Annotated in this window: 61 protein-coding genes (1 of these 61 cut by a window edge); 32 read left to right on the forward strand and 29 right to left on the reverse strand. The window is 71.8% G+C overall.

The window, feature by feature from the left end; genetic code table 11:
* The 4 genes in view from ACIQUC_RS03835 to ACIQUC_RS03850 are tightly spaced (at most 13 nt apart) and all read left to right on the forward strand, a layout consistent with a single transcriptional unit that may run on beyond the window.
* On the forward strand, positions 1 to 624 hold the 3' portion of the coding sequence (locus ACIQUC_RS03835; protein ID WP_402263388.1) for an ABC transporter permease. Its footprint begins 330 nt before the window's first position; only the last 624 of its 954 coding nucleotides appear in the window; its start codon lies beyond the left edge, outside the window; it ends in the stop codon at positions 622 to 624.
* A gap of 13 nt (positions 625 to 637) precedes the next feature.
* The gene (locus tag ACIQUC_RS03840; protein WP_402263391.1) at positions 638 to 1537 is read left to right on the forward strand and encodes an ABC transporter permease; all 900 of its coding nucleotides are present in this window, start codon (positions 638 to 640) and stop codon (positions 1535 to 1537) included.
* Complete coding sequence (locus ACIQUC_RS03845; protein ID WP_402263393.1) at positions 1534 to 2352, forward strand: ABC transporter ATP-binding protein; 819 nt, start codon at positions 1534 to 1536, stop codon at positions 2350 to 2352. The genes ACIQUC_RS03840 and ACIQUC_RS03845 overlap by 4 nt, the downstream gene beginning before the upstream one ends.
* Positions 2349 to 3131, forward strand: a complete 783-nt coding sequence (locus ACIQUC_RS03850) for an ABC transporter ATP-binding protein (RefSeq protein WP_402263396.1) — start codon at positions 2349 to 2351, stop codon at positions 3129 to 3131. Before ACIQUC_RS03845 ends, ACIQUC_RS03850 begins: the two co-directional genes overlap by 4 nt.
* A 117-nt stretch (positions 3132 to 3248) precedes the next feature.
* Here ACIQUC_RS03850 and ACIQUC_RS03855 read toward each other — a convergent pair whose 3' ends face one another.
* The gene (locus ACIQUC_RS03855) at positions 3249 to 4694 is read right to left on the reverse strand and encodes an amidase (protein ID WP_402263399.1); all 1446 of its coding nucleotides are present in this window, start codon (positions 4692 to 4694) and stop codon (positions 3249 to 3251) included.
* A gap of 315 nt (positions 4695 to 5009) precedes the next feature.
* Here ACIQUC_RS03855 and ACIQUC_RS03860 point away from each other — a divergent pair, with 315 nt between their 5' ends.
* The 4 genes from ACIQUC_RS03860 (at position 5010) to ACIQUC_RS03875 (ending at position 9445) form a co-directional block, all read left to right on the forward strand.
* Complete coding sequence (locus ACIQUC_RS03860) at positions 5010 to 5999, forward strand: glycoside hydrolase family 16 protein (protein WP_402263402.1); 990 nt, start codon at positions 5010 to 5012, stop codon at positions 5997 to 5999.
* A 341-nt stretch (positions 6000 to 6340) separates the two neighbouring features.
* A complete protein-coding gene (locus ACIQUC_RS03865; RefSeq protein ID WP_402263405.1) occupies positions 6341 to 7363 on the forward strand; it encodes a type II CAAX prenyl endopeptidase Rce1 family protein in 1023 nt (340 codons plus the stop codon).
* The gene (locus ACIQUC_RS03870) at positions 7350 to 8777 is read left to right on the forward strand and encodes a sensor histidine kinase (RefSeq protein ID WP_402263408.1); all 1428 of its coding nucleotides are present in this window, start codon (positions 7350 to 7352) and stop codon (positions 8775 to 8777) included. The genes ACIQUC_RS03865 and ACIQUC_RS03870 overlap by 14 nt, the downstream gene beginning before the upstream one ends.
* On the forward strand, positions 8774 to 9445 hold the full coding sequence (locus ACIQUC_RS03875) for a response regulator (RefSeq protein WP_402263411.1): 672 nt from the start codon (positions 8774 to 8776) through the stop codon (positions 9443 to 9445). The genes ACIQUC_RS03870 and ACIQUC_RS03875 overlap by 4 nt, the downstream gene beginning before the upstream one ends.
* A 90-nt stretch (positions 9446 to 9535) precedes the next feature.
* Here the strand turns inward: ACIQUC_RS03875 and ACIQUC_RS03880 are convergent, their stop codons facing one another.
* Genes ACIQUC_RS03880 through ACIQUC_RS03890 form a run of 3 tightly spaced genes read right to left on the reverse strand, consistent with a single transcriptional unit; the run spans position 9536 to position 11387 of the window.
* Positions 9536 to 10144 (reverse strand): dihydrofolate reductase family protein, encoded by a 609-nt coding sequence (locus tag ACIQUC_RS03880; protein WP_402263414.1) that lies wholly within the window; start codon positions 10142 to 10144, stop codon positions 9536 to 9538.
* A 35-nt stretch (positions 10145 to 10179) separates the two neighbouring features.
* Positions 10180 to 11085 carry an NmrA family NAD(P)-binding protein gene (locus ACIQUC_RS03885; protein ID WP_402263417.1) on the reverse strand — a complete coding sequence of 302 codons (906 nt, stop codon included), beginning with the start codon at positions 11083 to 11085 and terminating at the stop codon, positions 10180 to 10182.
* The gene (locus tag ACIQUC_RS03890) at positions 11082 to 11387 is read right to left on the reverse strand and encodes an EthD family reductase (RefSeq protein WP_402263420.1); all 306 of its coding nucleotides are present in this window, start codon (positions 11385 to 11387) and stop codon (positions 11082 to 11084) included. The genes ACIQUC_RS03885 and ACIQUC_RS03890 overlap by 4 nt, the downstream gene beginning before the upstream one ends.
* 208 nt (positions 11388 to 11595) lie before the next feature.
* Between ACIQUC_RS03890 and ACIQUC_RS03895 the strand changes: the two genes are divergently transcribed.
* Positions 11596 to 11919, forward strand: a complete 324-nt coding sequence (locus ACIQUC_RS03895) for a hypothetical protein (RefSeq protein ID WP_402263423.1) — start codon at positions 11596 to 11598, stop codon at positions 11917 to 11919.
* Between the two features lie 162 nt (positions 11920 to 12081).
* Here ACIQUC_RS03895 and ACIQUC_RS03900 read toward each other — a convergent pair whose 3' ends face one another.
* The gene (locus tag ACIQUC_RS03900; RefSeq protein ID WP_402263426.1) at positions 12082 to 12477 is read right to left on the reverse strand and encodes a hypothetical protein; all 396 of its coding nucleotides are present in this window, start codon (positions 12475 to 12477) and stop codon (positions 12082 to 12084) included.
* Between the two features lie 97 nt (positions 12478 to 12574).
* Between ACIQUC_RS03900 and ACIQUC_RS03905 the strand changes: the two genes are divergently transcribed.
* From ACIQUC_RS03905 to ACIQUC_RS03920, 4 genes are all read left to right on the forward strand, one after another.
* Entirely contained in the window at positions 12575 to 12997 is a 423-nt protein-coding gene (locus ACIQUC_RS03905; RefSeq protein ID WP_402263429.1) for a GNAT family N-acetyltransferase, read from the forward strand.
* A gap of 215 nt (positions 12998 to 13212) precedes the next feature.
* Positions 13213 to 13587, forward strand: a complete 375-nt coding sequence (locus ACIQUC_RS03910) for an isochorismatase family protein (RefSeq protein WP_402263432.1) — start codon at positions 13213 to 13215, stop codon at positions 13585 to 13587.
* Positions 13500 to 13757 (forward strand): isochorismatase family protein, encoded by a 258-nt coding sequence (locus ACIQUC_RS03915; protein ID WP_402263435.1) that lies wholly within the window; start codon positions 13500 to 13502, stop codon positions 13755 to 13757. Before ACIQUC_RS03910 ends, ACIQUC_RS03915 begins: the two co-directional genes overlap by 88 nt.
* A 186-nt stretch (positions 13758 to 13943) precedes the next feature.
* Entirely contained in the window at positions 13944 to 14396 is a 453-nt protein-coding gene (locus tag ACIQUC_RS03920; RefSeq protein WP_402263438.1) for an NUDIX domain-containing protein, read from the forward strand.
* A gap of 296 nt (positions 14397 to 14692) precedes the next feature.
* On the opposite strand, the gene ACIQUC_RS03925 is transcribed toward ACIQUC_RS03920, so the two are convergent.
* The gene (locus ACIQUC_RS03925) at positions 14693 to 15499 is read right to left on the reverse strand and encodes an isocitrate lyase/phosphoenolpyruvate mutase family protein (protein ID WP_402263441.1); all 807 of its coding nucleotides are present in this window, start codon (positions 15497 to 15499) and stop codon (positions 14693 to 14695) included.
* Positions 15500 to 15586: 87 nt separating this feature from the next.
* Positions 15587 to 15868 (reverse strand): ASCH domain-containing protein, encoded by a 282-nt coding sequence (locus tag ACIQUC_RS03930; protein ID WP_402263444.1) that lies wholly within the window; start codon positions 15866 to 15868, stop codon positions 15587 to 15589.
* 171 nt (positions 15869 to 16039) lie between these two features.
* Here ACIQUC_RS03930 and ACIQUC_RS03935 point away from each other — a divergent pair, with 171 nt between their 5' ends.
* Positions 16040 to 16474 carry a DUF4262 domain-containing protein gene (locus ACIQUC_RS03935; RefSeq protein WP_402263447.1) on the forward strand — a complete coding sequence of 145 codons (435 nt, stop codon included), beginning with the start codon at positions 16040 to 16042 and terminating at the stop codon, positions 16472 to 16474.
* A gap of 362 nt (positions 16475 to 16836) precedes the next feature.
* On the opposite strand, the gene ACIQUC_RS03940 is transcribed toward ACIQUC_RS03935, so the two are convergent.
* Complete coding sequence (locus ACIQUC_RS03940; protein WP_402263450.1) at positions 16837 to 17307, reverse strand: GNAT family N-acetyltransferase; 471 nt, start codon at positions 17305 to 17307, stop codon at positions 16837 to 16839.
* A 150-nt stretch (positions 17308 to 17457) separates the two neighbouring features.
* Between ACIQUC_RS03940 and ACIQUC_RS03945 the strand changes: the two genes are divergently transcribed.
* Positions 17458 to 17757 carry a hypothetical protein gene (locus ACIQUC_RS03945; protein ID WP_402263453.1) on the forward strand — a complete coding sequence of 100 codons (300 nt, stop codon included), beginning with the start codon at positions 17458 to 17460 and terminating at the stop codon, positions 17755 to 17757.
* A gap of 69 nt (positions 17758 to 17826) precedes the next feature.
* On the opposite strand, the gene ACIQUC_RS03950 is transcribed toward ACIQUC_RS03945, so the two are convergent.
* Positions 17827 to 18342 (reverse strand): GNAT family N-acetyltransferase, encoded by a 516-nt coding sequence (locus ACIQUC_RS03950; RefSeq protein ID WP_187290524.1) that lies wholly within the window; start codon positions 18340 to 18342, stop codon positions 17827 to 17829.
* A gap of 239 nt (positions 18343 to 18581) precedes the next feature.
* Between ACIQUC_RS03950 and ACIQUC_RS03955 the strand changes: the two genes are divergently transcribed.
* Positions 18582 to 18947 (forward strand): hypothetical protein, encoded by a 366-nt coding sequence (locus tag ACIQUC_RS03955; protein ID WP_022907866.1) that lies wholly within the window; start codon positions 18582 to 18584, stop codon positions 18945 to 18947.
* Between the two features lie 66 nt (positions 18948 to 19013).
* Here the strand turns inward: ACIQUC_RS03955 and ACIQUC_RS03960 are convergent, their stop codons facing one another.
* The 3 genes from ACIQUC_RS03960 to ACIQUC_RS03970 are packed head-to-tail and all read right to left on the reverse strand — an operon-like array spanning position 19014 to position 20622.
* A complete protein-coding gene (locus ACIQUC_RS03960; protein WP_402263457.1) occupies positions 19014 to 19628 on the reverse strand; it encodes a GrpB family protein in 615 nt (204 codons plus the stop codon).
* 21 nt (positions 19629 to 19649) lie between these two features.
* The gene (locus ACIQUC_RS03965; protein WP_402263460.1) at positions 19650 to 20159 is read right to left on the reverse strand and encodes a GNAT family N-acetyltransferase; all 510 of its coding nucleotides are present in this window, start codon (positions 20157 to 20159) and stop codon (positions 19650 to 19652) included.
* A gap of 43 nt (positions 20160 to 20202) precedes the next feature.
* Complete coding sequence (locus tag ACIQUC_RS03970) at positions 20203 to 20622, reverse strand: NUDIX domain-containing protein (RefSeq protein ID WP_402263463.1); 420 nt, start codon at positions 20620 to 20622, stop codon at positions 20203 to 20205.
* 161 nt (positions 20623 to 20783) lie between these two features.
* On the opposite strand from ACIQUC_RS03970, the gene ACIQUC_RS03975 reads away from it, so the two are divergent.
* Positions 20784 to 21212, forward strand: coding sequence for a hypothetical protein (locus tag ACIQUC_RS03975; protein WP_402263466.1), 429 nt, complete (start codon positions 20784 to 20786; stop codon positions 21210 to 21212).
* 42 nt (positions 21213 to 21254) lie between these two features.
* Here ACIQUC_RS03975 and ACIQUC_RS03980 read toward each other — a convergent pair whose 3' ends face one another.
* A complete protein-coding gene (locus ACIQUC_RS03980; RefSeq protein ID WP_402263469.1) occupies positions 21255 to 22331 on the reverse strand; it encodes a hypothetical protein in 1077 nt (358 codons plus the stop codon).
* Between the two features lie 73 nt (positions 22332 to 22404).
* Here ACIQUC_RS03980 and ACIQUC_RS03985 point away from each other — a divergent pair, with 73 nt between their 5' ends.
* Positions 22405 to 22992, forward strand: a complete 588-nt coding sequence (locus ACIQUC_RS03985) for an acetyltransferase (protein ID WP_402263473.1) — start codon at positions 22405 to 22407, stop codon at positions 22990 to 22992.
* A 59-nt stretch (positions 22993 to 23051) separates the two neighbouring features.
* Here the strand turns inward: ACIQUC_RS03985 and ACIQUC_RS03990 are convergent, their stop codons facing one another.
* Both ACIQUC_RS03990 and ACIQUC_RS03995 read right to left on the reverse strand, forming a co-directional pair.
* Positions 23052 to 24074 carry a S66 peptidase family protein gene (locus tag ACIQUC_RS03990; RefSeq protein ID WP_402263476.1) on the reverse strand — a complete coding sequence of 341 codons (1023 nt, stop codon included), beginning with the start codon at positions 24072 to 24074 and terminating at the stop codon, positions 23052 to 23054.
* 2 nt (positions 24075 to 24076) lie between these two features.
* Positions 24077 to 24376 carry a hypothetical protein gene (locus ACIQUC_RS03995; protein WP_402263479.1) on the reverse strand — a complete coding sequence of 100 codons (300 nt, stop codon included), beginning with the start codon at positions 24374 to 24376 and terminating at the stop codon, positions 24077 to 24079.
* Positions 24377 to 24412: 36 nt separating this feature from the next.
* Between ACIQUC_RS03995 and ACIQUC_RS04000 the strand changes: the two genes are divergently transcribed.
* The 3 genes from ACIQUC_RS04000 to ACIQUC_RS04010 are packed head-to-tail and all read left to right on the forward strand — an operon-like array spanning position 24413 to position 26711.
* Positions 24413 to 25180 carry a LamB/YcsF family protein gene (locus ACIQUC_RS04000; RefSeq protein WP_402263481.1) on the forward strand — a complete coding sequence of 256 codons (768 nt, stop codon included), beginning with the start codon at positions 24413 to 24415 and terminating at the stop codon, positions 25178 to 25180.
* Positions 25177 to 25830: an allophanate hydrolase subunit 1 gene (locus ACIQUC_RS04005; protein WP_402263484.1), complete on the forward strand. Its 654-nt coding sequence runs from the start codon at positions 25177 to 25179 to the stop codon at positions 25828 to 25830. The genes ACIQUC_RS04000 and ACIQUC_RS04005 overlap by 4 nt, the downstream gene beginning before the upstream one ends.
* The gene (locus tag ACIQUC_RS04010; protein WP_402263487.1) at positions 25827 to 26711 is read left to right on the forward strand and encodes a biotin-dependent carboxyltransferase family protein; all 885 of its coding nucleotides are present in this window, start codon (positions 25827 to 25829) and stop codon (positions 26709 to 26711) included. Before ACIQUC_RS04005 ends, ACIQUC_RS04010 begins: the two co-directional genes overlap by 4 nt.
* A 1-nt stretch (position 26712) precedes the next feature.
* Here the strand turns inward: ACIQUC_RS04010 and ACIQUC_RS04015 are convergent, their stop codons facing one another.
* Together ACIQUC_RS04015 and ACIQUC_RS04020 are read right to left on the reverse strand one after the other, a co-directional pair.
* The gene (locus tag ACIQUC_RS04015; RefSeq protein WP_022908258.1) at positions 26713 to 27573 is read right to left on the reverse strand and encodes a hypothetical protein; all 861 of its coding nucleotides are present in this window, start codon (positions 27571 to 27573) and stop codon (positions 26713 to 26715) included.
* Positions 27570 to 28130, reverse strand: coding sequence for an RNA polymerase sigma factor (locus ACIQUC_RS04020; RefSeq protein WP_402263491.1), 561 nt, complete (start codon positions 28128 to 28130; stop codon positions 27570 to 27572). The genes ACIQUC_RS04015 and ACIQUC_RS04020 overlap by 4 nt, the downstream gene beginning before the upstream one ends.
* Before the next feature lie 173 nt (positions 28131 to 28303).
* Here ACIQUC_RS04020 and ACIQUC_RS04025 point away from each other — a divergent pair, with 173 nt between their 5' ends.
* Positions 28304 to 28609 (forward strand): putative quinol monooxygenase, encoded by a 306-nt coding sequence (locus ACIQUC_RS04025; protein WP_022907267.1) that lies wholly within the window; start codon positions 28304 to 28306, stop codon positions 28607 to 28609.
* A 105-nt stretch (positions 28610 to 28714) separates the two neighbouring features.
* Positions 28715 to 30379, forward strand: coding sequence for an ABC-F family ATP-binding cassette domain-containing protein (locus ACIQUC_RS04030; RefSeq protein ID WP_402263494.1), 1665 nt, complete (start codon positions 28715 to 28717; stop codon positions 30377 to 30379).
* 99 nt (positions 30380 to 30478) lie between these two features.
* On the opposite strand, the gene ACIQUC_RS04035 is transcribed toward ACIQUC_RS04030, so the two are convergent.
* Genes ACIQUC_RS04035 through ACIQUC_RS04045 form a run of 3 tightly spaced genes read right to left on the reverse strand, consistent with a single transcriptional unit; the run spans position 30479 to position 32963 of the window.
* Entirely contained in the window at positions 30479 to 30847 is a 369-nt protein-coding gene (locus tag ACIQUC_RS04035; protein WP_402263497.1) for a YciI family protein, read from the reverse strand.
* Positions 30848 to 30888: 41 nt separating this feature from the next.
* Positions 30889 to 31368, reverse strand: coding sequence for a gluconokinase (locus ACIQUC_RS04040; protein ID WP_402263842.1), 480 nt, complete (start codon positions 31366 to 31368; stop codon positions 30889 to 30891).
* Positions 31369 to 31406: 38 nt separating this feature from the next.
* A complete protein-coding gene (locus ACIQUC_RS04045) occupies positions 31407 to 32963 on the reverse strand; it encodes a GntP family permease (RefSeq protein WP_402263500.1) in 1557 nt (518 codons plus the stop codon).
* Positions 32964 to 33168: 205 nt separating this feature from the next.
* Here ACIQUC_RS04045 and ACIQUC_RS04050 point away from each other — a divergent pair, with 205 nt between their 5' ends.
* Positions 33169 to 33867, forward strand: coding sequence for a FadR/GntR family transcriptional regulator (locus tag ACIQUC_RS04050; RefSeq protein WP_402263503.1), 699 nt, complete (start codon positions 33169 to 33171; stop codon positions 33865 to 33867).
* A gap of 320 nt (positions 33868 to 34187) precedes the next feature.
* Here the strand turns inward: ACIQUC_RS04050 and ACIQUC_RS04055 are convergent, their stop codons facing one another.
* From ACIQUC_RS04055 to ACIQUC_RS04075, 5 genes are all read right to left on the reverse strand, one after another.
* Positions 34188 to 34790, reverse strand: a complete 603-nt coding sequence (locus ACIQUC_RS04055) for a GNAT family N-acetyltransferase (RefSeq protein ID WP_402263506.1) — start codon at positions 34788 to 34790, stop codon at positions 34188 to 34190.
* 10 nt (positions 34791 to 34800) lie between these two features.
* On the reverse strand, positions 34801 to 35484 hold the full coding sequence (locus ACIQUC_RS04060) for a uracil-DNA glycosylase (RefSeq protein WP_402263509.1): 684 nt from the start codon (positions 35482 to 35484) through the stop codon (positions 34801 to 34803).
* Positions 35485 to 35538: 54 nt separating this feature from the next.
* A complete protein-coding gene (locus ACIQUC_RS04065; protein ID WP_402263512.1) occupies positions 35539 to 36258 on the reverse strand; it encodes a Type 1 glutamine amidotransferase-like domain-containing protein in 720 nt (239 codons plus the stop codon).
* Positions 36255 to 36788, reverse strand: coding sequence for a phosphoribosyltransferase (locus ACIQUC_RS04070; RefSeq protein ID WP_402263515.1), 534 nt, complete (start codon positions 36786 to 36788; stop codon positions 36255 to 36257). Before ACIQUC_RS04070 ends, ACIQUC_RS04065 begins: the two co-directional genes overlap by 4 nt.
* Before the next feature lie 65 nt (positions 36789 to 36853).
* A complete protein-coding gene (locus tag ACIQUC_RS04075; RefSeq protein ID WP_022905585.1) occupies positions 36854 to 37630 on the reverse strand; it encodes an SDR family oxidoreductase in 777 nt (258 codons plus the stop codon).
* Positions 37631 to 37712: 82 nt separating this feature from the next.
* On the opposite strand from ACIQUC_RS04075, the gene ACIQUC_RS04080 reads away from it, so the two are divergent.
* The 6 genes from ACIQUC_RS04080 (at position 37713) to ACIQUC_RS04105 (ending at position 45832) form a co-directional block, all read left to right on the forward strand.
* Positions 37713 to 38804: an acyltransferase family protein gene (locus ACIQUC_RS04080; protein WP_402263518.1), complete on the forward strand. Its 1092-nt coding sequence runs from the start codon at positions 37713 to 37715 to the stop codon at positions 38802 to 38804.
* Between the two features lie 669 nt (positions 38805 to 39473).
* Entirely contained in the window at positions 39474 to 40805 is a 1332-nt protein-coding gene (locus ACIQUC_RS04085; RefSeq protein WP_031261155.1) for a bifunctional o-acetylhomoserine/o-acetylserine sulfhydrylase, read from the forward strand.
* Between the two features lie 295 nt (positions 40806 to 41100).
* A complete protein-coding gene (locus ACIQUC_RS04090) occupies positions 41101 to 42300 on the forward strand; it encodes a homoserine O-acetyltransferase (RefSeq protein WP_402263521.1) in 1200 nt (399 codons plus the stop codon).
* Between the two features lie 270 nt (positions 42301 to 42570).
* Positions 42571 to 43728, forward strand: coding sequence for a sensor histidine kinase (locus ACIQUC_RS04095; protein WP_402263524.1), 1158 nt, complete (start codon positions 42571 to 42573; stop codon positions 43726 to 43728).
* Positions 43725 to 45047, forward strand: a complete 1323-nt coding sequence (locus ACIQUC_RS04100; protein ID WP_402263527.1) for a hypothetical protein — start codon at positions 43725 to 43727, stop codon at positions 45045 to 45047. Before ACIQUC_RS04095 ends, ACIQUC_RS04100 begins: the two co-directional genes overlap by 4 nt.
* A gap of 113 nt (positions 45048 to 45160) precedes the next feature.
* Complete coding sequence (locus tag ACIQUC_RS04105) at positions 45161 to 45832, forward strand: response regulator transcription factor (protein WP_070416359.1); 672 nt, start codon at positions 45161 to 45163, stop codon at positions 45830 to 45832.
* 255 nt (positions 45833 to 46087) lie between these two features.
* On the opposite strand, the gene ACIQUC_RS04110 is transcribed toward ACIQUC_RS04105, so the two are convergent.
* Both ACIQUC_RS04110 and ACIQUC_RS04115 read right to left on the reverse strand, forming a co-directional pair.
* Entirely contained in the window at positions 46088 to 47353 is a 1266-nt protein-coding gene (locus ACIQUC_RS04110; protein ID WP_402263531.1) for an MFS transporter, read from the reverse strand.
* 262 nt (positions 47354 to 47615) lie between these two features.
* The gene (locus ACIQUC_RS04115) at positions 47616 to 47795 is read right to left on the reverse strand and encodes a hypothetical protein (RefSeq protein WP_402263534.1); all 180 of its coding nucleotides are present in this window, start codon (positions 47793 to 47795) and stop codon (positions 47616 to 47618) included.
* Positions 47796 to 48032: 237 nt separating this feature from the next.
* On the opposite strand from ACIQUC_RS04115, the gene ACIQUC_RS04120 reads away from it, so the two are divergent.
* On the forward strand, positions 48033 to 48212 hold the full coding sequence (locus ACIQUC_RS04120; protein ID WP_402263537.1) for a hypothetical protein: 180 nt from the start codon (positions 48033 to 48035) through the stop codon (positions 48210 to 48212).
* A 140-nt stretch (positions 48213 to 48352) separates the two neighbouring features.
* Here ACIQUC_RS04120 and ACIQUC_RS04125 read toward each other — a convergent pair whose 3' ends face one another.
* Both ACIQUC_RS04125 and ACIQUC_RS04130 read right to left on the reverse strand, forming a co-directional pair.
* Positions 48353 to 48661: an MTH1187 family thiamine-binding protein gene (locus ACIQUC_RS04125; protein ID WP_402263540.1), complete on the reverse strand. Its 309-nt coding sequence runs from the start codon at positions 48659 to 48661 to the stop codon at positions 48353 to 48355.
* On the reverse strand, positions 48658 to 49959 hold the full coding sequence (locus ACIQUC_RS04130; protein ID WP_402263543.1) for a hypothetical protein: 1302 nt from the start codon (positions 49957 to 49959) through the stop codon (positions 48658 to 48660). The genes ACIQUC_RS04125 and ACIQUC_RS04130 overlap by 4 nt, the downstream gene beginning before the upstream one ends.
* 77 nt (positions 49960 to 50036) lie before the next feature.
* Between ACIQUC_RS04130 and ACIQUC_RS04135 the strand changes: the two genes are divergently transcribed.
* Positions 50037 to 50747 (forward strand): YceI family protein, encoded by a 711-nt coding sequence (locus ACIQUC_RS04135; protein ID WP_402263546.1) that lies wholly within the window; start codon positions 50037 to 50039, stop codon positions 50745 to 50747.
* The last annotated feature ends 261 nt before the right edge of the window (positions 50748 to 51008 follow it).

The following is a 51008-nucleotide window of genomic DNA, read 5'->3' on the forward strand; positions in this document are numbered from 1 at the left end:
GTCATCGGGGTGCCGCTCGGCGTGCTCGCGGCGGTGCTCCGTCGGCGTCCGGGCGGCGCCGTGATCGCGTTCCTGGCGCAGGCGGTCGCCTCGATCCCGATCGTCTGGGCCGGCATGCTCCTCGTGGCGCTGTTCGCCGTGACGCTGCACTGGCTGCCGACGCAGGGCTTCCCGCTCGACGGGTGGGACGAGCCCGGACGGGCGTTCGCGGCGCTCGTGCTGCCCGCGCTGACGATCGGCGCCGTCGAGGGTGCCGTGATCCTGCGGTTCACCCGGTCGGCGACGCTCAGCGTGCTCGACGCCGACCACGTCCGGACGACCGCGGCGATCGGGCTCACCCGCACGCAGGCGCTGCTCCGCCACGGGCTCCCCTCGGTGGCCCTGACGGTGCTGGCCGTGCTCGGTGTGCAGATCGCCGGCCTGCTCGTCGGGGCCGTCGTCGTCGAACAGCTCTTCTCGCTCCCCGGCGTCGGCAGGATGCTCGTCACCGACGTCGGCCGACGGGACGTCACGAAGGTGCAGTCGGAGCTGCTCGTGCTCACCGGGCTGGTGCTGCTCGTGGGCTTCGCCGTCGACGTGGTGCACCGCACGCTCGACCCCCGCCAGCGCGAGGTGTCCGGATGAACGGGGTGTCCGCGTGATCCGCCGACTCGTCGCCCGACCGACCGGGGTCTTCGCCGTGGTCGTCCTCGGCCTGCTCCTCGTCCTCGCCGCGGTGTCGCTCGTCTGGACGCCGCAGGACCCCTTCCGCGCCGACCCCTTCCACCAGTGGGAACCACCGAGCCCGGCGCACTGGTTCGGCACCGACGCCTCCGGTCGGGACATCGCGAGCTACCTGCTCGCCGGCACCCGCACGACCGTGCTCGTCGCGGTGGGCTCCGGCGTGATCGCGAGCGTCGTCGGCATGGTCTTCACCGCGATCGGCTCGCTCACCGCGCGCTGGGTCCGCGAGGGCACCGCGGTCCTGCTCGACATCCTCGTGGCGTTCCCGACCCTCCTGACCGCGATGCTCCTCACCGCGATCGCCGGCGGGTCGCTCGGCGTCGTGATCGTCAGCGTCGGCCTGTCCTTCGGAGTGACGATCGCCCGGGTCGCCCGCGGGGAGATCCGCCGCATCGCCCGGAGCGACTACGTCACCGCGGCGCGGGCGTCGGGCGTCGGCGGTGCCGGGGTGTTGTTCCGCCACCTCGTGCCGAACGCGGCGCCCCTGTTCACCGTGCAGCTGTCGCTCGCGATGGCGACCGCCGTCCTCGCCGAGGCCGGCCTGTCGTACCTCGGCTACGGCGCCGGCTCGAACACGGCCTCGTGGGGCAGCCTGCTGTCCGACCTGCAGACGTACATCGGCGTGCACCCGTGGAGCGCGACCTGGCCCGGTGCGGCGATCGCCCTGGTCGTCGCGGCCCTGTCGCTGCTCGGAGACGCCGTCCGCGACGCGACCGACCCGCGCCTGACCACGAGCGACCGTGCGGCCGGTGGTGCGGCGACGCCCCGCACGCCGGACGACCCGACGCCGACGAGCACGGGGGTGACCGCATGAGCGACGCGACCACGTCGGGCACCCGAGCCTCCGGGCTCGAGGTGCGCGGACTGACGGTCCGCATCGACCGTCGGACGATCCTCGACGACGTGACGTTCACCGTGCCTCCCGGCCGTCGCGTCGGCGTCATCGGCGCATCCGGGTCGGGCAAGTCGATGACCTCGCTCGCCCTGATGGGTCTCGAGCCCGCGGGGGCGAGCGTCACGGGCAGCATCCGGCTCGACGGCACCGAGCTCGTCGGGCTGCCCGACCGGGAGCGCGCCCGTCAGCGCGGCGCCGGCATCGCGATGGTCTTCCAGGAACCCGGCACCGCGCTCGACCCGCTCCGTCGCGTCGGCGCGCAGATCGCCGAACCGCTGCGGCTGCACCGCGGGCTCGACCGACGCGCGGCAGCGGCAGGGGCGCTCGACCTGGCGGTCCGGGTCGGGTTGCCGGACCCCGAGTCGCTCGTGCGGCAGTACCCGCACCAGCTGTCCGGTGGGCAGCGGCAGCGGATCTGCATCGCGATGGCCATGGCGGGACAGCCGTCCTACCTCGTCGCCGACGAACCCACCACCGCGCTCGACGTCACGACCGAGGCGCGCATCCTCGAGCTGTTCGAGGGCCTCACCGCGGGCATGGTGTTCGTCACGCACGACCTCGCCGTCCTCGCACGGATCGCCGACACCGCGGTGGTCCTCGACGCCGGCCGGGTCGTCGAGCAGGGCTCGGTCGCCGGACTCCTCGCGGCGCCGCGGCACCCCGCGACGGCCGCCCTCGTCGACGCCGCCCGCGCCACCGCCCGCCGTGCCCCTCGGACCGGAGACTCCGCATGACCGACGTCCTGCACGCCGAGGGCCTGCACCGCACCTACCGACTCCCCCGCCGCGGCCCGTTCGAACCCGGCCCCGTCCGGACGGCGGTCGACGGGGTCGACCTGTCCGTCGCGCCCGGCGCGCGTCTCGGGATCGTCGGCGAGTCCGGTTCCGGCAAGTCGACGTTGGTGCGGCTGCTCGCCGGCCTGGAGGCGCCTTCCGCCGGCACCGTGACCGCGTCCGGTCGTCCGGTGGTGGCGTCCGCATCAGCGGCCGCGATGCGCTGGTTCCGTCGCGAGACCGGGGTGGTCTTCCAGGACCCGTACGCCTCGCTCGACCCGCGGATGCGCGTCGGTGCGATCGTGGCGGAACCGCTCCGGGCGCTGCGGATCGACGGGGACCACCGCGAGCTGGTCCGTGACGTCCTGGAGCGGGTCGACCTGCCCGCCGACGCCGTCGACCGGTACCCGCACGAGTTCTCCGGCGGGCAGCGTCAGCGCATCGCGATCGCCCGGGCGGTGGTGCACTCCCCGCGGATCCTGTTCGGCGACGAGCCGATGAGCGCCCTCGACGTCGTGGTGCGGGCCCGCGTCATCGACCTGTTCCGGTCGCTCGCCGACGACCTCGGGCTGACCCTGGTGCTGGTGTCGCACGACATCGGCGTGGTGCAGCGGCTGTGCGACACCGTGGCGGTGATGTCCGCGGGGCGGATCGTCGAGCACGGGCCGGTGTCCCTGCTCGACGCGCCGGAGCACCCGGTGACGCGGGCCCTGGTGGAGGCGGCGCCGACGCTGCCGTAGGGATGGGTTGTGGTGCGTCGTCGGGTGCGGACTCGGAACGACATCGTCGACGTCGTACGACAGCGACGATGTCGTTCCCCCGCGCGCGCAACCGTTGCGCCCACGCCCGCCGCTGGGTCAGGCGGTCCAGGCCGCCGGGTGCCGCCGCTGCCACCGGAGCCGCCGCTCGAGCTGCGCGCCGATCGCCAGGAGCACCCGCTCGCCACCGGGACGCCCGATGAGCTGCACACCCATCGGCAGTCCGGCGCCGTCCGGGTGCTCCTCGTCCGTCACCCCGACGGGCAGCGTGATCGCCGGCAGCCCGGCCACGTTCGCCATCGACGTCCACGGTGAGTACGCGCACTGGCGGCGGAAGTCCTCCTCGGGGTCGTCCCCGTACCAGCCGAGCGGCCGCGGCGTGAGCGCGAGGGTCGGCGTGAGCACGGCGTCGAACCGGTCGAACGCGCCGATGAGTGCGGCCGAGAACGTGTCGAGCGCCGTCATCGCGTCGAGCACCTGCGTGCCGGTCAGGGTGCGGCCGCGGTCGACGAGCCACGACACCAGGGGCGTCAACTCCGTCAGGTCGATCCCGGGGACCACCGGCAGCCGGGCCGCGCTCGACTCCCACGCCACCCGGAACGCGTCGGCGTACGGCGCCCGGGGCATCCGGACGTCCTCGACACCGTGTCCGACCTCGCCGAGCACCCGGACGGCGGTCTCGACGGCGGCGCGTGCCGCGGGGTCGACCACCACGTCGACGGTGTCGTCCCACGAGGAGCCCTCGAGCAGTCCGACGACGAAGCGCCCCTCACCCCGGACGGCCGCGGCGGTGAACGGTCCCTCGCCGACGTCGGGCGTGACGAGCGCGTACGGGTGCGGCTCCGGGAGCCCGGTCGGCGCCACGAGCGCGTCGAGCAGCATGCCCGCGTCCGCGACCGTCCGCGTGATCGGGCCCGCGACGGACAGGCCGCCGACGCCCGAGCGTCCGGGCATCGACGGCACGCGCCCGCGGCTCGGCTTGAGCCCCACGAGCCCGGTCGCCGCGGCCGGTATCCGGACCGATCCGCCGCCGTCCGTGCCGACAGCGGCCGGCAGGAGTCCGGCGGCGACGGCGACCGCTGCGCCGCTCGACGACCCGCCGGGCGCGCGGCTCGTGTCGTACGGGTTCCGGGTCACGCCGAAGCGGGTCTCGGACGAGGACGACATCCCGAACTCGGGCGACGCGGTCTTGCCGAGGCTCACGGCGCCGGCGGCGTCGAGCGACGCGACGAGCGGATGGTCGACGGGCGCGGGACGCTCGGGCAGGCTCGTCGTGCCGTTCCGTGTCCGGACCCCGGCACGGTCGTACAGGTCCTTGTCAGCAGACGGGAGGCCCCACAGCGGTCGGGACGTCGGGACGCGGTGGCCGAGGTGCTCGGCACGGTCGCGTGCGGAGTCGGCGGTGACCGTCACGAAGGCGCCGAGCGCCGGGTCGAGCCGGGCGATCCGCGCCAGGTAGTGCTCGGTGACCTCGAGGGCGGTGGCGTCGCCCCGTCGGATCCAGTCCCAGAGTTCCTGTGCGGTGAGGTGGTGGAGTTCGAACACGAGACCCCAGCCTAGGCGGGGCCGGAAATTCACCTGAACGTTCATTCAGTGACGTGTCCCTCGTTCGGGGGCCGATCGGGCGGCATCCACGAGCCGCCCTCATCCCGAGCCTGGACGATCCACCGGCGGACTGCGGACCGGACGGGTTACGGTTCCGCGTCGCACCACCAACCTCAGGAGGAACAAGGCCACGTGTTGACCAGGGACAACGACAGGGAACTCCACGGGGGGCACGGGGAAAACAGGGGGAAGGGGCGTCGCAGGGGCGCTCGCGAACAGAACGGACGGATCAGGACGCGGCGGGTCGTCGCCGGCATGGCGATCGTCGCGGGCGGAGCCCTCGTGCTCGGGCTCACGCAGCACGCGAACGAGACCGATGCCGCGACCCGCGGAGCGGCAACGGCACGGTCGGCGACCGGGACTCCGACCAGCGAGCCCTCGGCCACGAGCACCGCGCACGCCACCCCGACGGCTGCTCCGTCGACGGAGCAGCCGTCGGCGTCGTCGTCGACCGCGTCGGCTCGGATCACCGCACGACCGACGCCGACTGCCACCGCCACGTCGGCAGCCGCCGCTCAGGCCGTCACCGCGACCGACTCGACGTCGGTGCCGCGGGGCGACGTCGAGTCGAACGGGCGGACGTGGAAGCAGTCGTACGCCGAGGACTTCACGACCGACGCCGGCCTCGGCAGCGTCCTCAGCGCCTACCCGCGGCTCGGGGCGTACTCGGGCTACAGCGACACCAGCGGACGCGGGTACTACGCGCCGGACAAGGTGCTCAGCGTGTCGAACGGGAACCTCGACTTCTGGCTGCACTCCGAGGGCGGGCAGCCGCTCGTCGCCACGGTGTTGCCGGACGACTACCAGCCGCACACGACGGGCCGCGTGTCGATCCGGTACAAGACCACGGACACCGAGGGCTACAAGTTCGTCGGGATGCTCTGGCCGAGCAGCAACGACTGGAACGAGGGCGAGATCGACTGGCCCGAGGGCGACCTCGGCAGCACGGTCCGACCGGCGTCCGCGATCCCGGGCACGCTGCGCAACGGCATGATGACGTTCGACAGCTCGATCCAGCAGCACTCGGCGTCGACGCAGAGCAGCGGCTACCACGTCGCGACCACCGAGTGGGACCACGGCGCGGTCCGGTTCTACTGGGACGGCGCGCTCGTCTCGACGACGCACAGCGCGGTCCCGACGGAGCCGATGCGCGTGACGCTGCAGGCGGAGACCGCCATCGGCGGCGAGGTGCCGGCGGACGCGAGCGGCCACGTCGACATCGACTGGGTCTCGATCTGGGATTGACGGAGTGCTGACGGGAGGCGCGGGGGCCCCGGGGCCCCCCCCCCCCCGCCCCGGGGGCCCCCCCGCGGGCCCCCCCCGCACGCCCGCCCCCGCCCCAGACCCCCCGGCGCGGCCCCCCCATGGGGGGGGGGGGGCCCGGCGCCCGCGCGCGCCCCCCCCCCCGCGGGGGGGGGTGGTGGGGGGTTGGGGGGGGGGGGGGGGGGGGGGGGGGGGCCCCCCCGCCCCCCCGCCTCCCGTCATGTGGTCCCGCGTCCACGGCGGTGCATCCTTTCGGAGGAACCCCGCGGAGTGCGACCCTCCGTCGGTCGTCCGGGGGCAGCGCCGTTCGTAGCGTCGTCGCCATGACGATCAGCACCGAAGACCGGCACACCACCGGCACACGCGCAGCCGGTCGGACGGGGATCGGCGGCGTCGTCGCACGGCACCCGCTCGCCGCGTTCGCCACCCTCACCCTCGGCCTCAGCTGGCTGGCGTGGATCCCCTACATCCTGTCGCCGCACGGCCTCGGCGTCTGGGACCTGCACTTCCCCGAGTTCCTCGGCACCGCGCAGTTCACCGGCGTCCTGCCGGGGGCGCTGCTCGGCCCGCTCGGCGGCGCCTTCCTCGTCACCGCGATCGCGGACGGCCGACCCGGTCTCCGCCGCTGGGTCGGTCGGCTCTGGCGCTGGCGGGTCGCCTGGTACTGGTACGCCCTCGCCCTCGTCGGCGTGCCCGCGCTCATCGTCGCCACCGGGCTGCCCTTCGCGGGCGGTCAGGTGCAGGCCCCGAGTGCGCTCGCGCTGCTCGCCCTCGTGCCCGGGCTCGTCGTGCAGCTGTTCTCCACCGGACTGTCCGAGGAGCCCGGCTGGCGTGACTTCGCCCTGCCCCGGCTGCAGGAGCGGTTCGGCCCGCTCGGTGCCGCGGCCGTCCTCGGTCCGCTGTGGGCGCTCTGGCACATGCCGCTCTACCTCAGCGACTGGGGCGGCTGGCCGGACGCGCACTGGACGGAGCCGCTCGTCTTCGCCCTCTTCACGATCACCTTCAACGTGGTCATGACGTGGGTGTTCAACCGCACGGGCGAGAGCCTGCCGGTCGCCCTGCTGCTGCACGTCGGCGTCAACAACACCATCTCGACGCTCTGGGCCGACATGTACCCGGGGATGACGGCCGGGACGATGATGCACGGCCTCGCGATCGTGTCGACCGTCGCAGCGCTCGTCCTGCTCGTGGCGACACGGGGGCGGCTCGGCTCCCCCGGCGGCGAACGCGGCGGTCGCGGCGGGATCGCAACCGGCGCCGACACCGACACCGACGGCAGCACCGGGACCGGGACCGCCGCCGTCGGCACGCCTCGACTCGTAGGATCGAACGATGGCACCCGCTGACGCGCCCGACCGACGCGACGCACGCGGCGCGCCCGTCCGACGAGGCCGCGGGACCGACCTGCTCGTCGCCGCCGGCACCGCCGTGGTCACGCTCGGGCTCCTGCTCGGCCTGCCGCCGCTCGACGCCCTCGACCCGGACACCGCTGGTGCCTCGGGCACCGGCACCGGGTTCCCCGACGTCGGCGGGACGGCGTGGACCCTCCTCGCGATCGCCCTGGTCGCCCAGTCGGCCGTGCTGCTCGGCACCCGTCGGGCACCACGCTCCGTGCTCCTGGCGGTCAGCGCCCTGCCGATCCTCCTCGCCCTCGTGGCACCGAGCACCGCGTACGGCCTCACCGCGCTGCCCGTGGTCGTGGCCGTCGTGCTCGCCACGCTCCGGATCCCGCTGTCCCGGCTCTGGCCGGCGGTCACCGCATCCGCCGTCCTCGTGGCGATCGGGACCGGGGCCTCGTCGGCCGTCGGCTCCGGCGGGGTGCGCAGCGGCCTGGCGTCCGGGCTCGGAGCCGCGGCCGGTCAGGGCGTGCTGCAGGCGGTCGGAGCGGTCGCCCTCCCCCTCGTCGTGACACTCGTCGTCCGGTCCCGCCGCGAGCTCCGCGCAGCCCGTCGTGCCGAGGCGGACGCCCGGAGTGCCGAGGCGGACGCCCGCACCGCAGCGGCCGACGCCCGGAGCGCGGCAGCCGACGCGCGCAGCGCCGAAGCCGCCGCCGTCGCCCGGGAGCAGGACGCCCGCGTCGAGGCCGCCGTGTCGCGCGAGCGCGCCGCCATGGCCCGGGAACTCCACGACATCGCCGCCCACCACCTGTCCGGGATCGCCCTGATGTCGGCCGTCGTCGACCGCCAGATCGACACCGATCCGGACGGCGCGCACGAGGGCGTCCGGCAGGTGCGGGAGCAGAGCACGGCCGTCCTCGAGGACCTCCGGCGCCTCGTCGGACTCCTCCGCGACGACTCCCCCGCCGAGACCGCGGTCGAGACCGTCGCCGGGATCGTCGACCTGGTCGAGCACGCCCGACTGCGGAGCGCCGTGACCCTCGCCGTCCTGCCGGGCGAGCACCCGCTGGCGGACGGCATCGGCCCGCTCACCCAGCTCGTCGCCTACCGCACCGTGCAGGAGGCCCTCGCCAACGTCGCCCTGCACGCCGCCGGTGCGCCGTGCACGGTCACCGTCGACGACCGCGACCCCGACCAGCTGACGGTCCGCGTCGAGAACGGGGTGCCCACCGCACCGTCCGCCGGCAGCTCGCCCGCGGGTGGGAACGGACTGCGTGGCATGCGCGAGCGGGCAGAACTGGTCGGGGCGCGCCTCCAGGTCGGTCCCACCGGTGACGGTGGCTGGACGGTCGAGCTGGTGACGGGCCGGGAGGCGCGGCCCGACGCCGACGCGTCGGCCGACGCTCCGGAGGTGGCCGGGTGATCCGGGTGCTCGTGGCGGACGACCAGCCGCTGGTGCGAGCCGGCGTCACCGCGCTGCTGTCCGCCGAACCGGACATCGAGGTCGTCGCGGTCGCCGCCGACGGCGGCGAGGCGCTCGCGCTCGCCCGGAGCACCCGGCCCGACGTCGCCTGCCTCGACATCCGGATGCCGGTGCGGAACGGCATCGAGGTCACGCGCGAACTCTGCGGCCCCGGGGCGGACCCGGCGGTGCCCGTCCTCGTGCTCACCACGTTCGACCTCGACGACCTCGTGTTCGGGGCGCTCGAGGCGGGTGCGTCCGGCTTCCTGCTGAAGGACGCCGAGCCGGACGTCATCGTCGGTGCCGTGCGGCAGGTCGCGGCGGGCAACGGCACCATCGACCAGGCGCTGACCCGACGGGTGCTGCGCGAGTTCGTCGCTCGGCGGAGCCTGCAGCCGGTGTCCGGTGACCGGGCGGACGAGGTCCTCACCGCTCGCGAGCGCGACGTGCTCCTGCTGCTCGCCCAGGGGATGTCGAACGAGGAGATCGCCGCCGCGCTCGTCGTCGAGGTGTCCACGGTGAAGTCGCACCTCGCCCGGATGCTGCCGAAGCTCGGGGTGCGCTCGCGCCTGCAGGCGGTCGTCTGGGCGTACCAGAACCGGATCGTGACGGTGCCGGAGGGGTCGTGACGGGCTCGGTGCGTCGGCGTGCGCGTGCGTTGTTCGTGCGCGGGCGCGTGTGCGCGCGCGGTCGCGTGCGCGTGCGGTCTGCGGTGGTGCTCAGGCGCGGCGGCGGTACCGGATGTGGGTCGTGAGCGGCGAGTGCAGGACCTCGACCGGCACGAAGTCGAACGTCTCGGCGCCGTCCTCGAAGATCCGCTCCCCGGAGCCGAGCAGCACCGGGGCGATGTCGAGTGTGAGCTCGTCGACGACGCCCGCGGCGAGCGCCTGGCGAACCGTCGCGGCACCGCCGGCGATGTCGACACCGGCGTCGCCGGCCGCCTCGACGGCTCGGGCGTAGGCGGCGTCGAAGCCGTCGGTGACGAAGTGGAAGGTCGTGCCGCCGTCGAGCGCGATCGGGTCGTGTGCGGTGTGCGAGAGGACGAAGACCGGGGCGTGGTACGGCGGTTCGTCGCCCCACCAGCCCGTCCAGTCGTCCGGTCGCTCGTGGCGGGGCGGCCCGAACATGTTCTGGCCCATCACGTACGCGCCGCGGGGACGCATGAGCCACCCGGCGGCGGTGCGGTCCGCCTCGCCGACGTCGGCGCCGGGCATGTGCCAGGTGTGCAGCTCGCCGCCCCGGCGTCCGAGTGGCTGGTCGAACCCCTGGTCCGGCCCGGCGACGTAGCCGTCGAGGGAGATCGACATGTGGCAGGTGGTGTCGGTCATCGGGTGCACTTCCGTTCGGGATTCCGGCTCGGGGCTCAGGCTCCGGCTCCGACGTGTTCGGCGAGCACGTCCCGCACCGTCGTCCAGCCCTCTGCACCGTACCGCTCGTCGTCGACGTGGTGCAGCGTGGCCTCGCCGCTGAACATGCTGACGAAGTACTGCATGCCCTGCCACGCCGGGAACGGTTCGTCGTCGCCGGCCTTCGACAGGCGTCGTCCGACCCGGGCCATCGCCGAGAGCGTCCCGGCGGTCCCCGCCCACTGCAGGCGGAAGGGCCTGCCGGTGAGCCGGGACATCGTGTCGGCGATGCTCCGCGAGGTCACCCGGTCCCCCGCGACCTCGACGAACCGCGGTGCGTCGGGGTCGAGTGCGACGAGCGCCGTGGTGCGGGCGACGTCGTCCTTCGTGGTGAAGTCGAGCACCTGGTCGGCCGAGGACCAGTAGAGCACCCGCTGCCGCTCGAACAGGATGAGCGGTGCCAGCCCGGTGAGCATGTCGGTGAACGCGCCGTTCAGCACCGAGGTGGCCCGGATGCGGGCGGCGTCGAGGTCGGCGGCGAACTCGCGGCGCAGCTCGAAGTTCCGGTTCGTCCCCGGGGTGATCGAGCGGTAGTCGGCTGCGTAGTCCGACGGGATGAACCGTTCGACACCGGCGTCCACCGCTGCCCGGAGCAGCGCACGCTGCGCATCGACGATGACCGGGCGTGTGCCGCTCACCGCGGACACGACGACCTCGACCCCGGCGAGCGCCGCCGTCAGGGCGGCGTGGTCTCCGTAGTCGGCTCGGACCACCTCGACGTGGTCGTCGCCCTCGTTCGGTGGGGTCGCCGTGGATCCGGGCCGGGTCAGGACCCGGACGTGGGTGTCGTGCCGCCGGAGTGCCCGGACGATGCGTCCGCCGAGGTCACCGGTCGCGCCGGCGACGAGGACGGTGGTGGTCACGCCTTCTCGACGTCGGAGAAGAGCCCGGTGAACGTCGCTCCGGTGGCGCCGAGCTGGCCGAAGAAGGCGCCCGCTTCCTCGCCGGCGACCGCTGCCGACGCGTCGTCGTAGGAGTCGAAGTACAGGTCGAGCGTCCGGTGGGCCGGGGTGGGCGTGCCGTCCTCCTTCGGCCAGACCTTGCCGGCTTCGAGACGGCGGAGCTCCGGCAGGGCGCCGGCTGCTTCCTCGAGCGCGGGGTAGGCCTGCTCGAAGGCGGCGGGGTCGGCCGGGTTGTCGATGATGAGGGTGATCTTGGTCGTCATGGGGCCAGTGTTCTCCCTGGTCGCTGTCGCCGTCCGAGGGAACGTCGTCGCCGCGCGTGGCTCGTCTCTCTCACACTCATCTCGTCGCCGGGCATGGAGGGCGACGGGCTTTCGAGATCCCGGAGACCTGACGGCCCGCAGGACGCGTCCGTACGACGCACCCCGGATTCACTTGGTCGACGCAACACCTTCCTCCGAGGTGTTCTCCGTGTATCTCTCCATGTCGTCTCCACAAGCTGTCCGGTTCCTCGCCTTGATCCGGGAGGGACGAGGTCTCAAACCCTCCGCCCGAATCGCTGGTGTCAGCAAGGAGACCGGGTACCGGTTCCTACGCGAGCGGTATCTGCAGCAGCGCCGATCCGGTTCTGATCCCGCAGCTGCGTTGACCAACGTCGGTCTGACGAGCAGTCGCGTGGCCTCCTGGGAAGCGCGCCTGAACCTCGACAGCCGGCACCACTTGCGTGTCGAGCTGAGTGTCGAGGACCGGTTCTGGTCGGCGTTCCTCGCGGGCGCATCCGTCGAAGCTGCCTGACGCGGACGCACACCGACAGCACCGTAAGCGACGGGCCAGCTCATGCCCTGTCTGAGTAGCTCCGAGAATCGCGCCTCGCGGGCACACTGTTCCAGTCTCGATCCCATCTGCAACGCTCCGACTCACGGTGGTGTTGCAACGACCAGCTGAACCCAAGATCGTCTATCGGACAGCTGATCGCCGGGCGCGCCACCACGTGAGCGGTAGAAGCGCAAGCGGGGTCACGGCGAAGGCGAGGCCCGTCGACGCGATGACGGTCAGTGTCCAGTCGGTTTCAAGGAACGTCACGCGTTGGCCGGACGAATCTGAGAGTGAACAGTCGGTACCGAGCGGCCAGTATGACGGGCTAACACTGACCCCTGCTCCCTCGCCGGAGATGGCATCGACAAAAGCGGGGCTGTTGGTGCAGCCAGCTCCATCGTCGCCGCCGATGAGTCGACCTTGTGCCGCAATGACTGAACCACCGAAGAGCGTCAGTCCAACGACGATCAAGACCGCGGTCCAGAACCAGAAGAACGTCCAGCGCAGAGACGGCAGTCGGTTCTCGTTCGCACGCATGACACCGATTCAAGCGCATCGATAAGCCAGTCGGTCGGCCCCGATGCCGTCCGGTAGCGGATCGTCTGACGAGACGATCTCGCAGTACCGTTTCACGGTGGACTATTCCTTCTCCGCGCCGACCGCGATGGAGTTCAAGGCGCTCTACGACGAGACCGGTTGGGCAGACTGGCCCCTCGACCACTTCGAGCGCGCTCTGCTCGGAAGTTGGGTCGTCTGCACCGTCCGGGATGACGCCGGCCGCCTGATCGGGATGGGCCGCTTCATCAGCAATGGGGCGCTTCACGCCTTCGTCACGGAGATGATCGTGACCGAGCAAACTCGCGGTGCAGCTATCGGAGCGGAGGTGCTCGCCCGCCTGGTAGCTCAAGCGCGTCACCGTGGCGTTGAGGATGTGCAGCTCTTCGCGGCCCGAGGTCGAGCCGAGTTCTACGAGCGGCACGGCTTCGAGCGTCGGCCCGAGAGCGGACCTGGCATGGACGTGGAGGGCGTTCGGGACTGCTACCGCGGCCAGAGCTAGGAGAGCGGTCGTCCACCGACGTGAGGGGATCGACGTGTCGTGGGTTCACGGTAGCCGTGCGAACGGCCGTGGGTATCGCGGTCCGTAAGAAGGTACGAATTGAAGATCGGGCGGACCATCGACCTTCGAACGAGTCACTGCTTCGCTCCACCGGAGTCCGCAGAGCGGCGGACCGCCGGAGCTCTGCGAAGTTCTCCCGGTGGGAGACTTGCCCCATGTCAGCCGCTACCGCGCTCCTCGTCATCGATCTTCAGCGGGGCGTCGTGCGTGACTGTTTCGACGCCGAAGGTGTGCTCGCCCGAACTGCTCGACTCGTTGACCGAGCAGGAGCGAACGACGTGGCTGTGTTGTGGGTGCGCGACCACGGCAGCTTCGCGGAGGGGTCCGCGGACTGGGAACTGGCGGCACCACTTGAGCGTCGAGCGCACGAGCCGATCGTCAGGAGAAGTATCGGGACTCGTTTTCGAATACCGACCTCGACGAGATCCTGGAATCGCTGGACGTGCAGCATGTCATCGTCGCGGGTGCGCAGAGCGACTACTGCATCCGGACAACGACCCAGGCCGCGGCCGTGCGTGGCTTCGACGTGACGTTGGTGTCTGACGCGCACACGACGACCGACGCAGAGCACGACGGTGTGCACATCAGCGGGGAGCAGATCGTGGCGCACACGAACATGTACTTCGGTGGTCTACGGTACCCCGGCCGGCACTACGCGGCGGAGCAGCACGATCGAGTGAGCTTCCAGTCCGACCGATAGCCGATCGGCTTCCGGACACTGTTCACTGGCCGCATGAGCGCGCGACAATCGCGCGTGTGACGCTACATGACGCGATCAGCAGCCTTCGGATCAGCAGCGTCGCCAATGTCTCGGTTGTTCGGCATCTTCCGACCGCGCTACTTCATCCGATCCTCGATCGGGCGTGGTGGCCGGTAGCTTCGGAACATGCCGGTTTCTGAGTACGTGCGATCGCTGCGACAGCGGGTCGGCAGCAGCTACCTCCTCCTTCCCGGTGTGACCGCGGTCGTCCGAGACAGCGATCGCTTCCTCCTGGCCCGCCAGCGCGACTCCGGACGGTGGAGCCTGATCGGTGGCGGCGTTGAACCCGGCGAAGAGCCACGCGCCGCTCTACAGCGCGAAGTGCGAGAAGAGCTCGGCGTCGGCAGCGATGTCATCCGCATCATCGGCGCCTACGGCGGCAGCCTTCTCGAGAACGTTTACCCCAATGGTGACCACGTCGGGTACATGACGGTGGCATACCTCTGCTCACTTGATGCTGCGGCGTTCGCCCTCGACGAAGACGAAGTGCTCGAGATCCAGTGGGTGACTTTCGACGAGCTCAGTGAGCTGGATCATCACGAGTGGATCGACCAGGTACTGCACGACGCTGTCCGGTAGCCGATCGGCTATCGGAACGGCTCCCGGCAGTGAACCGCGGCTCGGAACGCCCGGCGCTCATCTGTGCATCTTCCCGGTGTCGTGATCCTCGTGGCCGCGGTGATGATGGTGGTAATGGCCGCCGTAGGGCTTGCTCGAGGCGACCGACTATCGCGCTGAGGGATCGGTCACCGAGACCTTCGCCATCACCTTCTGCACCAAGCCGAGGCAGACATTCAAGGAGCGAAGAGAACCAGCGTCAGTCGACGTTGGTTCTCTTCCTTCGAATGCCCGCCAGGCGCGAGTCGCTGGCCTCGTTAGAACAGCGAGTTCAGCTCGCCGTAGTCGACGGCCGGCGTCAAGGACCCGTATGTGCCGGCAGTCAGCAATTCCATAGCGGCCGACCGAGCAATCTCGTACGCGGCCTGCGTCATGCCCGAGCCGACGCTCACGCGGGCCACTCCGAGTTCTGAGAGCTGCGCGGCAGTCAGGGAGCCGGGCTCGACCATCACGTTCAGCGGGCCGTCGATCGCCTCAGCCAACGCCCGGATCGTTTCGGCGTCGCCGACTCCGGGTACGAAGACACCATCTGCTCCTGCTTCGAGGTACCGCTGGGCCCGATGGAGGGTCTCTGTGAAGCGCTGCTCCGGTGCGACTAGGCCGGCGAGATACACGTCCGTCCGCGCGTTGATGAACATCGGTACCCCGGCACGATCCGCTGCGCGTCGAGCCGCGCCGATACGGTCCACAAGCTCAGCTGCGGGCAGTGCGCCGTCCTCGATGTTGATGCCGACCGCACCGGCTTCGAGAACCGCGTCGACTGTGTGTTCCACGCCGTCTGCGTCGTCGGCGTAGCCGCCCTCGACGTCAGCGGTGACCGGCACAGTCACCGCGCCAGCGATCCGAGAAACTGCTGCGACGGCCTCCTCGCGCCCGAGCGCGTTACCGTCCGCGTGACCGAGCGACCAGGCGACACCTGCGCTGGTGGTAGCGATGGCTGGCGCACCCGCAGTTTCGACGAGTCGGGCGCTTGCTACGTCCCAGGCGTTGGCGAGAAGGAGCGGATGTGCGGGGTTCTGGTGGAGCGTGTGGAATGCGGTTGCCCGCGTGGTTCTGTTGTTCACCCGCTCAGTTCAGCCGAGCCGTGGTTCCGTGTCTGGCGGATATCGGACGACGCGGTCAGCGTTGCAGCGGTCTCGATAACCGATCGCCTATTGGGAGGTCTCGATCGCGAGCTTGGCGACCGCGACCACTGCATCGGACGGCATGTCCGGGTAGTTGTTCTCGCGGAGCTGCTGTGCGAAGAGCTCCATGTCGGTCTCCGGAGGCTGGTGGGCTTGTTCGGCAGTGAGGGCGTCGAGCCGGTACCGGCGTACGGCGATCACGACGCCGGGGACTGGTCCTGCCGTCGGGTGGTCGTCGAAGACGAACACGGCTGCTCCCACCGGTGAGTCCTCGTTCCACCGAACGGTGGTGATCTTCACTCCGGACACGACCGCCTCATAGTGCTTGCGACGGAAGCGGATCGTGTTGGGCGCTGCGCTGACCACGCGCCTACTCTGCCGCAGTAAGACCGGGCGGCGATCGTCGGGCCAACAGTCCGATGCCTGCTCCGTGCGATCGGCCATCGTTCATCGGAGTGACAACGCAGCTACGCTCGCCTGGTGAACGAGCCCGATGCCGATCCCGTCGCCCGGATGAGGGCGATCGTCAACGAGTACGGCTGGGGTATCCAGCACGTCCTTCCAGATGTTCAGGGCGAGGTGGCGTCGTTCTCCTACACGGTCGGGCTCACCACGCGGGGATGGGGCGAGCTCATCATCACGGGCTTACCGCCGGAGGTCGCGGGACAATTCATCCGCAACGCTGTCGACGAGCAGCAGGAGAACGGACCGTTTCAGGCAGGCGACCAGACCGAAGAGCTGACGGAGTCGGGATCCATCTTGTTCACGCAAGCGGCGGACGTGCGTGGCATGACCATGACGGCTGCCATCGTCGGATCGTTCACGGCGATGCAGATGGTGTGGCCCGATTCCCAGGGGCGTTTCCCATGGGACCCCGACTATCGCAATCCGACAGCTGCCCAACCACTTGTTTGAGCGACGATCGCGTGGCAGCCGCCTCGTACCCGTCGATCAGCGGGACAAGCGAAGAGCGCACTCGCGATTGCTGACCATCTCGCTAGCCGATCGGCTTCTGTGACAGGTGAACTGGTAGCCTCGGCCCGTGCTGACCCTCTGGATTGCGGCGGTAGCGGTAGTTTGTCTCAGCTGGGGCACCGTCCTGCTTTGCTTCCCAGAGCCGATCGCACGGTTCTCACGGAAGGTGCAGGGCGAGTTTTGGGGAGGTCAGTTCACTCCGGAGCTGACGAGGTTCCTGGGATGTGCTTTCGCGCTCGCCGGAGTTGTGATCGCCGTGTCGCTGCTTGCGCACCTCCTCAGAAGCTGACGGTCGTGTCCGCTTACTGAGTGCCCAAGGTCCGGACCATGATGAGCGTCGGACCGGACCAATCGATGCCGTCGTGTTCCTCCAACGGCGTAAACCCGACGCTGCGGTAGAAGGCGCGCGTTTGCGCGTACGGCTCGTGCTCGAACGACGGTCCGACTGTGTGCACCGAGAGCAATGTGCCGCCGTCGGTTTGCAGCGCACTGACTACCTGTTCGACCAGGGCTCTTCCGACACCAGACCTGCGCTGCGTCGGGTCAACTGCGATGAGATGAAGTTCCGCAGCCTCCCGGAAGTGGCGTCGCGTCAGCGCGATCCCGACCACTCCCGCAGTCCCGACAGCGAGCAGACTTCCGTACGCCGAATCCTCGGTCGCCGACACGTAGTTGTCGACAGCGACAGGGTCGCCGAACCAGTCAGGCAACGCCTCGAGGATCCGCCGCGTGTCCCCAGGGCTCCGACCCTCAACCACTTCGATGAAACTCACACAGACAGCCTGTCACAGCGTCCAGAGCTGGCTCCTTGGGTGGACGGTTCCGGTCACCGTCGAGGCAAGCGCAGAGATCGTTCGAGGACGTTCATCGCGGTGTGAGCACTCTGCGACCGAGACTCAACCGCCCGCTCGTACTGTGCCGGGATGAGCGAAGTCAGAGCGCCCGCGGCCCTTCCGCGCGCCCTAGTCGTGATGATGTGGATGCTTGCGGCGCTGTTCAACGTGGTGTTCGTGAGCTTCTTTGCCCTGTACTCAGCAGCCAATGACTGGGCCGTAGAACGTTCGGAAGCGACTGGAGCATTCGAGCCGTCACAATTGCTTCCGCATGATGCGGCGCTGTGGCTGAGTGCCCACGTGGCGATCGTCCTTCTCGCAGTGCTCGACGCCATGGGTGTCGCGCTGTCGCTGCGCGTCAGCCGAGGACGCGTCAATCAGTCTCAGTAGCGGATCGGCCTCTGAGACGGAATTGAGCACTTCAGAAGCTGCATGTCACCGATTGACCGTCGTTGCCGGTCAGGTCGTGACGGATTTCTTCCAAATCCGCACCAGGACCCCGTCTGGTTCACGCCGTTCGCCGCCGAGGGCGAACCCGGCGCGAATCGCTACCCGCATCGAAGCCGAGTTCTCGGGCTCGATCGCGAGCTGCGGAGCCAAGGACAGTCGCGATGCGCTTCGCGCCAGAGCACCAACGGCATCCGTGGCGAGACCCCGTCCTCGATGCCCGGAAAGCAGGGCGTAGAACAAGTCGACCGAGTCGCCGCGCGGAGCCGCGCCGCACGTTCCCGCGCGCACACCATCGCCTGTGCAGATGACCCACCGGAACGACCGTCCCTCCCGAGCACGCTTCACAAAAGAGCGGCATCGCTCACGGGCTCGGGCTTCGGTCATGGTCGCGGGATAGAAGGTCCAGCGGGTGACCTCCGCGTCCTGACTCAGCGCGTACTCGATCGGCCAGTCTCCTTCTGAGAGCGCAGCCAGCGAACCGCCAGTCAGCGGCAGATCCAACCGGTCAGGCCACACGTCACCCATCACCTCACGGTAGCCCGTGGGGCCGGCAACGAGGGGAGAATCACGGTCGGCACGGACGGGTCGAACACGCCCTCGGTGGCGCACGCCATCGTGCAGTGCTCCGCTCGTCAGCACGTCCCGACAGCGGATCGCCCCGCGGACGCCGGAGAGGCTGGCGACGACGACGAGCGACATCCGGCCCGTACCGATAGGCGGTCGGAAACCGGGCGGTCAGGAGAGCTGCACTGTAGGACTGTCCCATGATTGATCGTGCCGAGACCCGTGAGGTCACGCTCGAGTGCCCCCAGCCCGCAGAGCGCGCAGTGCAAGTCATCGCCGGTTGGCTAGCTGAGAGAAGCGGGAGCGCCGTCGAAGCCACGACGGAGGGTGCTGTCGATCTTGGCTCGCGGTTCACGTACCGGATGTGGGGCGCCACGCGACGGGGCTTACGCAGGCTGCCGATGCGGTTGTCTTGGCGTGTTGCCGACAGGACGACGGGGAGCAGCGTCTCGATTCAGATGCGCAGCGACGAGGGCGAGTACCTCGTCCGCACCCACCAGCATCACCTGGTCTATCAACGAACGTTCGACGTGTTGAGCGACGAGCTGACTTCGCTGTTGACGTAGCTGCCCTGCGGTGACCATTCGGGGATCCGGAAACGGACGAGATTGAGATGGCTTCCGATCAGCGCACTACGTTGACCGTCGCGGACGACGGTCGTGTGCGTGGTCCGGATCAGCCACGAATGCTCGTTCGTAGATGTCGTAGACCACCGCAGCCTTCGCGTCGTTGTAGCGGATGCGTTCGTCAGCGCGCACCGCCACAGCCTTGGCGTCTGCGTACGCCTGACGATCTTCAGGGTGGGTCCGCAACCACTCCACGAACACGCGGTGTCGTCGCGGCTCCACCGCATCCGGCGACCACACGTGCAGGTTGGTGTTGGGATCGCCGAGGGTGAGCTGACGGTGTGCGTCGCCGGCAATCGCGTCGCGGAAGATCAGACGGAACCCAGCGGCTTCGAGCCGCGGGAGCCAGGCTTCCTCGTCGAGCACGTCGGGCACGAGCAAGTCGGTGTCGATGACGGGCTTGGCGATCATCCCGGGCACGGCCGTCGAGCCGACGTGTCGGAGCGTGCCATCAGCGCCGAGCGCACGGTCGACGAGATCGCGCACGCGCAGGTACGAGTCGGTCCACGACGGGTCGTACGCCTGCGGAGGACCGGGCTCGGTCTGTCGGAACGCGATGCGCTGCGATTGACGGGCTGCATTGCCGTCGTCGAGGAACGGACGCCAGAGGGGGTGCGTCACCACACTCCCATCATGGACCGCTCAACGGGTCTCAGTCGCCCGTCCCCGACGGTGCAGGACCGTTGGGTGCCAAGAAGGGGCTTCGAGTTCACGCATCCACGCCACCTCCAGCTCGAGCTGACCGGTCCTCGAGAAGAGACGCACTTGCTGCGTGTCGGACAGCACGGCGGCGAGTGCACTCCGGTCTGCCGGACCGAATCCGAGTTTCTGCCAGAAGGGGCCCGACCGGCGCGAGAAGAGCCACGCCCGCGATGCGCCCGAGCGGGATGCTTCTTCGAGGGCGAACCTCGCGAGACGGGTGCCGGCGCCAGCGGTGCGCCGTGTGCTCGAGACTGCGACGCTCCGGATCAAGACATCCGCGCCGTCAGTGCTGGTTTCGTATCCGCAGCTGCCGATGATCTCGCCATCGTGGTCGCGCTCGACCCAGACTCGGACGGCGGGTGAGTCGAGACCAGCGATGGTGAGATCAGCTTCGCTGAGGAACGCACTGAGCTCCTGGACGTCGTCGCTCGTCACCGGTTGGTAGGTCATGACTCATGCTCTCGCAACAGGCCGCCCTTCCCGGGACCGGCTGTCAAGACGGCTTCGATGGCGGCTGGCCCGTGTCCAGGACGAGATGGACCGCGCGTCTCGCTTCGTCGGGCACGAGACGTTCCTCGTCGAGGGACGACGCCGCGACCCATCTCGGCTCGTACGTGTTGCTCTCCGACGTCCGGGAGAGCTCCGGCCCGCCGAGCGACACTTCCGAGGAGGCGACTCGCACCGCGAAGTACGCGGCAGGCACGTCGCGGTCCACAGGGACGTCGAGCAGCTCGCCCACGTCGCCGCTGAGCCCGGTCTCTTCGAGCAGTTCACGGCGGCAGGCCTCGCGCAAGGTCTCGCCCGCTTCCACGCCGCCTCCGGGAAGCACGCAGTAGCTCCGGCCGTCCTGGAACCGCCTGATGACGAGGACCTGCCCATCGAGCAGGACGACCGCCGCGGATCGGATGCGCATGCTGCCAGTCCACCATGCGCCGGCTCGAACCAACAGAACCCGCGACGACTGATGACCCAGCGCGACGCTTCGTCCTCCTCTGGGTGGCGCCTGTGCGCGGGACGTGGGCGAGCCACCAGGATGGACCGGACCACGCGAGCGCGTCGGTCGGAGAGGACACCGTGTCGGACGACATCAGCAATGCCGGACTGCAGGCCATGATCGAGCGAGCCGGGCGGATCACCGCCGACGAGGCAGAGTCGCTCGACGTCGCGTGGAAGGCCGACGAAGGCATCCTGCTGCCGGAACCGAGTGCTTCCCTCGCGATCCAGGGAGGCGCCGACGGGCGGATGGTCACGAACGCCGACCTCGTGGCTGCGTGGCAGCACGCGCTCGAGGCCGCAGGAGCAGCGGGCCGCGTCGAGGAGATCGAGGCCGCGCAGCAGGCCGGACGCGCGGTGCGACACTCGGATGCGCGCCTCCGCGACCGGGCGGGCGCCGAGGAGGCAGTCCGATCCGCGGTGCTCGCCACCGGGGTCCGTGACCTCGTCTCGGACGACGAGTACGCGACACTGACGGCCGCCTGGCGGAAGGTGCTCGGGGGCGTCTGACCGGTCGGCCGATCGGAGGCCTCGACCGCCGGCGTCGAACCGTCAGGGGCGGGCGACGCCGCTGAAGTCCGGTGAGCCGTCCGGCGCCGCTGGCAGCGGTGTCCCGTCGACGTAGCGCGGCCAGGCGAGCGCGCGGGCCCCGTCCGGTCGACGTTCGTAGAGCAGACCGTCGCTGCCCGCGACCGTCACGGCCGTGTCCTCAGTGGTCGACGTGCCGTCCGCGGTCGTCGACTGGGTCATCTCCACTCGGGACTCCCCGTGGTCGGTGGAGGGCTCGGACGCCGCCGCCGGCCCGGCTGGTCCGGGGACGCCCGACCATGCGTCGTCGATCGGGGCGGTCGTACGCTGCCTGTCGGGGACGGACACCGTGGGGACGGTCTCCGCCGCGACGCCCGGCATCGACGATCCGGTCGGCGCCGGCTGGAGCCACGTGGCTGCAGTCGGCGCGGAGGACCCACCCGGCCATGCGAGGGCGGGATCGCGCGGTCGGAACAGTGCGTTGCTCAGCGGCACGACCACCGTTCCGAGCAGATCGAGGATCACCACGACCCACACCAGTCGCCAGTACCCGCTGGCGAGGTCGAGGCCGGGAGCCAGGAGCGGCACCGACAGCAGCAGGGCGAGCAGCGCGATCACCCCGACGGTCGTCTTCGCGACGAGCTGCAGCAGCGGGGTCGGGTAGCGCCGGTGGATGACGAGGAGTAGGTGGACGTGCAGCAGCGCGAAGCGTGCGACGAACACGATGCCGACCCACTGCATGAACTGTTCGCCGACGATCCAGATCCCGTCACCGCCGAAGGGGTCGGCCGGGACGATCCAGACCTTGGCGAGGCCGGTGGCGAGCAGGTACAGGGAGACGATGATGCTCGCGAACGCGAACCTCCCGGACCGTCTCGACGACACGTCGGCGTCGTACCAGGACAGGAGCGCGAAGACGACGACCACGACGACGGTCAGCAGGAGTTGCAGGGCGACCCGACCGAAGTCCCCGAGGAGCACCGCGACGATGCCGACCAGTCCAGCGGCGACGACGGCACCGATGATCGTCTTGAAGACCAGGGGGCGGACCTTCGCCCACCGTGGGTCGATCGTGCCCGTCAGGACATCCGTGCTCGCCATGCGCGCCCTCCCTCACATCGGTGTCCCCGAACACTAGCGGGGGTCGACCCTCCGGGCGTGCGAGGATCGGGCCGTGGGGGAAACGAAGGTGTTGCCAGCGGACGCGCCCGAAGTCGCGGAACTCGAAGCGCAAGGCTGGCGCGTCACCGCCTGGTCGTTCGGCGCGCAACTCGACGTCGACCGGATCGACCGGCAGCGGCTGCAGTCACTCGTGGACCGCACCGCCGGCACCGGGACGACGCGGGCGCTCGGCCCCGACGACGTCGACGCGGTCCTGCGGCTCGACGCTCTGACGGTCCACGACTACCCCGGCGGCGTCGCGACCCAGCACACCCCGCTCGACCACAGGACAGCGACCCCGACGACGACGAGGCCGGCGTTCGGAACGGTCACGCCGGACGGTGAACTCGTCGCTATGACCTTCGTCGACACGGACGGGCCCCACGCTGAGACCGACTTCACGGTCGTCCAACCCAGGCTGCGCGGCCGCGGGCTCGGACAGGCGGTCAAGGCTGCGTCGGTGCTCGCGTTGGCGGACACGGGCACGACCCGGTTCCGCACCGGCGGATCGGCGGAGAACACCGCGATCGCGGCGGCGAACGCCGCCCTCGGCTACGTCCGCGACGAGGAGTGGGTGACGCTCGAGCCGCGCCCGCGGTGAGGACGTGCGCACCGCCGGTCGGGAGGCGCGGGTCGGGCCCGCACCGCGCCTCCCGTCCGTCAGACCAGCCGCTGGGTGATGCTGCCGACCGATCCGTCGAGCACGACGTCGGCGAGCGCGCCGTTCACCAGCGGCAGCTGCGGCGGCTGGTGGCCGGTGTCGAAGTCGACCACCACCGGGATGCCGAGGTCACCGAGTGCTCGCCGCACGGCCTCGTCCTGGTCCAGCCGGGGCACCGCTGCGCCTTCGGTACGGCCGATGAGGAGGCCGTTCGCGTCGTCGAACCATCCGGCGAGCCGCAGCGCTGTGAGCATCCGGAGCGCACTGACGGCGTTCGACTCCGCGACCTCGAGGTACACGATCGTGCCCTCGGGCGCGTACTGCCGCGCGAAGCCGGGCACGTCGCCGTACGGGGTGCCGGCGAGCAGCGACACCGTCTCGAGGCACCCGCCGATGAGGCGTCCGCGGATCGCGACCTCGGACGCGCCGTCGAGGGCACGCCACCTGGTCGGGGTGTCGTAGGCGCCGTCGCGGTCGAGGGCCTCGTCGGCCCAGGCTCCCCACGGGCGGCTCCGGCGACGCGGGGCACTGCGTTGCTCGATCGTCCCGCCCGGCGGGAGCGCTGCCACGTCGGTCCAGCGCGCGAACTCGGCGGGGAGCTCGTAGGGCTCGTCCATCAGGTTCGCACCGTGCAGCGTCGCGAGGCCGGTCATCGTGGTCATGGGCAGGAGCAGCGTGGAGATGTCCGACCAGCCGACGAACCAGGCACGCGAGGCGGCGAGGGTGTGCCAGTCGATCGACGCGACGAGCTCGACGGCGAGTTCCCCGCCCCAGGGCGGGAGGACCGCGTCGGCGGTCCGGAACGCGTCGTGCAGGTCGGCCACACGCTCGGCAGCAGCGGCGGGGACGAGCCCCGGGGTGGTGGCGTGCGGCCGCACGTGCACGGTGAGTCCCCGTGCCGTCAGCGCGTCCACGCCGTCCTGCAGCCGGCCGTGCAGGTGCTCGGAGACGCCCATCGAGGGGGCCGGCACCTCGACGCGCCCGCCGGCGACCAGGGGCCTCGGGTAGGTGATGCCCGCCATGCTCAGGCGGCGACGAGGCGACCTGCGCCGACCGGCAGCGGACCGGACCGGTAGACGAGCGAGACGTCGGCCGCGGTCACGGTCCTGGTGGCCGTCCCGAACCGCCACACGCGGTTGTACAGGTAGACCCCGATCCGCGTGCCGCCCTCGTCCGGGACAGCCCACGTCCCGGTCCCCCACTGCGCGGGGTGGCCGACGCCGTCGATGGTCACGGTCGGTCGGGCGAACCAGGTGAGCGTCGGGCGGGTGATCCGGAGTTCCACGCGGCGCTTGGTCGTGCCGGACGGCTGTGTCGTTTCCACCGTCGCAGGATACGGTGCCGCCGGTAGGTTGACAGCGTGACGACGATCGACCTCAACAGCGACCTCGGCGAGGGCTTCGGCGCCTGGACGATGGGCGACGACCGGGCGATGCTCGACGTGGTGTCGTCGGCGAACGTCGCCTGCGGGTTCCACGCCGGCGACCCCGCGATCATGCTCGACACCTGCCGCCTGGCCGCCGAGCGGGGTGTCGCGGTGGGGGCCCATGTGGCGTACCGGGACCTCGTCGGGTTCGGCCGGCGCGCGGTCGACGTCACGCCGGAGGCGCTGTACGCCGACGTCGTCCACCAGCTCGGCGCCCTGCTCGCGACGGCGCGCGTGGCCGGCACGACGGTCACGTACGTGAAGCCGCACGGCGCCCTCTACAACACCGCCTGCGCCGACCCGGTGCAGGCCGACGTCGTCGTCCGGGCGACGCGCGACGTCGATCCGACCCTCGCCGTCCTGGCCCTGCCGGACTCCGAGCTCCTCCGCGCGGCGACCGCGCACGGGCTCCGCGCGGTGTCCGAGGTCTTCGCCGACCGGGCGTACGAACCCGACGGGTCCCTCGTGGCGCGCAGCCGCCCGGGCGCGGTCCTGCACGACCCGGCGACGGTCGCCGAGCGGGTGCTCCGGATGATCACCGACGGCACCGTGGTCGCCGTGGACGGCTCGGTCGTGCCGGTCCGGGCGGACTCGGTGTGCGTGCACGGCGACTCCCCCGACGCCGTCGCGATGGCCAGGGCCATCCGCTCGATCCTGGACCGTCACGGGGTCGCGACCACCCCGTTCGCCCCGACACCGTGAGCGCGCCGGTCGCGCACGCCGGACCGACCCGGGACGTGCGCCGCGCGGGCACCCGTGCGGTGCTCGTCACCTTCGACACGCTCGCCGAGGTCACCGCGTTCCGCGCCGGACTCGAGGCCGCGCCCGTGCCGGGCGTGACCGAGCTCGTCTCGGGCGCGCGCACGCTGCTCGTCCGCTTCGACCCGGAACGCACCGATCCCACGCGGCTCGCACCGCGCCTCCAGGCCGTCGAACCCGTCCTGCCCACCCGAGCCGACCTCGGCGCGGTGACCACGATCCCCGTCACCTACGACGGTGAGGACCTCGACACCGTCGCCACCATGGTCGGCACCACGCGGGACGGGCTCGTCGCCTGGCACACCGGCCAGGTCTGGACGAGCGCGTTCTGCGGCTTCGCCCCCGGCTTCAGCTACCTGACCGGGACGGCACCGTCACTCGACCTGCCGCGGCGCACCACCGCCCGGACCGCGGTGCCCGCCGGCAGCGTCGCGCTCGCCGGGGAGTTCAGCGCCGTCTACCCGCGTGCCTCCCCGGGCGGCTGGCAGCTCATCGGCCGCACCGACGTCCCGATGTGGTCACTGGATCGCGAGCCACCCGCGCTCGCACCGGCCGGCACGCGGATCCGGTTCGTCGAGGTCTCCCGCGCATGAGCGGCCTCACCGTCCTGCAGGTCGGACCCGGGACGTCGACGCAGGACCTCGGCCGCCCCGGGTTCAGCGACGCGGGACTCGGGGCGTCCGGCGTCGCCGACCGCGGTGCAGCCGCACTCGCCAACCGGCTGGTCGGCAACCGTCCCGAGGCGGCGGTCCTGGAGGCGCTGCTCGGCTCCGTCACGCTCCGCTCGGACGCGCACGTGGTCGCGGCGCTGACCGGCGCACCCTGCCCGGTGACGGTCGAGCGGGCGGACGGTCGGGTGCGCGGCGCCGCCTGCTTCGAGATCGTCGCCCTCGCACCCGGCGACGTGCTCCGGGTGGGGGCCGCCACGTCCGGGCTGCGCACGTACCTCGCGGTCCGCGGAGGCCTCGCCGTCGATCCCGTGCTCGGCAGCCGCTCGTGGGACTCGCTCGCACACCTCGGTCCCCCGCCGGTCACGACCGGGGACGTCCTGCCGATCGGGGATGCCGCCAGCGCCTGGCCGCTCGTCGACGCCGTCGCACCGCCGCGCTGGCCCGCTCCGGGCGAGGCGGTCGTCCTCGACGTCACCGCTGGTCCCCGGGACGACTGGTTCACCCCGGCGTGGCGTGCGGTCCTCGTCGACCAGCTCCACCAGGTCACCCCGGACAGCGACCGGGTCGGCGTGCGGACCACCGCTGCCCGACCGCTCGTGCGCCGTGTCCCCGGCGAGCTGCCGAGCGAGGGCGTCGAGACCGGATCGCTCCAGGTCCCGCCGGCGGGCCACCCCGTCCTGTTCCTCGCCGACCACCCCGTCACGGGCGGCTACCCCGTCGTCGCGGTGCTCACCCCCGCGTCGGTGGACCGCGCCGCCCAGCTCCGGCCGGGCGACGCGATCCGGTTCCGCGTCCTCGACTGACTCAGCCGGCGTACTCCGGATCGGCCGCCGGGTCGTACGGCTGCACCCCCCACGAGCCGTCGTCCGACGCCGGGGCGGGGTGCTCGTTCTGCCAGAGGACGTCGACCGCGGACCACTCCGACGCGCTGCACCAGTCGAGCACGTACGCGTCGTGGGCCACCGGCGCCACGAACAACGACGACCTCGGGATCCGGCCGAGCGACTCCCCCCGTGCGGTCATGCACCCCTGCAGCCGGTCGAACGCCGCGAGGTACTCGCTCCGGGTGACGACGCCGTCCTCGGTCGCCTGGTCCTGCGCCGCGCTCGCCGCGGGCATCGGGGGCGTGCGCAGCCAGCCGTACGACAGCGTCCACCCGAGGTCCCCGTCCACGCTGAGCCGGATCCGGTGGCCGGCGATCTCCGACGATGCGTACGAGCCCGTGACGTGCGACCCGGCGGCGCACGACGCGCTGCCCCCGGTGACACCGGACCCGCGCTCGGTGATCTCGCCGCTCCCGGTGCGACACGTGGCGACCCAGGTGAACGTGTCGGCGCGGGCGGGCGCGCGTCCGACCGTGATCGTCTCGTCCGACGACCCGACCCGCCCGACCGGGCTGCCGACGACCCGCAGGTAGGTCGCGCCCGACCCGCCGACGACCGTCGCGGCCTGGCTCTGGGCCTCGAGAGCGGCGGGGTCCGGACTCGCCGCCGCGGTGATCGCTCCACCGGCGGCAGCTCCGCCGAGGACGCACACCACCGCTCCCGCGATCGTCGCCGCCCGCCACCGTCGACGCCGCCGGGGCGTGTGCTCGACGGTGTCGACGAGCAGCGCCCGCAGTGCCCGGTCGCGGTCGCCCGGCTCCCTGTCCGTGGAGGTGCTCATGATCGTGCTCCGTTCCGTTCGACGGCCGGTCGGGTGGTGGGTGCGCTCGCGCCGAGTGCGGCGGCGAGGCGGGTGCGCGCCCGGGAGAGGCGCGACTTCACGGTCCCCGGCGCGATGCCGAGCGCCGCGGCGATCTCCCGCTCGCTGTAGCCCTCGAGGACCGACAGCGTGAGGACCTGCTGGTCGCGGTGCCCGAGCGTGCGGAGGGCACGGACGGCGTCCCCGTCGTCATCCCGGTCCGCGTGGTCGGCGACGGGCTCGGGCGGTGGCAACCGGTCGAGGGCGGCCCGGTACCGCCGGGCCGCACGGGTCTGGTTGCGGGCGACGTTCGTCGCGGTGACGAGGAGCCACGGCAGCAGCGACCCGTCGACGAGCCGCACCCGAGCCCGGTTCCGCCAGGCCTCGAGGAACACGATCGCGACCGTGTCGGCCGCGTCCGTGTCGACCGGCACGAGTCGCATGCAGTGTCGCTGCACCCGGTGGCGGTGCCGGTCGAACACCCGCCCGAACGCCTCGCCGTCACCCTCGAGCGCCATCGCCCAGTCCCCGCTGTCCATACCCTGCAGTGTCCGGGACGGCCGGATCGGTTCCACCCCGCCGCACCGACCGTCGACGAGTCCGGAACACACCGGACCGCCGACCGGTTGCAGCACGGGCGTGGTCGCACGTGGCGGCGACGTGTCGCCCCGGCGACGACGAGTCGCTCCGGCGACGACGAGAGAGGTGCACCATGTCGATGACCGTCCTGCTCGAGGTCCAGCTCCGGACCGACGTCCCCACCGAGACCGTCGAGGCCGCGATCCGCGAGACCCTCGCCCAGACCGCCGCGTTCGCCGGCAACGAGTCGCTCGAGGTCCTCGTCGACGACGCCGACGCGTCGCGCGTGGTCGTCCTCGAACGGTGGACGACGTCTGCGGACCACGACGCCTACGTCGCGTGGCGCGGCACCCCCGAGGGTGCGGCGAACGCCCTCGCCGCCGTCGTCGCCGCTCCGCCGGTCACCCGGACGTTCGACCGGACCATCACGCTCGACTGAGCCCGGAGCGGGCGGTTCCCCGGCCGTGCCCGGGCCGGGCGGTCCCCCGGCCGTGCCCGGGGCGGGCGGTCCCCCGGCCGTGCCCGGGGATGGGACGATTGCGGCATGACCGCCACGCTCGTCGCCAAGGGACTCTCCGGCGGGTACGCCGCACGCACGCTCTTCGACGCCCTCGACCTGACCGTCGCCCCCGGGGACGTCATCGGAGTCGTCGGGGTGAACGGCGCCGGCAAGTCCACCCTGCTGCGCCTGCTCGCCGGGGTGGACGAACCGCTCGCCGGCAGTGTGTCGCTCGCACCGACCGACGCGTTCGTCGGCTTCCTGCCGCAGGAGCACGAACGCGTCCCCGGCGAGACCGTCGCCGCGTACATCGCCCGACGGACCGGCTGCGCCGAGGCGACCGCGACGATGGACGCCGCCGCCGCCGCGCTCGGCGATCCCGGCGCCGGGGACGCCGCGGCGGACGCCTACTCGGCGGCGCTCGACCGCTGGCTCGCGGCGGGTGCAGCCGACCTCGACGACCGCATCCCCGTCGTGCTCGCCGACCTCGGCCTGGCCGTCGGCTCCGACGAGGACGGCGTCGGGCCGAAGTCGCTCATGACCGCACTGTCCGGCGGGCAGGCCGCCCGCGTCGGCCTCGCCGCCCTGCTGCTCTCGCGGTTCGACATCGTGCTGCTCGACGAGCCGACGAACGACCTCGACCTGGACGGCCTCGACCGGCTCGAGGGCTTCGTGCGCGGCCTCCGAGGCGGGGTCGTCCTCGTCAGCCACGACCGCGAGTTCCTGGCGCGCTCGGTGACCGCCGTCCTCGAGCTCGACCTCGCGCAGTCCTCGAACCGGCTCTTCGGCGGTGGCTACGACTCGTACCTCGAGGAACGCGAGATCGCCCGCCAGCACAAGCGCGACGCCTACGAGGAGTTCGCGTCCACCAAGGCGGACCTCGTCTCCCGCGCCCGCACACAGCGGGAGTGGTCGAGCCAGGGCGTCCGGAACGCGATGCGCAAGAACCCCGACAACGACAAGATCCGTCGTCGTGCGGCCTCCGAGTCGAGCGAGAAGCAGGCGCAGAAGGTCCGTCAGATGGAGTCCCGCATCGCCCGGCTGGACGAGGTCGAGGAGCCGCGCAAGGAGTGGCAGCTGGAGTTCACGATCGGCAGCGCGCCCCGGTCCTCGGCGGTCGTCGCCACGCTGTCCGACGCGACGTTCGTGCAGGGCGACTTCACGCTCGGGCCGGTCTCGCTGCAGGTCGACGGCGGTGACCGCATCGGCATCACCGGACCGAACGGCGCCGGCAAGTCCACGCTGCTCCGCGCACTGCTCGGCAAGCAGGCCCCCACGACCGGCACGGCGTCCCTCGGGTCCAGCGTCGCGGTCGGCGAGATCGACCAGGCACGCGCGGCCTTCACGGGCGAGCAGCCCCTGGCCGACGCGTTCGAGGCGATCGTGCCCGAGTACACGACGGCGGACGTCCGGACCCTGCTCGCGAAGTTCGGGCTCAAGGCGGACCACGTCGGTCGTCCCGCGAACGCGCTGTCACCCGGCGAGCGGACCCGTGCCGGCCTCGCGCTGCTGCAGGCCCGCGGCGTGAACGTCCTCGTGCTCGACGAACCCACCAACCACCTCGACCTCGCCGCGATCGAGCAGCTCGAACAGGCGCTCGACTCGTACGACGGCACCCTGCTCATCGTCACGCACGACCGCCGGATGCTCGAGACCGTCCGCCTCGACCGGCAGTGGCGGGTCGAGGCCGGCCACGTCACCGAGGCCTGACCGACCGCCGCACGGACTCGCCGTCGGTGCCGCCGAGCGGCATCACGGCAGCCGGTCGGCAGCACGGCGGCCCTGCGGCACCAGAGCTGCCGGTCCGGGTCAGGGCGTCGGCACGCCGGGCGCGGAGCCTGCGGTCGCTCCGCCGTCCCGCGTCCACGAACCGACCACCGGGCGCACCTCGACGAAGCCGCCCTGCTCGGTGGCGGGGTTCCGCCGGGCGATCGCGACGGCGGCGTCCGGGTCCGGCGCCTCGATGACCCCGATGCCGTCGAGCGCGGCCGTCACCCCGGGACCGCTCGACGGGCCGTCACCGTCGATCCGCACCGACTCGGCGGCAGGACCGAAGGCGAAGGCCGCGACGAGCACGCCGGAGTCGATGAGCTCCGAGGCGTGCCGGTCGTGGGCGGCGAGCTCCTCGGGAGACGCCTCGCCCGGGCCTCCGTGGATGAGGACGACGAAGTGCGGCATGCCCCCGGCCTACACCGTGGTCCGGACGTGCGCCCGGACGGTCAGCGACGAAGACCCAGACGCTCGATGACCTCGGCGCTCTCCTCGTCCGGGGTGCGGTCGGCGGCGACGGTGATGTGCGCCTCGTCGTCACCGGGGACCTCGAGCGTGGCGAGCTGCGACTGCAGCAGCGACGTCGGCATGAAGTGGCCGGAACGCTTCGACATCCGGTCCTCGATGAGCGCCCCGTCGCCGGCGACGTGCACGAACACCACGCCGGGCGCTCGGAGGACGTCGCGGTAGGAGCGCTTCAGCGCCGAACAGGTCACCACGCCGGGAGTCCCCTCGTCGAGGTGTGACCGGATCCACGCCGCGATCACGTCGAGCCACGGCCAGCGGTCCTCGTCGGTGAGCGGGGTCCCGGCGTGCATCTTGTCGACGTTCGCCTGCGGGTGCATGGCGTCGCCCTCGGCGAACTCCCACCCGAGCTGTTCGGCGACCATCGCGGCGACGGTCGACTTGCCGGATCCGGAGACGCCCATCACGACGAGGACGCGTGCGTCGGGTGCGGTGTCGGCGCTCAATGGATGAACACCCCCGCGAGCAGGACGCCCAGCAGACCGAACACCGAGATGAGGCACTCGAGCATCGTCCAGGTCTTGAACGTCTGCCCGACCGTGGTGTTGAGGTACCCCTTCACGAGCCAGAACCCGGCGTCGTTCACGTGCGACAGGAACACCGATCCGGCACCGATCGCGAGCACGAGCAGCGAGGTCATCGGCGAGGACAGGTCGTGCGCGATCGGCGCCATGATGCCCGCGGCCGTGACGGTGGCGACCGTGGCGGATCCCGTGGCGACGCGCACGAGCGCGGACACCACCCACGCGACGAGCAGCACCGAGATGCCGGAGTCCTTCACGGCGTCGGCGATCACCCCGCCGATGCCGGTGTCGATGAGGACCTGCTTGAAGCCACCGCCAGCACCGACGATGAGGAGGACGCCCGCGACCGGCGGCAGGGAGCTCTCGAGGGACTTCGACACGGCCGAGCGGTCCATGCCGCCGCCGATCGCGAAGAAGACCATCGCGTAGACCGCGGCGATCCCGATGGCGATCATCGGCGACCCGAGGAAGTCGAGCAGGCTGACCCACGAGCCCGAGGCGTCCGGGACGGTGGCTTCGCGGATCGCCTGCGCGAGCATCAGGACGACGGGAAGCAGGATGCCGACGAGCGCGACCGCGAAGGACGGGCTGCGCGGCTCGCTGATGACGCGGGTGAAGTCGCTCTTGCCGTGGGGCAGGGAGGCGGTGTCCTGCGTGGCGGGGCCGCGCCGCGCCTCCCGTCCGCCGGAGGCGGGGTCGTCCGGGCCGGATGCCGACCCACGCGTGCCGAACATGTCGGGTGCGGGGATGTCGACCCAGCGCGCCGCGAACCGCGCGAAGACCGGACCGGCGAGGACGATGACCGGGATCGCGAGCACGATGCCGAACGCGAGCGTCGTGCCGAGGTTCGCGCCGACCGTCGAGATCGCGACGAGCGGGCCGGGGTGCGGCGGGACGAACGCGTGCATCGTCGAGAGGCCGACGAGCGCGGGCACGGCGATCTTCATGATCGGGACGGAGCTGCGCTTCGCCACGAGCACGATGATCGGGATGAGGAGGACGAGGCCGACCTCGAAGAACATCGGCAACCCGATGAGCGCTCCGATCAGGGCCATCGTCCACGGGAGCGCCGCCTTCGACGACCGGCGCACGAGGGTGTCGACGACACGGTCCGCCGCGCCGGAGTCGACGAGCATCTTGCCGAACATCGAGCCGAGGCCGACGAGGATGCCGACGCTCGTCATCGTCGCGCCGAACCCGTTGCCGAAGCTCGTGACGGCCTTGTCCGGGGCGAGGCCCGCGCCGATCCCGACGCCGAGCGCACCGATCGTCAACGCGATGAACGGGTGCACCTTGAGCCAGGTGATGAGGGCGATGATCACGACGATGCCGATGACCGCCGCGATAATCAGCTGCGCGACCGGCCCCGACGGGTCGACCGCTTCGGTGCCGGCTGGTTCCGCCGCCAGGACGGTGACCGCGTGGGCCGCGACCGCGTGGGCCGTGGCCGGATCGGCCGGGAGAGCGTGAGGCATCGGTGCCCCTTCCTGGAGCCGCTGCCGTGCGGCTCCGTCGCCTTCGTGTCGAGTGCGGCGGGTGCTTCGCACGCCGACCGCGAATAATCTGATTAATCAGACTATACGACGATCCACCGCGCGGCATCCGCTCTCCGGGGCAGTCTGCCGATTCGATGGGGAGCGCGTCACGTCCACTGCGTGCCGCGTACTGCATGGAGGAACGATGCCGACCGGCCGCGGACTGCACGCCCACGTGCTCGAGACCCTCGGGCAGCGCATCGTCGACGGCACCCTCGCCGCCGGTACCGTGGTCCGGCCCGAGCTCGTCGCCGGCGAGTTCGGCGTGTCGCGGTCGGTCGTCCGCGAGGCGCTCCGCGTCCTGCAGTCCCTCGGGCTCGTCGAACCCCGGCAACGGGTCGGCACGCAGGTGCTCGGCATCGGCTCGTGGGAGCTGCTCGCACCGACCGTCATCCGGTGGCGCGGGGCCTCTCCGTCGTACTTCGTCCAGCAGCGCGAACTCCTCGAGCTGCGCCTCGGCGTGGAGCCCGTCGCCGCGACGCTGACGGCCGGGACACCAGGGGCTGCCGCGGTGCTCGCCGCCGCCACCGACATGACCGCCGCCTGCGGCCGGGAGGACAGCCGCGCCTACCTCGAGGCCGACGTCCGCTTCCACCGGGCGCTCCTGACCGGTTCGGGGAACGCCGTGTTCACGCACTTCGCCGGGACCGTGGAGGCGCTCCTCCGGACCCGCACGTCGGAGTCGCGCGACACCATCACGCGCTGGACCCGCGACGCGGCGGCCAGGCACGAGGCCGTCGGGCTGGCGCTCGTCGCCGGCGACGCGGCGGGCGCGTCGGCCGCGGCGGGCGAGCTGGTGCGGGTGACGCGCGACGAGTTCATCGCCGAGGCGCCGCAGGCCTGACGCCGCGTGCGGGTCTGCCTCTGGGTTGGCAGGCGGGTCACCGAGGTCGCACGACACGCCGCAGGCGGGTCGCCGAGGTCGCGGGACACGCCGCGTGCGTGCGACGGGAGCGGCAGATCGCGCGACCTCGCGGGGCCGGGACGCGACCGGCCGGCGGACGGGAGGCGCGGTGCGGCGCCGACCCGCGCCTCCCGTCCGACCGTGGCCGGGTCACAGGACACGCCGCGCGTGCTCCGCCCAGGTCGCGCGACGCGCCGCGAGCCCACGCGGGACGCGGCCGGTCGTGCGACCTCGACCCCACCCCGTCCGAGACGCGTTCGCTACTTGCGCGCGAACAGGCGCGGACCGCGCAGGCGCAGCCGCATCGTCACCGTACCGAGCCACCGGTCGTACTTGTAGCCGACCTTGCCCATGCGGCCGACCTCCTCGAAGCCGAGGCGCTCGTGCAGGCGGATCGACGCCTCGGCCTGCCGGTCGGCGATGACCGCGACGATCTCGCGCACGCCGGCGGAGCGGCACTCGTCGATCAGCGCCTCCATGAGTGCCCGGCCGAGCCCCTTCCCGCCGGACGCGGCACCCAGGTAGATCGAGTCCTCGACGACCCGGTTCGAACGGTCGCGGGGGTTCCACGGGTCGACGAGCGCGTACCCGAGCACCTGCCCGGAGGGGTTCTCGGCGACGAGGAACGGCAGCCCGCGGCGGCGGATCTCGTCGTACCGGCGCTTCCACGCCGCGAACGTGAACGCCGTCGGGTCGAAGGTGACCGAGGAGTTCCGGACGTAGTGCGTGTGGATCTCGCGGACGTCGGGGAGGTCCGTCGGCTCGGCCGCACGGATCGTGTACGTGAACGCGGCCTCGGCCGGCACCGGGGCACGCAGGTGTCGCGGCAGGACCCGCCGTCGCTGGTATTCCTCCTCGAGCACGGGTCCGAGCCTATTCGGCGGGCAGGGTCCAGTCGACCGGTGCGGCGCCCTGCGCGACCAGGAGCTCGTTCACCTGCGAGAAGGGGCGACTGCCGAAGAAGCCCCGCGAGGCGCTGAGCGGGCTCGGGTGCGCCGACGCGACGACGGGGGTGTCGCCGAGGAGCGGTCGGACCGATGCGGCCTGCGCACCCCACAGCACCGCGACGAGGGCCGTCCCGCGGGCCACGAGGGCACGGACCGCCTGGTCGGTGACGGCCTCCCAGCCCTTGCCACGGTGGCTGCCCGCGGCGCCGGCCTCGACGGTCAGGACGCGGTTGAGCAGCAGGACGCCCTGCGCCGACCACGCGCGGAGGTCCCCGTGCGGCGGCGGCATCACACCGAGGTCGGCCTCGAGTTCGCGGTAGATGTTGGCCAGGCTGCGCGGGACCGGACGCACGTGCGGGTCGACCGCGAAGGACAGGCCGATCGGGTGCCCGGGCGTCGGGTACGGGTCCTGGCCGACGACGAGCACCCGCACGTCGTCGAACGGGTCGGCGAACGCGCACAGGACGTGCTCGCCGGCGGGGAGGTACTGCCGGCCGGCGGCGGTCTCGGCGCGGAGCCAGTCGCCCATCCGGTGGACGTCGTCCTCGACGGGGGCGAGGGCCTCGGCCCAGCCGGGGTCGACGAGGTCGGCGAGCGGACGGGGCTGCACGGGGCTAGGCGCCCGTCACGGCGAGGCGACGGTCCGGGTTCGGGTTCGTCACGGCTAGGCGCCCATCGTGGCGACGGCGACCGATTCCTCGCCGGCGACGACGCGCCAGACGCTGCCCGTCCCGCGGACCTCGAGCGCCCCCTCACCGACGACGAGCGTGGTGTCCTCGTCGATCGCCAGCCCGGCGGTGACGAACTCGGCCTCGGCGCTCGCGATGAGCCGGGCGAGCGTGCCGGCCTGGACGGCGTGCACGTCGATGGTCAGGTCGACGAGTCCGAGGCCCTCGCGGAGCTCGACCTCGTCGAGTCCCTCGGACGCTTCCTCGGGGCAGACCTCGACCCCGCCGATGCGCCAGCCGCCCACGAGGGCACGGTCGGCGGCGATCATCGCGCCGGCCGAGTAGCCGAGGTACGGCAGGCCGTCGGCGACGAGCAGGCGGATCTGGTCGACGAGCGGGGCGACGGCGTCGAGGTAGTCCGGCGTGACCCCGCCGCCGACCACCAGGGCGTCGACGTCGCTCAGGACCGTGGTGTCGAACACCTGGCCGGCGGCGATCTCGGTCACGAGGACCTCGGCCGTGCGCGGGCCACCGAGCACCTCGGCGATGTCGGCGGTCGAGGACGGGCTCGCACCCGACGTCGCGGCGACCGAGAGCAGGGCGATGCGCGGGACGGTGCGGCCGACGGCTGCGGACCGGGCCGTGGCCTCGGCGACGAACGGCGCGGCGGCGTCCGAGGCGGCGAAGGGTCCGCCGCCGACGAGGTGGATGCTCACGACTCGGCCGTCACCGGGGCGAGGGCGCTCCACGGGAAGGTGATCCAGCCGTCGACCCGACGCCACACGTGGTCCGGTTCGAGCACAGTGCCGGGCTTCGAGTACAGGCACGCGCTGCGGACGTCGGCCCCGGCGTTCCGGATGATGTCCACGACGAGGCGCAGGGTGCGGCCGGAGTCCGAGACGTCGTCGACGACGAGGACGCGCTTGCCGGACAGGCTCGGGGCGTCGAGTGCGGGCGACAGGATCACCGGCTCCTCGAGGCGCTGCTCGACGTCGGTGTAGAACTCGACGTTGATCGAGCCGCACTCCTTGGTGCCCAGCGCGTAGGCGACCGCACCGGCGATGATGAGCCCACCGCGGGCGACCGCGACGACCACCTCGGGTTCGAAGCCGGAGGACAGGACGTCCTTGGCGAGCAGGCGTGCGGCGTCACCGAACTCGAGCCAGCCGAGCACCTCGGGCCCGCTCGTCGCGGTCACGGTCGAGGGAGCCTGGGCGGGTGACCCGGATTCGCTGCTGATCGGCATCCGACAACGGTACCGGCACGGACCCCGCGCCCGCGACCCGCGTGTGCTGCCCGGGCGCGTGCGGGTCAGGCCCGGGGCGTCAGCGTGCCGCGCGCGAGCTTGTGCTGGGCGGACTGGGCCACCGGCCGGACCGTCACGAGGTCGAGGTTCACGTGCGGGGGCAGTTCCACCGCGTGCACGATCGCCTCGGCGACGTCCTCGGCCACGAGCGGGTCCGGGACGTCCTCGTAGACGGCGGCGGCCTTCTCGGCGTCGCCGCGGAACCGGGTCAGCGCGAACTCGTCGGTCTTCACCAGCCCGGGCGCGATCTCGACCACCCGGATGGGCTCGCCGTTCAGCTCGAGCCGGAGCGCTGCCACGAGGGCGTGCTCGGCGAACTTCGCGGCGTTGTAGCCGCCGCCGTTCTCGTACGCCACGTGCCCGGCGGTGCTCGTCACCGTGACGATGTCGGCGCTCCCGGCGTCGACCGCGCGGCGACGGAGGTGCGGGAGCAGAGCCGAGACGACCCGCTTCGTCCCGAGGACGTTCACCTCGAACATCGCGCGCCAGTCGTCGACGTCTGACTCCTCGACCGATGCGGACCCGAGGGCGCCGCCGGCGTTGTTCACGAGCACGTCCGCTCCCCCGAGCTCCTCGACGCGCGCCGCGACGGCCTCGACGTCGGACGCGCTCGTGACGTCCGCGACGAGGACGTCGGCACCGGTCGACGCGGCGAGCGCCTCGAGCTTCTCGGCGCGCCGGGCGACGGCGAGGACGTCCCACCCGCGCGAGCGGAACAGCCGGACGGTCGCGGCTCCGATGCCCGAGCTCGCTCCGGTGACGACTGCGCGACGAGATGCCATGTGCTTCCTCCGTGGACGGGGTGGGGGTGTCCCGTCAACCGTACCGATCCGAGGAGGTCACGATCCGGTAACGTGACCGGGCATGACCACGGAAGCCGCGCCTCCAGCGCCCTCGGCGCCCGCGACCGAGCTCGAGCCCGGCCGCGCGAAGCCTCGTATCCCGATGTGGGACACGGCGCGGTTCCTCGCGGTCACGCTCGTGGTGATCGGCCACGCGATCCAGCGGCAGACGGCGGCGAGCGAGCACGCCCTCGCGCTGTACACCTTCATCTACGCGTTCCACATGCCGGCGTTCGGCGTCATCAGCGGGTACTTCTCCTCCGCGGACACCCCGACCGCGAAGCGCATGCGGCGCACGATCACGGACATCGTCGTGCCGTACATCATCATGCAGACGATCTGGACCGTGGTGCAGGCGCTGGTCGAGGGCGGCAAGAAGTTCAACCCGACCCAGCCGACCTGGACCCTGTGGTTCCTGCTCGCGCTCGGGATCTTCAAGCTGATCCTCCCGTACCTCGCGCAGCTGCGCTGGCCGCTGTTCTGGGCCGTCGTGTTCAGCATCGGCGTGGGCTACTTCGACAACGTCGACTCCACGCTGTCGCTGTCCCGGGCGATCAGCCTCCTGCCGTTCTTCCTGCTCGGCTGGCAGGTGAAGCAGTGGGGCCTCTTCGACCGCTGGTACGAGGCCCCGCGACGCACGGTGGTCCGGATCCGCATCGCGGCCGGGGCGGTGTTCGCCGCGTGGGCGGTGGCGTGTGCGATCTGGATCCCGCAGTTCAAGCAGTTCGACCTGCACCACTGGTTCTTCTACGACGACTCCTACTCGGGTCTCGGCGAGGACGCCTGGTGGGCCGGCGGGGTCCGGTTCGGCCTGATGCTGCTCGCGACCGTCCTCACCGCGTCGTTCCTGCTGCTCGTGCCCCGTCGGAACGTGTGGATCACCCAGTTCGGCGCCGCGACGATGTACGTGTACCTGCTGCACACGTTCGTGCTCTACCCGATCCGCGAGTCCGGGGTGCTCGCCGGCCAGCACTCGGCGTGGCCCTACGTCCTGCTCATGGTCGGGATCGCCTGCGCCGTCAGCCTGTTCCTCGCGCAGCCGTTCGTCCGGCGCGGGATGCGATGGCTGCTCGAGCCCAACGTGCGCTGGCTGTTCCGCCGCGACCCCGCGTAGCGCGCAGCCGCGGCCCGGCCTGGCGCGGCCCGGCGCGGCGCGGCCCGGTGCGGCCCGGCGCAGACCCCGCGCAGCGCGCAGCGCGGCCGGCGCGGGGCGGCGCGCCGCGGACCCCGCACCGTGCGGACTCCGCCACCTGGTGCGAGGTTGCACGCTGCGTGCGCCGCTACGACCCTGCACCCAGCGGTCGCCACCGCACCCGGCGACCAACCTCGCACCGTGCCGGCTCGCCCATCTCCCGTCGGGCTGCGCGCTCGGTGCGGCCTGCTCCGCGCACGCACCGTGCGGACGCCGTCACCCGGTGCGACGTTCCACGCTCGGTGCGACGCAACAGCACCGCACCGAGCCACCAACACGGCTCCCGCTGGCGAACCCCGCACCGTGCAGGGCGGAGTCCGCAGCACCAGCCGGCGAAGCGCGCACGGTGCAGCGCGGTGCGAGGCCCGCATCACCAGCCGGCGAAGCTCGCACGGTGCGGGGCTGGCTGGGCAGTGCGGCCGGGAGGCGCGGGGCGCCTCGACCGCTGTCGTTACGTCCCGAGGCGAGCGCGCTGGTGCCAGCGCGACCACCTGCGTACCGTGACGGGCGACGCACAGCCGCGCCGCGCCTCCCGGGCCGAGCGCTGGACGACACGACGACCCGTTGACCGCCACCGGACAGGAGCACGAGATGACCCAGAACGACGCCGCCCAGTGGCGCTTCGAGACCACGCAGATCCACGCCGGCGCGCAGCCCGACCCGACCACGGGTGCCCGTGCGACCCCGATCTACAAGACGACCTCGTACGTCTTCGCGAACTCCGACGAGGCACGTGACCTCTTCGCCCTGGCCAAGCCGGGCAACATCTACTCGCGCATCATGAACCCGACGAACGACGTCGTGGAACAGCGGATCGCGGCGCTCGAGGGCGGCTCCGGCGCGCTCCTGGTGTCGAGCGGACAGGCCGCCGAGACCTACGCCGTGCTCAACATCGCGGGTGCCGGGGACCACATCGTGTCCTCCTCGTCGATCTACGGTGGCACGTACAACCTGTTCAAGTACACGCTCGCGAAGCTCGGCATCGAGACGACCTTCGTCGAGGACCAGGACGACCTCGACGAGTGGCGCCGGGCGGTCCGACCGAACACGAAGCTCTTCTTCGCCGAGACGATCGGCAACCCGAAGATCAACGTGCTGGACATCACCGGCGTCAGCGAGGTCGCCCACGAGTCCGGCGTGCCGCTCATCGTCGACAACACGATCGCGACCCCGTACCTCATCCGTCCCTTCGAGCACGGTGCGGACATCGTGGTGCACTCGGCGACGAAGTTCCTCGGCGGCCACGGCACGGTCATCGGCGGGATCATCGTCGACTCCGGGAAGTTCGCGTGGTCGCAGCACCCGGACAAGTTCCCGGAGTTCAACACCCCCGACCCCTCGTACCACGGCGCGGTCTTCGCCGAGGCCGTCGGCAACGAGCTCGCCTACATCGTCAAGGCCCGGGTGCAGCTGCTCCGCGACCTCGGTGCGTCGAACTCGGCGGACACCGCGTTCGCGCTGCTGCAGGGCATCGAGACGCTGTCGCTCCGGATCGAGCGGCACGTGTCGAACGCGCAGGAGATCGCGGAGTGGCTCGACCGGCACCCGGACGTCGCGACGGTCGCCTACGCCGGGCTGCCGACCTCACCCTGGTACGCCGCGGCGAACCGCTACGCGCCGAAGGGCGTCGGAGCGGTGCTGTCGTTCGAGCTGAAGGGCGGCGTGCCGGCGGGCAAGGCGTTCGTGGACAACCTGCAGCTGTTCTCGCACCTGGCGAACATCGGCGACGTGCGCTCCCTGGTGATCCACCCGGCGTCGACCACGCACTCGCAGCTCACGCCCGAGCAGCAGCTCACCACCGGGGTCACGCCCGGCCTGGTGCGCCTCTCGGTGGGGATCGAGAACGTCGAGGACCTGAAGGCCGACCTCGAGGCCGGGCTCGCTGCTGCCCGCTCGGTCGCGCAGGAGGGTCAGCGCGCGTAGCGGCCCCGGGCGCGGGGGCTTTCCGGGCCCTCGCCGGGTCGACTCGGAACGACGTGGTCGTTGTCGTACGACAACGGCCACGTCGTTCGTTGCACGCGCAACACTTGCGTGCGCCCGGGAGCGACAACGTCGATGTCGAACGACGTCGACGAAGTCGTTCCGACTCGGCGCCCGACCAGCACGACGCCGCACGCACGCCCGCAAGCACCCGCGACCCGCCGCCGTGGACCCGCGACGCGCCGGACGTGACGTAACACTGGCGGCTCGCACCGCGCCTCCCGGCAGACTGGACCCGATGGACTGGCAGACGACTCCCGAGGACTCCGTGCCGTCCACCCTCGTGCCCGGAACGGAACTCGGCACGCTCGGCAAGCCGCCGGTCACCGGCGCCTGGCGCCCGGGCGACCACCCCGGTGCCCGACACTTCGCGTCGATCGGCGAGCAGTGGGTCCGCGGCGGCCGCATCCCGGCCGTGCGGGTGGCCTACGAGACCTGGGGCACCCTCGACGCCGACCGCGGCAACGCGGTCCTCGTGTTCCACGCGTTGACGGGCGACTCGCACGTGGCCGGGGCTCCCGGACCGGGACACCGCACCGCCGGCTGGTGGGGCGACGTCGTCGGACCGGGCCGCGCGATCGACACGGACCGCTGGTTCGTCGTCGCACCGAACATGCTCGGCGGCTGCCAGGGCACGACCGGACCGTCGTCGGTGTCGCCGGACGGCCTCGAGTGGGGCTCCCGCTTCCCGTTCGTCACCGTGCGCGACCAGGTCGCGGTGCAGGCGCAGCTCGCCGACCGGCTCGGCATCGACACCTTCGCCGCCGTCGTGGGCGGGTCGATGGGTGGCATGCACGCGCTCGAGTTCGCGGTCACGCACCCGTCGCGGGTGGCGCGCCTCGCCGTCCTGGCGAGCACGGCGCAGACCACAGCCGACCAGATCGCCGCGAACTCGCTGCAGCGCGCCGCGATCCAGATGGACCCCGCGTTCGCCGGCGGCGACTACTACGAGGCGGACGCCGGCGAGGGGCCGCACCGCGGGCTCGCGCTCGCACGGCGGATGGCGCTGATGACCTACCGGGCCTCGGACGAGTTGAACGGCCGGTTCGCCCGCTCGTGGCAGAGCGACGTCTCACCGCTCGGCGACGACGGCCGCTTCTCGGTCGAGAGCTACCTCGACTTCCACGGCAACAAGTTCACGCGGCGGTTCGACGCGAGTTCGTACGTCACCCTCACGCACGCGATGGACTCGCACGACGTCGGTGCCGGGCGGGGCGGTGTCGCGGCGGCGCTCGCGCAGGTGACGGCGCGCACGCTGGTGGTCGGGGTGTCGAGCGACCGGTTGTTCCCGATCGAGGACCAGCACCGCATCGCGGCCGGTGTGCCGGACGCCCTCGACGGTGACCGTGCGGCGGTCATCGAGAGCGAGTTCGGGCACGACGGGTTCCTCATCGAGCACGAAGCGGTCGGCGCGCACCTGCGGCGGCTGCTCGACTGAACGACGGGCGACGGGGTGCGCGACGCCCCAGCTCCCGCGTGCGCGCCGCCCGCGCACCCCCGCGCGCGCAGCCCGCGCACCCACGCGTGCCGCCCGCGCACCCTCGCGCGCCGTTCTGATCGCAGCCGCCATAACAATCGCGGCACCATCCGGTCGGACCGGGCGCGCCGAACACCCCCCAACGGGTGTCGCGCGTGGAATGATGGCGTGGTGCCCAGCCCGAACCAGGCTCGGCCTTCCCTCCGCACCACCGCCACGACCAGGACACCGATGGACTTCATCGCACAGGAACGCGACCGCTTGCTCCGGTCGACGACCCGTGTCGTCGGCATCGTCTGCGCCCTCGTGTCCGTCGTCGCGGTCATCTGCGCCCTCGCGGTCCCGGTCGTCCCGCTGCTCGGCGGCCTCGCCTGCATCGCGATCATGATCGCCGGGTTCCTCGTCCTCGGGTGGAACGCCTCGGTGTGGTGGACGGCGCTCATCCTGGCCTCCGGCCTCGGCGCCCTCGCACTCCTGCTGCTCGGCGTCGACGACGTGGCACGCCCGGTGATCGCCTCGGCGGTGATGCCCCTCGCCGCCGGCAGCATCTCGGCGCCGCTGATGTCCCAGCGCGGCAACCCCGTCGGACTCGGGATGACCATCCTCGCCGGAGCAGTGGTCGTCGTCGCCATCGTCTGGGCGAGCGGCGGCATCCTCGCCGCCCCGGTCACCGGTGCGCTCCTCGGCTGGGTCCTCATCACGGTCGTGACCATATGGATCTCCCGGAGCATCCCGCGTGTCGCCCGACGGATCTACAGCATCGGCACCGCGCACCGTGCCGAACGGCAGGCCAGCGAGACCGAGGCGCAGCGTCGACAGGGCGCCCGACTCCTGCACGACACCGTGCTCGCCACGCTGACGCTCCTCGCGCACTCCGGCGTCGGCGTCTCCGAGCAGGCGATGCGCGAGCAGGCAGCCGAGGATGCGCGCCTCCTCCGCCATCTCAGGCTCGGCGCGACGCCGCAGCCGCAGCAGTCCGGGGACTACTCGCTCACCCGCGAAGAGGAGTCCCCGCTCGGGCAGACGCTCGAGTCGGTCAAGCAGCGCTTCGGCCGCATGGGCCTCGAGGTGAGCTGGCACGGCACCGGGCAGGTCCTGCTGCCGTCGAACGTGCTCGACGCCTTCCTGCTCGCGCTCGGCGAGTGCCTCGAGAACGTCCGCCGCCACGCCGGCGTCGGCGAGGCGCACGTCACGATCGTGCACGACAACGAGATGGTCCGCGCGATGGTCACCGACTCGGGCGTCGGCTTCGACCTCACGCACGTCAGCGCCGAGCGCCTCGGCTTCAAGGAGAGCGTCGTCAACCGCCTCCGCGAGGTCGGCGGCGACGCGAAGCTGTTCTCCGCGCCGGGCTCCGGCACCACCGTCGTCCTGGAGGCACCGCGATGAGCCGCATCCCCGAGGACACCATGAGCGCCGGACTCCCCGGCGAGACCGTGCAGCCCGCTCCGCGGACCCGACGGGAGGCGCGGGAGCGGTACCGGGGCAGCGAACGTCGACAGGCGCGCGGCCTCCCCTCTACCTCGACCGGCGCCCGGTCGCTGCGGCAGGCCGCCAAGCCCGGCGCCTCGCTCGGCGCCGGATACCTCGGGCTCGGCGCCGCCGTCCTCACCGGCATCGAGGCCGTCGCGGGGATCGTCTTCTTCCTCATCCGCTGGACCGAGTTCACGAACCCGTGGCTGCCGGCCGCCGCGTGGGCGCTCTACCTCATCGCCGCGGTCGGCGTCGGTCTGAGCCTGCTCACCTACGGCGAACGACTGACCGGCCCGGCGTTCGTGCTCATCTGCGTCGTCCTCGGCTGTGTCGTGACGCTCGACTTCATCGGGATCTGGCCCGAGCACGACATCGCCCACACCGCGTCGGCCTCCGTCGCCGCCGGCTTCGCCCTGCTGCCCATCGCGACGCTCCGCCCCGCCCGCGAGGTCGCCGCCGCCATCGCCGTGCTCGGCCTCGCCTTCGTCGCGATGGCCGTCGCCTCCACCCCGATCACGAGCGACACCCTGCCCGCGATCGTGTCGACCGTCGCACTCGTGACCGTCCCGCCGTCGATCGCGCTCTTCGTCGTGCACCGGTTCCGGCAGCTCGTGCAGCGCGAACTCGACCGGGTGCTCGTGCAGAGCAACGTCGGAGCGCCGCAGTTCGCCGTCGGGATGCTCGCGTCGGACGAACTCGCCCGGCTCGACCTCGCCGCCGAGAAGCTGCTCGACGCCGTCGCCAACGGCAGCGACCCGCTCCCGCTCTCCGACGCCTCCGCGTCCGTCGCGGCCTCGCTCGCGACAGAACTGCGACTGCACCTCATCGAGGGGCGTCGCGAGACCTGGCTGTACCACGCGATCACGGAGTCGGACAACCTCGGCCGCTCGGTCAGCGTCGCGGATCCGCAGTCGCTCGCCGGCCACCTCTCCCCCGCGCAACGGGACGGCCTGCTGCAGACGCTGTGGCAGATGGTCGGCGACGGCAAGCAGACCCAGGCCGGCTCGCCCGTGGTCTCGGTCACCCTCGGCCCGGTCGGCTCGGACGGTCACCCCGTCACCGACGAGACGATGGACGTCCCGGTGGTCTTCGAGTCCCGCGGTGTCCCCCGGCGTCGGCTCGGTCCGACCGCGTGGAGCGCGCTGCAGCGGATCGGGCCCTACCAGGACTCCGTCCGCGACGGTGTCCTGCACGTCGTCGCCCACTGCGTCGTCGATCGGCACCCGTCGATGTAGTCGTCGCACGGAACCGGCTGGCTCGACTGCCGGACACCCTGACCAGCCTGCCCGTGCCACGTGGCCCGTCCGCCTAGGATCAGCCACGACCGCCCCCGAGAAAGGACGCCACGATGGCGACTCCAGAGGAACCGATCCGACTCGCACTCGTCGATGACCACAGGATGCTCCTCGGAGCGCTCACCGAGTGGATCCGGAACGCAGCCGACGACATCACGCTCGTCGCCGCCGTCACCACCTGGCCCGAGCTCCTCACGAGCCCGGCGTTCCCGGTCGACGTCGTCCTGCTGGACCTCGACCTCAAGGACTCGATCCCGGTCTCGCTGAAGATCTCGACGCTCAAGACCGCCGGCGTCAAGACCGTCGTGATGAGCACCTACTCGGAGCCGAACGTCGTCCGTGAGGCCCTCGCCTCCGGCGCCCTCGGCTACCTCGTGAAGAGCGAGGACGCCGAGATGATCGTCGAGGCCATCCGCTCCGCCCAGCGCGGCGAGCAGTACGTCTCGGCCGAGCTCGACCTGGCGATCAACAGTGGCGACGTCGGTGGCGTGCCGAAGCTCAGCGCGCAGGAGCGACGCGTGATGGCGCTCTACGGCGGCGGCGAGCCCGTGAAGAGCGTGGCGTACCAGCTCGGCATCTCCGAGGAGACCGCGAAGAGCTACCTCAAGCGCATCCGCGAGAAGTACCGCGTCGCCGGCTTCGACGTCGGCACGAAGGTCGCGCTCCGGAAGCGCGCGATCACCGACGGCATCATCGTGCAGGACGGCAGCCCGCTGGGCCTGTAGCGCACGCAAACGCGCCACGCGCTTCGTGCGCTTCGTGAGCAGAAAAGGTCGGGTTCCGTCACGGGACCCGACCTCTTCTGCTCACCATTCGGGATCGACCGCGGCACGCGACCGACGGGAGGCGCGGGTCGGCTCCTCACCGTGCCTCCCGTCCCGCGGGCGGTCGCGCCCACCGCACTCGCTTCGTGAGCAGAATTGGTCGGGTCCTCGAACAGGACCCGACCAATTCTGCTCACGATAGGAGACAGAGCCGCGTCAGCCGAGCGGGATCGGCGCGGTGATCGGCCCGGTTGTCGGCGACGACGCCCGGAGCGAGGCGCGGCGCGAGCCCCGACGCTCGGCGCCGTAGCTGATCATCGTCATGCCGACCCCGAGGAGCGCCAGCACGATGCCCAGCCACCCCGGGGCGGTGAAGCCGAAGCCAGCCGCGATGACCGCGCCGCCGAGGGCCGCCCCGAGCGAGTTCCCGATGTTGAACGCCGAGTGGTTGAGCGCCGCCGCGATCGTCCGGGCGTCACCGGCGACGTCCATCAGGCGGGACTGCACGGCCGGTGGGATCGCGGACGAGGTGGCTCCGAGGAGGAACGCCCCGAGGAACATGCCCCACACCCACTGCGCGGTGAGCACCGTCACGACAAGGGCGCCGATCAGCGCGAACATGCCGACGTAGATGGTCCGCTTGACGCTGTGGTCGGCGAGGTGCCCGCCGAGCACACCACCGACGACCATGCCGATGCCGACGACCACGAGGACGAGCGGCACGAACGACTCGGGCAGACCGGTGACGTTCTGCACGAGCGGCGAGATGTACGAGTAGACCGCGAAGAACCCACCGAACCCGACGGCGCCGAGGCCCATCACCATCCAGACCTGCGGCACGCGGAACGCCCGGAGCTCGCGGCCGATCGTCGCGTGCTCGTCACGGGCACTGCGCGGCACGAAGGCCCACACCGCGAGGAACGTCAGGGCGAAGAGGACGGCGACGACGCCGTAGGCGATGCGCCAGCTGGCGACCTGCCCGACCCAGGTGATCACCGGGACGCCCACGACGTTCGCGACGGACAGGCCGAGCAGCACCATCGCGATGCCCTTGCCACGCTTGCCCGGGCCCATGATGTCCCCCGCCACGATGGAGGCGATGCCGAAGTACGCACCGTGCGGCAACCCCGCGACGAACCGTGCCACGAGGACGAGGCCGAACGACGGCAGGACCGCGCTCGCGACCGTCGCCAGCACGAACCCGACCAGCAGCACGAGGATCAGCCCCTTGCGCGGGAACTTCGCCGACATCGCCGCGATCGTGGGGGCACCGACGACGACGCCGAGGGCGTACGCGCTCACGAGCCAGCCGGCGTGAGCGATCCCGGCGTCGGGGTCGAGGCCGTACTGCCGCGGCAGGAGTGCCTCGGCGATGTTCGGCAGGAGCCCCATCGCGACGAACTCGGTCGAACCGATGGCGAACCCGCCGAGGGCGAGGGCGACGAGCGCGAGCGCGCGGCGCGCAGGCGTGAGCTGGGACATGGTGCCTGTTCTGGACGGGAGGAGCGGGACGGGTTCCGGGCGTCGACTCACGTGAGTCGGCTGGGACCGTGGGTGCGCCTGGTCGCCGCACCGGGCCTCCGGGCCGTCGACGTCGCGAACGGTGCGACCCACGGCGGGCGGAGAGCGGTCCTGGTTCAGCGGCGAACGTGGACTGACCGGCCACTACAAGTGGCCGGTCTCAGCAGTGTAGACCGCTCCAAAGGCCGAACGGAAGCGGCCCGCCGAATCGATTCGACCGTCGTCAGGCCGCGCGGCGCTCCGGCTGCGCGGGGGTCGAGGCGACCAGCCCGGGCAGTTCGTCGCGGTGGACCCACCCGGCGCCGCACTGGGTGCAGCTCGCCCAGGCGTTCTCGCCCTGCTCGTCCGAGTCGATGACGACCGTCCGGAGGTCGCAGTCGGGGCACCAGCCGTCGTGCATCATCACGTGCTCCTCGTCGTCGCTCCGCCACCAGGGTGGCTCCGAGTCGCCGGGTGCGGCTCGATGGGCACCATGAGACACCCGACCACCGACATCGCCGGGAGGCCCCCGGCGTGTCGCGCGGGCACGGAGCGCCGGCCCCGAACCCGGGCGCCGAACGGGGCTCGGCGCGCGGGCACCGACCGCCGGCACGAAGCACCGGCACCGGACGACCGGCCCCACGAGCGCTAGGGTGACGGCATGGGGTGGTGGATCGTGACGGTGGTCGTCCTCGCGGGGCTCGCGGTGCTGTGGTTCGTGATGCACCGGTACACGGACCTGGGCGCACGTTCGCGCCGGTACGAGGGGTCCGACCCCGAGGTCGCCGAGGCACTCCGCCAGGCCGAGGCCGAATCGGCCCGCGGCCGCATGTACTTCTGACCGGCGTCGGGCAGACCCCGAGCGCGGGCAGAACCCGAGCGCGGCCATACCCGAGCGCGGCCATACCCGGCCGCGGTCGGACCCGGCCGGAGTCAGACCCGACCGGAGCCAGACCCGACCGGAGTCAGACCCGACCGCGGTCAGTCCCCCAGCGCGGCCTCGAGCCGGTCGAGCTTCCCGTCGATCTCCCCGGTGTGCCCCGGGCGGATGTCGGCCTTGAGCACGAGCGACACCCGCGTGCCGTACGCCCCGACCGCCTTGGTGGCGCGCCGGACGACGTCCATGACCTCGTCCCACTCCCCCTCGACCTCGGTGAACATCGACGAGGTGCGGTTCGGCAACCCGCTCTCGCGGACGATGCGCACGGCCGCCGCGACGGCATCGTGGACGGAGCCGTCCGACGACGCGGAGGGACCACCGGACGGGGCGACGGAGAACGCGACGATCATGCGTCCATCCTGCCCGCTGCCGGGGCGAGGGGCACGGGCGTGACACGGGCCCGCACGCCCAGCCGGACGATCGCGACGACGCTCCACACGAGCACCCCGACCTCGAGGGCGTTCCGGAGCGTCAGGACGACGAGCACCCACGGCTGCACGGTGAGCACCTGGTCGTAGAACCCGGGGTAGATGACCTGCGTCAACACCGCCATCGGGATCGCCGCCACCGCCACGGGCAGGAACCGCCGCGCGCTCGGCCGCCCGGCGACGAGCCCCCACACGATCGGCACGGCGAACCAGCCGATGTACTGCGGCGACCCCACCTTGTTCGCGGCGACGAGCGCGGCGACGAACAGCAGGGCGAGCAGCGGTGCCGCCTCGGCCCGGTGGGCTCCGCGGTGCACGGCCCACAGCGCGAGGAGCACCCCGCCGACGACGATGACGGCCATGAGCGGCGTCGACGCCGCGGCTGCCGCGTGCGTCCCGGCGCCGGACACCTCGAAGGTCAGGATCTGCTGGTCGTAGTAGACCGCCGCACCGGGGACGTCGAGGGCCGCCGCCCACATGAACGGCGTCGCGAGGGGCGCCTCGATCTGCAGCGCGCGACCATTCTGCTCGCCGACGAACGAGAGCAGGTGCGCCGCACCCCCGTAGAGCACGTCGACGAGGACGATGAGCGCCGTGAGGACCACCGCCCCGGCGAGCACCCCGCGGCGGTGCCCCCGTCGGAGCAGGAGGAGGACGCCCACGAGCGCCGCGGGCCACACCTTCGTCCAGGCGCCGGCGGTGAAGAGCGCCGAGGCGACCGCTGGACGCGACGCGACGAAGGCGACACCGACCAGGCCCAGGACGGTCGCGACGGTGTCGATGCGGCCGAGGCCGATCGGGCCGAGCGCGAGCAGGAACGCGAGCCACCACCACACGACGCGGACGCCGAGGCCACGGAAGCGCCAGAGGAACCCGCAGGCGACGGCGTCGAGCACGACCATCAGGGCGAGCCACCCGGTGCCGATCGACCCGACTCCCCCGAGCGCGGCGGCGGCCATCGGCACGATCGCGAGGATCGGGTACACCCAGTCCTCGTCGATGCCGACCCAGAAGCCGGACGCGTGGCCCGTCTCGATCCACCGGCGGTAGGTGATGGTCACGTCGCCGAGCGGCAGGTTCGCCGAGACGGACGTCGACCACCAGAGCACCAAGTGCACGACGGCGAACGCCACGACGAAGGCCACGACCTCGGGCCACCGCGAACGCCACCGGGCGCGCCACCGCGAGCGCCACGCCGACCGCTCCACCGTCCTCTGCACCGGACGAGCGTAGCGGTCGAGCGGAGCGGCACGCCCGTCACAGGTTCCCCCGAGCATGACGTGTCACCGTTCCCCTCGTGACCTCCGACACCCCGCGCAGGCGCCGCAAGGCCGTCATCTGGATCGCCGTCGTCGCCGCGGTCGTCATCGTCGGCGTCGTCGCCGCGATCGTCGGCACGAAGCTCTACACGAGCAGCGAGAACGCGAAGGCGTCGGCAGCGCCGAGCGTCGCCGCGAGCCGCGCACCCTCGACGCTCGACACCGCCGACCTGTCCGGCACGTGGACGGTCGGCGGCGACTCGGAGGCTGGGTACCGCGTCCACGAGGTCCTCAACGGCTCGGACGTCACCGTCACCGGACGCACCGACCGCGTCACCGGCAGCGCGACAGTCGACGGCACCGCCATCACGAAGGCCACCATCACCGTCCAGGTCGCCGACATCACCACGGACTCGGCCCAGCGCGACTCGTACTTCCGCGACTCGGCACTCGACACGTCCGCGTTCCCCACCGCGACTTTCACCCTCACCGAGCCGATCGCGGACGCGGTCCCCTCCGGCTCCGGCACGACGAAGGTCGAGGCCACGGGCCGGCTCACCCTGCACGGGGTCACCAAGTCGGTCACCGCGACGCTCGAGGTCGGGCTGAACGGCGACGGCGTCGACGTCTCCGGATCGATCCCGGTCACCTTCTCGGACTTCGGCGTGCAGGCGCCCAGCCTCGGCTTCGTGCAGGTCGACGACGCGGGTGCGGTCGAGTTCCTCGTGCACGCCACCCCCGCGAGCTGACGCGCCCGACGCGCGTCACGCCGTCGACGTGACCATCTGACGGCCAGGAGGCGCGGTGCCGGCCCGCACTGCACCTCCCGTCCCGCACGCGCGTGCGCCCAGAGCGTCATCCCGCTCCGTCCCAGATGTGCGTGCGTCCGGGGCGTCGTCCCGCTGTCGTACGACAGCGGCCATGTCGCAACCGCGCGCCTGCAACCGTTGCGCCCGCAACAAACGACCCCTGCACTGTCGTACGACAGCGGCGATGTCGCAACCGCGCGC

Source organism: Curtobacterium sp. NPDC098951, from assembly GCF_044759965.1.
In the GTDB taxonomy this organism is placed as follows: Bacteria; Actinomycetota; Actinomycetes; order Actinomycetales; family Microbacteriaceae; genus Curtobacterium.

What these genes read in the sequence shown, in the direction of transcription:
- ACIQUC_RS03845 (WP_402263393.1), top strand. Translation starts at nt 1,534, where the DNA reads ATGAGCGACGCGACCACGTCGGGCACCCGAGCCTCCGGGCTCGAGGTG.
- ACIQUC_RS03850 (WP_402263396.1), top strand. Translation starts at nt 2,349, where the DNA reads ATGACCGACGTCCTGCACGCCGAGGGCCTGCACCGCACCTACCGACTC.
- ACIQUC_RS03860 (WP_402263402.1), top strand. Translation starts at nt 5,010, where the DNA reads ATGGCGATCGTCGCGGGCGGAGCCCTCGTGCTCGGGCTCACGCAGCAC.
- ACIQUC_RS03865 (WP_402263405.1), top strand. Translation starts at nt 6,341, where the DNA reads ATGACGATCAGCACCGAAGACCGGCACACCACCGGCACACGCGCAGCC.
- ACIQUC_RS03870 (WP_402263408.1), top strand. Translation starts at nt 7,350, where the DNA reads ATGGCACCCGCTGACGCGCCCGACCGACGCGACGCACGCGGCGCGCCC.
- ACIQUC_RS03880 (WP_402263414.1), bottom strand. Translation starts at nt 10,144, where the DNA reads ATGACCGACACCACCTGCCACATGTCGATCTCCCTCGACGGCTACGTC.
- ACIQUC_RS03890 (WP_402263420.1), bottom strand. Translation starts at nt 11,387, where the DNA reads ATGACGACCAAGATCACCCTCATCATCGACAACCCGGCCGACCCCGCC.
- ACIQUC_RS03900 (WP_402263426.1), bottom strand. Translation starts at nt 12,477, where the DNA reads ATGCGTGCGAACGAGAACCGACTGCCGTCTCTGCGCTGGACGTTCTTC.
- ACIQUC_RS03910 (WP_402263432.1), top strand. Translation starts at nt 13,213, where the DNA reads ATGTCAGCCGCTACCGCGCTCCTCGTCATCGATCTTCAGCGGGGCGTC.
- ACIQUC_RS03920 (WP_402263438.1), top strand. Translation starts at nt 13,944, where the DNA reads ATGCCGGTTTCTGAGTACGTGCGATCGCTGCGACAGCGGGTCGGCAGC.
- ACIQUC_RS03945 (WP_402263453.1), top strand. Translation starts at nt 17,458, where the DNA reads ATGAGCGAAGTCAGAGCGCCCGCGGCCCTTCCGCGCGCCCTAGTCGTG.
- ACIQUC_RS03950 (WP_187290524.1), bottom strand. Translation starts at nt 18,342, where the DNA reads ATGGGTGACGTGTGGCCTGACCGGTTGGATCTGCCGCTGACTGGCGGT.
- ACIQUC_RS03955 (WP_022907866.1), top strand. Translation starts at nt 18,582, where the DNA reads ATGATTGATCGTGCCGAGACCCGTGAGGTCACGCTCGAGTGCCCCCAG.
- ACIQUC_RS03965 (WP_402263460.1), bottom strand. Translation starts at nt 20,159, where the DNA reads ATGACCTACCAACCGGTGACGAGCGACGACGTCCAGGAGCTCAGTGCG.
- ACIQUC_RS03970 (WP_402263463.1), bottom strand. Translation starts at nt 20,622, where the DNA reads ATGCGCATCCGATCCGCGGCGGTCGTCCTGCTCGATGGGCAGGTCCTC.
- ACIQUC_RS03980 (WP_402263469.1), bottom strand. Translation starts at nt 22,331, where the DNA reads ATGGCGAGCACGGATGTCCTGACGGGCACGATCGACCCACGGTGGGCG.
- ACIQUC_RS03990 (WP_402263476.1), bottom strand. Translation starts at nt 24,074, where the DNA reads ATGGCGGGCATCACCTACCCGAGGCCCCTGGTCGCCGGCGGGCGCGTC.
- ACIQUC_RS04010 (WP_402263487.1), top strand. Translation starts at nt 25,827, where the DNA reads ATGAGCGGCCTCACCGTCCTGCAGGTCGGACCCGGGACGTCGACGCAG.
- ACIQUC_RS04015 (WP_022908258.1), bottom strand. Translation starts at nt 27,573, where the DNA reads ATGAGCACCTCCACGGACAGGGAGCCGGGCGACCGCGACCGGGCACTG.
- ACIQUC_RS04020 (WP_402263491.1), bottom strand. Translation starts at nt 28,130, where the DNA reads ATGGACAGCGGGGACTGGGCGATGGCGCTCGAGGGTGACGGCGAGGCG.
- ACIQUC_RS04025 (WP_022907267.1), top strand. Translation starts at nt 28,304, where the DNA reads ATGTCGATGACCGTCCTGCTCGAGGTCCAGCTCCGGACCGACGTCCCC.
- ACIQUC_RS04030 (WP_402263494.1), top strand. Translation starts at nt 28,715, where the DNA reads ATGACCGCCACGCTCGTCGCCAAGGGACTCTCCGGCGGGTACGCCGCA.
- ACIQUC_RS04035 (WP_402263497.1), bottom strand. Translation starts at nt 30,847, where the DNA reads ATGCCGCACTTCGTCGTCCTCATCCACGGAGGCCCGGGCGAGGCGTCT.
- ACIQUC_RS04040 (WP_402263842.1), bottom strand. Translation starts at nt 31,368, where the DNA reads ATGGGCGTCTCCGGATCCGGCAAGTCGACCGTCGCCGCGATGGTCGCC.
- ACIQUC_RS04045 (WP_402263500.1), bottom strand. Translation starts at nt 32,963, where the DNA reads ATGCCTCACGCTCTCCCGGCCGATCCGGCCACGGCCCACGCGGTCGCG.
- ACIQUC_RS04050 (WP_402263503.1), top strand. Translation starts at nt 33,169, where the DNA reads ATGCCGACCGGCCGCGGACTGCACGCCCACGTGCTCGAGACCCTCGGG.
- ACIQUC_RS04070 (WP_402263515.1), bottom strand. Translation starts at nt 36,788, where the DNA reads ATGCCGATCAGCAGCGAATCCGGGTCACCCGCCCAGGCTCCCTCGACC.
- ACIQUC_RS04075 (WP_022905585.1), bottom strand. Translation starts at nt 37,630, where the DNA reads ATGGCATCTCGTCGCGCAGTCGTCACCGGAGCGAGCTCGGGCATCGGA.
- ACIQUC_RS04080 (WP_402263518.1), top strand. Translation starts at nt 37,713, where the DNA reads ATGACCACGGAAGCCGCGCCTCCAGCGCCCTCGGCGCCCGCGACCGAG.
- ACIQUC_RS04085 (WP_031261155.1), top strand. Translation starts at nt 39,474, where the DNA reads ATGACCCAGAACGACGCCGCCCAGTGGCGCTTCGAGACCACGCAGATC.
- ACIQUC_RS04090 (WP_402263521.1), top strand. Translation starts at nt 41,101, where the DNA reads ATGGACTGGCAGACGACTCCCGAGGACTCCGTGCCGTCCACCCTCGTG.
- ACIQUC_RS04095 (WP_402263524.1), top strand. Translation starts at nt 42,571, where the DNA reads ATGGACTTCATCGCACAGGAACGCGACCGCTTGCTCCGGTCGACGACC.
- ACIQUC_RS04100 (WP_402263527.1), top strand. Translation starts at nt 43,725, where the DNA reads ATGAGCCGCATCCCCGAGGACACCATGAGCGCCGGACTCCCCGGCGAG.
- ACIQUC_RS04105 (WP_070416359.1), top strand. Translation starts at nt 45,161, where the DNA reads ATGGCGACTCCAGAGGAACCGATCCGACTCGCACTCGTCGATGACCAC.
- ACIQUC_RS04110 (WP_402263531.1), bottom strand. Translation starts at nt 47,353, where the DNA reads ATGTCCCAGCTCACGCCTGCGCGCCGCGCGCTCGCGCTCGTCGCCCTC.
- ACIQUC_RS04115 (WP_402263534.1), bottom strand. Translation starts at nt 47,795, where the DNA reads ATGATGCACGACGGCTGGTGCCCCGACTGCGACCTCCGGACGGTCGTC.
- ACIQUC_RS04120 (WP_402263537.1), top strand. Translation starts at nt 48,033, where the DNA reads ATGGGGTGGTGGATCGTGACGGTGGTCGTCCTCGCGGGGCTCGCGGTG.
- ACIQUC_RS04125 (WP_402263540.1), bottom strand. Translation starts at nt 48,661, where the DNA reads ATGATCGTCGCGTTCTCCGTCGCCCCGTCCGGTGGTCCCTCCGCGTCG.